Here is a 57,671-nt window from a genome sequence, read left to right as displayed (position 1 = left end):
TGGTGCGTGACGGGGCGCGCCTGGAAGCGTCCGGCACCCAGGCCACGCTGAATGTAGCGGGGCAGGGCACGGTGCAGGTCGCCAGCAACGGCGGCACCATCAGCCTGGCCTCCAACAACGGCCTGTACCTGGATGGCAGTTTTGTCGCCCGCGCCGGTGGCGTGGGGGCGGCGGGTGGTAGCCTGGTCGTCGCGTTGGAGAGCCCGAACTACCTCAAGCAGTACGCCAGTAACCGGGTACTCAACGGCCGCGAGTTGATCATCAGCCAGACCCACCAGCCCTTGAATCTGGCGGACACCGCCGAGGCCGCCGCCGACAGCCTGGTCTATGGGCATGCGCGGCTCGGGGTGGACCAAATCAGCGCGGGTGGTTTTGACAACCTGGCGCTGATGAGCAACGGCCTGATGAGCTTCGATGGCGACGTGAACATCGCCATGGGGCAGAGCCTGCGCCTGTTCAGCGCCGCGTATAACCTCAGTGAAGGAGCCGCCGCTGGTTCACGCATCAACCTGTCGGCGCCGTATCTGTTGCTGGCCGGTCTGACGACGCAGACCCTGGACCCGAACGTGCGCCCGACCATCAACCTGGGCAAGCCGTCTCAGCTCGCCACGGCGGCGCAGTTCAATGCTGGCGGTGCTCTGATTGATGTGCGCGACAACGTGATATTTGGCATGAAGGGTAGCCTGCGCCAGGCCGACGCCAGCTTGCTCACCGTCGAGCGGCGTGGTTTTGATCAGGTGAACCTCACCAGTCAGGGCGACTTGCGCTTCCTGGCGGGTAGCGTTGAAAACGCTATCGTCGCCGGTATCAACACGCAGTTGCTGACCCAAGGCGACATGACTCTGCGCGCTGCGCAACTCTACCCGGCCACCGAAGTCGGTGCGCGTATCGTCGCCGGCTATTTGGGCGATTCATCCACCGCTGCCCTTGGCCTGGATTTTGACCCCTTGCGCACGTTGACCATCGGCCGTGTCGGCAGCACCGATGCACCGCTGCCTTATTCGGTGTTCGGCCACCTGCAACTGGGTGCCGCAAACATTATCCAGGGGGGCGTGGTACGCGCTCCGCTGGGGCTGATCGATATTGGCAGCACGGGCAGCGAGCGCGTGCAGTTGCTGCCGGGCAGCCTCACGTCGGCGAGTGGCAAGGGCCTGGTGATGCCGTTTGGCGGCACGGTGGACGGCCAGGTCTACCGCTATAACGGCAAGCAAGTGGTGTTTGTCGGGCAAGGCGGGCTCAGTGCCAGCGGTCAGGATCTGGGGATTGGCGTGATCCTGGGCGGCAAGAACGTCGCCGTGCTGCCCGATGCCACCGTGGACCTGTCCGGCGGCGGCGAATTGCTGGGTGCCGGGTTTGTGTCCGGGCGCGGCGGCTCCACCGATGCGCGCTACAACCCGCTGGTGCAAGTGGGTGCCAACGGTGGGTTCAGCCTGCCGGGCCTGTCCACCAACCCGATCTACGCGATTGTGCCGGGGGTGCAGCCCGTTGCCGCGCCTGTGGCGGGGGAGGCCGGGGCGGTCACACCGTTGGTTGGACAGCAAGTCACGATCGGCGCCGGTATACCGGGGCTGCCCGCCGGAACTTACACGCTGATGCCATCGACCTACGCGTTACTGCCCGGGGCCTATCGCGTTGAAATCAACGGTTTGGCTGGCTTGGGCGGCGATGGCGCGGCCCAATTGATGCGCAACGGTTCGTGGAGCACGGCCGGGCGCTTGTCGATTGCCAATACCGGAATCAGCGACAACGTTGCCAGTCAATTGATCCTGACGTCGGCCGATACACTGCGCCGCTATTCCCAGTACAACGAAACCAGCTATGCGCAGTTCGCCAGGGCGGACGCGGCAAAAATCGGCGTGCCACGCCCCATGCTTGAGGTGGATGCCAAGACCTTGAAACTGGCCTTGCGCACCGGTGGTGGTGCGGATGCATTTTCATTCCAGGGTATTGGCCGCTTCGGTGCAGCGCAGGGGGGTTATGGCGGTACGGTAACGGTAGTCGATACGACCCGTGGTGGCATTGAAGTAGTGGGCGCAGATCGGGCGGCGACCCAGGGTTTTGCAGGGATCACCTTGCGGGCTGACAGCCTCAATGCACTGGGGGCATCGCGCCTGGTCGTCGGGGGCATGACCAGCGTCACGTATGGCCAGTCTGGCAACTTCATCACGTTGGTGGATGGGGTGAACGGCGCCCGCAGCAACATTGTGCTGCGTGAAGGCGCGACGTTGGCTGCGCCTGAAGTGTTCCTGGTCAGTCAAACCGGCTCGATCGTCGTTGAGCAGGGCGCTTCGATCAACACTATCGGCCGAGGCAACGCGGGCTACGACGCCCGTGACGGTTTTATCTACAAGGTCACCAACATGCTGGCGGTGTCCAACGGCCTGCTCAATGTGATCGCGGCGCCGGGCGTTGGTGGCGAGGTCAGTGGGGGCATCAGCATCGGCACCTGTAGCACCAGCCCTTGCAGTGGGCAGACCGGGCTGTATTCCGAAGGCAGTATCGTCGCTTTGACCGACGCCTCGTTTGCACTGGGCGATCAAGTGCGCTACGGCACGCGTCACCTCAACCTGGGGGTCAGTGCGATCAACCTTGGCAGCGCCGCTGCGCTCGCCGCCGCAGAAGCCGCGAATCAACGGCCGGCAGGCCTCACGTTGTCCCAGGCACTGCTCGACCGTCTGCTGCAGGGCGATACCCAGTTCGGTGCGCCCGCCTTGGAGACCCTGCAACTTTCGGCCCGTGACAGCTTCAATTTCTACGGCAGCACCTCGCTGGATACTTATGACCCCCTGACCGGCAAATCGCGGTTGAGCAACCTGATGATCTCCACGCCGGCGATCTATGGCGCCGGCGGTGCCAACGATGTGGCCAGCATCCACACCGCCAACCTGATCTGGCAGGGCGCGACCAACCCTGCGGGTGCCGTGGTCAGCGGCGGCGCGGGCACCGGCAGTGGGCGCCTGGACATCAACGCCGACCGCATCGAATTCGGTTACGGCAGCTTTGCCCAGCCGAGCACGACCCTGAACTTCGACCGCCTGGCGCTGGGCTTTGCCAACGTCAATCTGAACGCCAGCGAACGCATCACCGCCAACCACAAGGGCAGCCTGTCGGTCTATCAACAGCAGGGTGCCTATGACGCGGTGAAGGGTTTCACCTACACAGGCGGTAACCTGAATATCCTCACGCCGCTGATGACCGGTGCCGCTGGCTCAGTCAACCGCATCACTGCCGGTGGCGCGATTGATGTGGCGGCGTCTGCCGGGGCACGCGGCAAGGCCGAGGGGCAGGGTGCCGAATTGTCCTTGAACGGCGACAGCATTCGTCTGGCGGGCGCCGTGGTGCTGCCGAGCGGCAAGGTCAGCCTTGCAGCGCGGGGTGATGTGCAGTTGACGGACGCGGCGTTGGTTGATGTCGCCGGGCGTGCGATCACCTTCAACGATGTGACCAAGTACGGCTGGGGCGGCGACGTCACCCTCGACAGCCGCACCGGCAATATCCATCAAGCGGCAGGCTCGACCATCGATCTATCGGCCCAGTACAACCAGGCGGGCACGCTGCGGGCCGTGGCGCTGGATGCGGCGGGCGGGATCGTCGACCTGCAAGGCACGCTCCTGGGCAGCAGCAGCGGCTACTACGACGCGGGCGGCACCTTGATGCCGTATCTGGCGGGCAGCGTGCAGATCCAGGCCCAGCGCCTGGGCAGCAGCGGTGCGCTGGACCAGCAGTTTGCCGACCTCAATAGCCGCCTCAACGTTGGGCAGGTGTTCGGCGCGCGCAGCTTCCAACTCAAGCAAGGCAACTTGACCATCGGCAACGGCCTCAAGGCCGGCAACATCAGCGTCTCGGTAGACAACGGCAGCCTGCGTGTCACTGGCCTGGTGGATGCCAGCGGTGAACGCGTGGGCAGCATCAACCTGGCCGGCAAGCACGGCTTGAGCCTGGACGGCAGTGCCGTGCTGGATGCCCACGGCAGCAAACTGCGGGTGGACAGCTACGGCAAGATCATCGACTCGCCGAACCGTGCCATGGTGGTGCTCGGCTCCGGCGACGGGCGCTTGACCCTCGCCGATGGCGTGCGCATCGACCTGCGTCACGGCACCGCCGGTTCGACCCACAACGACGGGCTTGCGCGTGGCAGCCTTGAATTGAACGCGCCACGGCTGATCAATGCCGATGGCAGCAGCAACGACATCGACATCGACGCCCGTGGCCGCCTGACAATCCAGGGCGCACGCTCGATCGCGCTCAACGGCATGGCCACATACGACGATGCGCCCGTGATCACCGACCCGACGGCCAGCGGGCGACCTTATCAGCAGATCGACCAGGCTTACCTGGACGGCAAGCACGCATTGAGTACGGCGTTTATCAACGCGGCCTTGCTCAACTCGGACTTGCTCAACAACAAGCTCGCCGGGCTCAACAACAGTACGTATGCCGATACGTTCCATCTGCGCCCAGGGGTGCAAATCGTCAGCAGCACCCCGGACGGTGACCTGGTGGTACAGGGCGACCTGGACCTGTCCGGCTATCGCTACGCCAGCCTCAACCCGCACACCCGGCAGACCTCGGTGTACGGTTCCGGTGAAGCGGGCAGCCTGACCCTGCGCGCGGGCGGCGACCTGAGCGTTTACGGCAGCATCAACGATGGCTTTGCACCGCCGCCGGAAACCGTGGATGACAAGGGCTGGGTATTGTTGCCCGGCAAAGACTTCAGCGGCGGCGATATCGTCGTGCCGGGCAACGGCGTGACCCTGGCCGATGGCACGGCGTTCCCGGCGGGCAGTACGTTGAACTACGACCTGCCGATCAAGGGCCTGACGGTGGCAGCCGGCACGCGCTTGCCGGTCAGCGCCGTACTCAATCAGGACCTGGTCTTGCCGGCGGGCACGGTGTTGGCGGCCGCTGTACGGGACGCTTCGGGCAATGTGCTGTTTGCCGCTGGCACCCTGCTTGGCGCGACGACCACATTGCAAGCCGGTACTCAACTGGACGCCGGTACGTTGCTCAGCCAGGGCACGCAATTGATGAGCATGGTCTGGCCTAAAGGCGTGCCATTACCCCAGGTTCACCAGGGCTCGCTGACCAGCAGCATCGTGTTGCTGGACGGCGCTCGCGCCTTGCCACGCGGGGCGTTGATTCCCGCTGGCACCAACGTCAAGTTGCCGAGCGGGGTGGACTCGATCCAGTTACGTCCGCAAGTGGCGGGGCGCCAGGGCAAGCTCTGGGCCATCGCACCGATGCTGGCCGAGGGTTCGCAATCCTGGTCACTGCGTCTGGTGGCGGGTGCCGATACCGACGCGGCAGACAGCCGTATCCTGCAAGCCCATCCACGCAGTGGCGACTTGCGCCTGGCGGACAGTCACTACGGCATGTTCGCCAAGGAACTGCCAGCTACCGGGGTGCAGACCTGGACCGCGTTTGCGGTCCAGGACTTGGCTGCCAACGGCGTGATCGTCAAGGAAGGCGACCCGATCGACCAGAAGATCCTGGATGATTTCCAGTTGGGAGCGATTGCCGATTTCTGCGCGAGCTCCCCGAATTATTGCAAGATCAAGGTCAGCTACGTCTGGACCGAATATGCGGTCCAAGACTTGGCCGCCAACGGCGTGGTCGTGACGGTGGGTACCGTGATCGAGCAAAGCATCCTGGACCTGTTCGGCATACCTTCCGTAGACGAATTCTGCGGGGGCTCGCCCGCCTACTGCCTCGCCCAAGGCGGCAAGCAGTATGCCTCGACACCGTCCAGTACCCGCTTCAGCGTGCTGCGTACCGGCACGGGTGACCTGGAGCTGTTGAGTGCTGGCGACCTGAGCATGGACTCGCTCTATGGGGTCTACACCGCAGGTACGTCCTCCGTCGCGACCCAGACGGGCGATCCCTACAATCAAGCGCGGACCCTGGGCCGCACTAACACCGTCCTGGCCGATCCTGCCAGCGCCTACGAAAAGTTTGTCAATGGTTCTGCCGACAGCCTGTACCGCGCCTGGTATCCCGATGCCGGCGGCAACCTCACGCTGAACGTCGGCGGGAACCTGACGGGCAATATCACCGGTATCTCCGAGGGCATCGCCGGGCGGCCTGATCCCAAGGATCGTGGCTACGATTCCGCCAGCGTCGGCAACTGGTTGTGGCGTCAAGGCAGCGCCGATGTGGCCACCGGCGGGCAGGCCCAACCCACGGCCTGGTGGATCAACTTCGGCACTTACGCCAGTACCCCTTCGGTCGATCAGATGCTCGGCTTCACCGGCTTTGGCACCCTTGGCGGCGGTGACCTGGATGTCAACGTGCGCGGCAACGCCGGGTTGCTGGACAGCCGGACCAACAGCGCGCTCGATCCCGGTTTGAACCCGCGTACCCAGGGCCTGGTATTGGCGGTGGGCAGCACCGGCCGGATGGCCAACGACGGCAGCCTGGTGCTGAACGGCGGGGGCGACTTGCGGTTGCGTGTCGGCGGTACGCTCAACCCGGTTGGGGTGCAGACGACGGATTTGCGCAACGGGGTACTGGTCAACGTGCGTGGCAATGCACAGGTGCAAAGCGGCGCGGTGGGCGGTATCAATCTGACTTACGGCAGCACGACCACCCAGCACAGCCCTGGCGAAACGCGCGCATACGATCCGTTAAAGGCCACCCGTGGCTTGCCGTTGGGCGGAATTACCCTGGTGCCGGGTGACGCCACGTTCAACCTGGCGGCGGCCGGCGATCTGGTGGTGCAGGATGTGCTCGACCCGGGCCGGGGCTCGGTGGCGAACAAGTCCGCGTTTACACGGGGAACCGAGCGGGGTGTAGGGGACAGCTGGTTCACGTTATGGACGGATCACACCGCGATTGATCTTTTTTCGGCTGGCGGCAATGTGACGCCGAATGTCAGCGGCGTCCCTTCTGATATGGCGATCGTGTATCCCTCGATCCTTCGAGCAACCGCCGCCGGTGGCAGTCTCTACTATGGACGAGCGGTGCGAGAATCCTCGATTGATGCTGGCTACCTCTCTAGCCTTCTGCTCGCCCCAGGCGCCAATGGCGAGTTGCAGTTCCTGGCCAGCGATTCGATTTACGCGGGCGGCATGTTCGTCACGCCGTCTGCGGCCAACCCCGGCATCATGGCCACCCCTTGGCGGCCGGCATTCGTCGGCAGGATCAACGGCCAGACAGACGCCGCTAGCCACAATATCTCCGACAGCAGCGGCCTGGTGTCGGGGGGTAGCGTTATCGGTAGTATTCCGCGTCCCTTGTTCACCTTTGGAGCCCCGACGGCCTCTGCGGCGGGGTATGTGCCGAATGCCCCGGCGCGCTTCTACGCGTTGAGCGGTGACCTGATTGGCGTCAGCAGCGGCAGGGTGATTACTTTCTCCACGACGGCTGGAACGCGCAACGCGGGACAGGTCTGGTACGAGGGCAACGGAGCGGTGTGGATGATGGCCGGGCGCGACATCGTCAGCAGCGGCAGCGCGTTCAACAACACCATGGGACCGGACTCGGAGCGGCAAACCGGCAACCTGTTCATCCACAACAACCCCAACGATATTTCCATCGTCTCCGCCGGTCGCGACATTCTCTACAGCAACTTCCAGGTCGCCGGTCCTGGTCTGCTGGAGGTGACGGCGGGCGGCAATATCCTGATGTCCGGGCGGGATGCGGCGGGAGGTGGCGAGGTCAGTGTCACCAGCTTCGGAGCAGTCGTGGCAGGCGATAACCGTCCAGGCGCAAGCATCGTGATGCAAGCCGGTGTCGGCCCCAATGGCCCGGATTACCTGCGTTTCGTCGAGCCCTACCTGGACCCCGTCAATCTGGCGCAAGCCGGCGAGTCGATCCAGGGCGCCAAGGTGGCCAAGACCTACGAAAACGAGTTGGTCACCTGGCTCGCCGAGCGCTTCGGTTTTGTCGGCGATAGCACGCAGGCGTTGGCCTATTACAAGGCGCTGCCTGCGGAGCAACAACGGGTGTTCGCCCGTGACGTGTACTTCGCCGAACTCAAGGCCGCCGGCCGCGAGTACAACACCGATGGCAGCGTGCGCCAGGGCAGCTACCTGCGTGGGCGTGCCGCCATCGCCGCGCTGTTCCCGGACAAGGATGTGGCCGGCAACCCGATCACCTACAAGGGCGACATCACCCTGTTCGGCAGTTCGGGCGTGCACACCAACTTCGGTGGCGCGATCCAGATGCTCACCCCGGGCGGCAGCCAGACCTTCGGTATCGAAGGCGAGGCGCCACCGTCCACGGCGGGGGTGATCACCCAGGGGGCTGGCGATATCCAGCTGTATTCCATGGGCAGCATCCTGCTCGGCCAGAGCCGCATCATGACTACGTTTGGCGGCTCGATCATGGGCTGGACCGCCGCGGGCGACATCAACGCCGGGCGCGGTTCCAAGACCACCGTGGTGTACACGCCGCCCAAGCGTGTCTATGACAACTGGGGTAACGTCAGCCTGTCGCCGTCCGTGCCGAGTACGGGCGCGGGGATCGCCACGCTCAACCCGATCCCGGAAATACCGGCGGGGGACATCGACCTGATCGCACCGCTGGGCACCATCGATGCGGGCGAGGCGGGCATTCGGGTGTCGGGCAACGTCAACATCGCCGCGTTGCGCGTGGTGAACGCGGCGAACATCCAGACCCAGGGCAAGTCGTCCGGGGTGCCGGTGGCGGCGGCGGTCAACACCGGCGCCATGAGTTCGGCCAGCGCGGCCGGAGCGGCGGCGTCCCAGGCGGCGGAAGAGGCGGCGCGCAGCCAGCAGGCGGCGGCCAAGCAAGGGCGGCCGTCCATCGTCACCGTGGAGGTGCTGAGCTTTGGCACCGAGCCGGTAGAACGCGGCCCCGAAGACGCGCCGAAAACCAGCGGCTACAACCCCAACAGCCCCGTGCAGGTGCTGGGCGCCGGCCCCTTGAGCGACCAGGCACGGGCGCGCTTGACGGATGAGGAGCGCAAGCAGATCAGTTTGTAGACTTTTTGAAGGACCTCTCGATGTACCTTTGGGGCGATCACTGATCGCCCCGTTTTTTTGTGGGCGATGTGAAGCAAGAGGGTGGGCGCAGATCCAAATGTGGGAGCGGGCTTGTGTGGGAGCGGGCTTGCTCGCGAATGCGGTGGGTCAGTCAGCACATGCATCAACTGATACACCGCATTCGCGAGCAAGCCCGCTCCCACAAAAGCTCGTGCACATATGTCCTTCCGTGCCGGGTCCTGAAAATTGCCTCCGAATCAATCCCAAATGAAGCTTTCATGACAAAAGTTCGGTAGCTCCCACCCGCGCCTGTCTGTCCTATGTAACGCGCTGGATACGATCAAAAGTCGTTGTCGAAGCCGTCAGCAGGACGCCAGGAGTGGGGCAATGGGAACTATGGAACGTTACTCGAAAGTCGGCATGCAGGAGCTCGATCAGCGCCTGTCGAAGATCGTCGAAGCCGCGCGCAAGAAGCCGGTTTCGGTGTACCGCTATGGCGCGCCGTGGGTGTGGATCGTCTCCCAGGACGATTGGCAGGGCGCCTTGAAGGAAGTGTCCAGCTTTATCCCGGCAGGGCATTCGCTGGTGTTGCTGCGCCCGCAGATCGATGAGGTGCTCGACAGCCATCGCGACTGGCTCCAGCCCGAGCCGGGCATGCTGATTGCGCCGCACACCGTGGTGCACATCCTCCTGTTGCAACTGCTGTATTCGGTGCCCAGCGAGCAGCAACTGCACGAGCAGCTCAATTACAACCTGCTGTTCCGCTGGTTCGTCGGCCTCGACCTGAACCAGAAGGTGTGGGGCATTCACGTCCTGCAACGGGACATCGCCAGCGTGCTGGGCAACCCGCGGGCGGTGCAGTTGATCCAGACCATCATCGGTGACGTGTTTTGTGGCGCCTTGCTGCACATGCCGGAGTTCTCGCTGAATTTCGCCTTGCTGCACACCTGGCTGGCCCGGCACAGCCATCTTTCGACAACCAGCAATTGAGCAGGCCAAACGCCGTGCAAACGGCGACGGTGCAAAAACTTGGAAAGTTAGGGGGCGGTGTGGAGCATCTGTTCAAGTCAACGCTGGCGCTGTGCTGCCTGACGCTGTGGGCCCAGGCCCAGCCTGCGCAGGCCGAGGAGGAGGGCGCAGCACGCCGGGTCGACGTCAATGAGTATTTCGTGCGCGGCAATACCGTGCTCGATGCGGCGGCGATTGAAGAGGCGGTGTACCCGTTTCTCGGCCCGCAAAAAACCTTGGGCGACATCGAAGGCGCTCGCGACGCGCTGCAAAAGATCTACCAGGCACGGGGCTACCAGTCGGTGTTTGTCGAGCTGCCGGAGCAGAAGGTCGATGACGGCATCGTCTACCTGCAAGTCAGCGAAACCAAGATCGGCCGCGTACGCGTGGTCGGTGCCAAGCATTACTCGCCAGTGGAAATCCGCGACGAAGTGTCGGCGCTCAAGGAAGGTGCGGTGCCGGACTTCGCCACCGTGCAAACCCAGCTCGCCGGGCTCAACCGTGGCGTTGGACGTCAGGTCACGCCACTGGTACGCGAGGGCCAGCGCCCGGGCACCATGGATGTGGACTTGCAGGTGGAAGACCAGAATCCCTGGCACGCCAGCATCGGCCTGAACAATGACTACAGCGCCGACACCGAAAAGCTGCGCTCGGTCGCCACCCTGAGTTACGACAACCTCTGGCAACTGGGCCACGCGATTTCCCTGACCTACTTCACCGCGCCCCAGGACAGCACCAACGCCAAGGTCTGGTCGGGCTCCTACACTGCGCCGCTGGATGATCGCTGGGCGTTGCAGTTCGCCGGCTACCAGTCCGACAGCAATATCGCCACCCTCGGCGGCAGCAACGTGCTGGGCAAGGGGCATTCCTATGGCGTGTCGGCGATCTACAGCTTTCCGGGCGCGGGCGTCTGGGCCAATTCGTTGTCGGTGGGTATCGACTTCAAAGACTTCGACGAAGAAATGAAATTCGGCGCCAGCAGCGACCAGGTGCCGCTCAAGTACGCGCCGTTCACCCTCGGCTACAACGGCTATCGCTACACCGAGCAATCCCAGCTCGGCCTGGGTTTGAACCTGGTGGTGGGCACCCGCGCGTTCTTCGGCTATGGCAGCGATGCCGCAGAGTTCGACTACAAGCGCTACAAAGCCAGCCCCAGTTTCGCCGTGCTCAAGGGCGACCTGAATTACACCTACACCTTCACTGGCGATTGGCAGTCGGCGTCCAAGGCCGCGTTCCAGCTGGCCTCGGGGCCGCTGGTGTCGAACGAGCAATATTCGGCCGGCGGTGCCACCTCGGTGCGCGGTTATCTGGCGGCGGAGCGCACTGGGGACGAGGGCTACTTGCTCTCCCAGGAGCTGCGCACGCCGTCCCTGGCCAAGTACGTCGGCAGCTACGTCAAGGACTGGCGCTTCTACGCGTTTGCCGAAGGCGCACGCCTGCGTCTGCACGACCCGATGCCCGAGCAAGAAGACGAATACAGCCTGGCCAGCGTCGGCCTCGGCACCCGCGCCAGTTTGAGCAAATGGTTGTCCGGCAGCCTGGATTGGGGCTACCCGCTGCTCGATGGACCGAACACCCAGAAACAGGACTCGCGACTGCACTTCAGTGTGCAGGCGACTTTCTGACTTTTTCTTCCGGAGACTCCACCCATGCAACGCCTATTCCTGAGCCTGTTGATCTGCCTGGGCTTCGCGCTCCCGGCCACTGCCCATGCCTGGTGGCAAGACGACTGGCACTACCGCAAACAGATTTCCGTGGACACCACCGCCCAAGGCGCCGCGATCAGCCAGGCCCTGGGCCGCACCGCGCTGCTGGTGCGCCTGCACACTGGCAACTTCACCTTTGACGGGGTGAAGGACGACGGCGCCGACCTGCGCTTTGTCAGCGCCGATGACAAGACCGTGCTCAACCACCAGATCGAAAGCTTCGACCCGCTGATGGGCATGGCCCTGATCTGGGTCGATGTGCCCAAGGTTGAAGGCGGCCAGCGCCAGGACCTGTGGATGTACTACGGTAACCAGAAAGCTGCGGCTACCAGCAACGGCCAACTGGCGTTCGACCCCAACTACACCGCGCTCTACCACTTCGACGATGCCAACGGCACCCCGGCCCGTGACGCCACGGCCTATGCCAACACCGCGCTGAACGCCACCGGCGCGAGCATCGACGGCGTGATCGGCCGCGCCTTGCAGTTCGGCGGCCAGCCGCTGCTGTTGCCGGCCAGCCCGTCGCTGCAACACGCCGCCGGCGCGGCGTTCACTTTCAGCGCCTGGTTGCGCCTGGATCAGGCCAGCGGCGAGCAAATCGTCTTCGCCCGTCGCGAGGGTGCGCACAGCCTGTTGCTGGGCTTGAACCAGGGCACGCCGTTTGTGGACATCGACGGCCAGCGCGCCGTGTCGAGCCAAGCGCTGAACCCCGGCCAATGGCAGCACCTGGCGTTCACCGCCGAGGGTGAAAAAGTCGCGTTGTATGTGAATGGCCGCGAAACCGCGACCCTGGCCGTGGCCGTGCCTGCGTTCAACTCGCCACTGGCGATTGGTGGCGACCTGCCGGACGCCGCCAGCACTCACCAGCCGTTTGCCGGGGCCATCGACGAGCTGCGCCTGTCCAAGGTCGCACGCCCGGCCACGTTGCTGCTGGCCGACGCCAGCGCCCAGGGCGCCGAGTCGAAACTAGTGGCGTACGGCGTTGATGAAGAACAGTCCGGTTTTGGTTTCGGCAGCCTGGGCTTTTTGCTCAACGCCGTGCCGGTGGACGCGTGGGTGATCATCCTGGTGCTGGTGGCGATGATGTTCCAGTCGTGGGTCATCATGCTGCGCAAGAACCGCCAGGTCAGCCGTCTCAGCGCGGCCAACGAAGTGTTCCGCGAGCACTTCGCGCAGATCGGCACGCGTCTGGAGATGTATGCCGACGACGCGCAGCTGGCCGAGCGTCTGCAGCATTCCTCGCTGTGGCGCCTGTACCTGGTGGCGGTCAAGGAAATCCGCACGCGCCGCGCCCAGGGCGCTGACACCTCGTCAGTCTCGGCGGCGACCATCGAAGCGATCCGCTGCTCCATGGACGGTGTGCGCACCCGCGAAAACCAGGCGCTCAGCGCCAAGCTCTCGACCCTGTCCAACGCCATCGCCGGCGGCCCGTACATCGGCCTGCTCGGCACCGTGCTGGGGATCATGGTGGTGTTCCTCGGCACGGCCATGGCCGGTGACGTGAACATCAACGCGATTGCGCCGGGGATGGCGGCCGCCTTGCTGGCCACGGCCATGGGCCTGTTCGTGGCGATCCCGGCGCTGTTTGGCTACAACCGCCTGATCACGCGCAACAAGGAAGTCAGCGCCGATATGCGGGTGTTCGTCGACGAGTTCATCACCCGCCTGGCGGAGATGCACGGCGAAAGCCAGTCCAGTGAAGCCGCGCATCGCCGCGAGCAGCACGCCGCCGTACCGGCCTGAGGAGTATCAGCATGGCTTCCGTAAACGCCTCCCACGACGATGACGACGATGCCGCCGTCGACAGCATCAACATCACGCCCCTGGTGGACGTGCTGATGGTGGTGCTGGTGATGTTTATCCTCACCGCCACCGCCCAGGTCTCGGGGATCCAGATCCACTTGCCCAAGGCCAGCGCCTCGGTATCGCTGTCGGAGGCCAAGACCAAGGCCATCTCCGTCAACGACGGCGGTCAGGTGTTCCTCGACGCCTACCCGGTGACCCTCGGCGAGCTGGAAGAACGCCTGCGCATCGAGAAAGCGCTGAACCCGGATTTCCCGGTGATCGTGCGCGGTGACGCCTTGGTGCAATACCAGAAGGTGATCGAGGTGCTCGACTTGCTGCGACGGCTGGAGCTGTCCCAGGTCGGGCTGGTCACCGGCAAACCGAGCCAGGGCTGAGCCATGACCGCACAGATTCCGATGCCGCCGTTGCCGGTGAAAAACAAGCCGCCGCTGCGCCCGCTGAAGTGGGGCGCAGGCCTCTTGCTGGGCGCGGTTGCGGCCTGGTTTTTGTGGCAGTGGGCCAATGACATGAGCGGCGTGCGCCGCGAAGCGCCAAAGATCCCGACGATTATTCCGTTGCCGCCACCGCCACCACCACCGCCGGAAAAACCCAAGGAGCCCGAGCCCCAGGTCGAAGAAAAAATCCCCGAGCCGGTGCCGACGCCTGAGCCGCAAGAGGTCAAGCCAGCGGACGAAGCCCCACCGTCGCCGGCCGATGATCTGGCCAACCCGATGCAGATCGACGGTGATGCGCAGTCGGGTAATGACGGCTTCAACATCGGCGCCGGCAAGGGTGGCGGCATGGCCGGTTCCGGTGGCGGCGGCCTGGGTGCGGGGACCTACAAGCAGTACCTGGCCGGTGTGTTCCAGCGCTTGCTGCGCGATGACCCGCAGTTGCGCAATCGCGCCTATGCAGTGCAGGCCGATTTGTGGCTGCGCGGTGACGGGCAGGTCACGCGGGCCGAGCTGGTCAAGTCCAGCGGTGATGCCGAGATCGATGCACAGGTGCTGGCGGCGTTGCGTGCCTCCCACGTGCCGCAACGTGTTCCGGACGCAGTGAAGATGCCGGTACGCCTGTCCTTCAAGGGCCGGCGGCCGGATTGATCGAACCCCTTTTCTACGGTTTTTTACAGGAGTTGCGTACACATGATTTCCCCCGTGAATCGACTGACCCTGGCGGTTGGCATGGTCATCGCGACCCTGGTCGGCCAGGCGACGGCAGCCCCGGTCGCCCCCTCGGAAAACGTCACCGTCAACCTGATCCGCCTGTTGGTGCAGCAGGGGGTATTGACCCAGGACACGGCCAACGGGCTGATCGCCCAGGCTGAAAGAGAAGCCCAGCAGGCGCGCCAGGCCAACGCCGGGCCGGTGGTGGCCGCCGGTCCCGCCGCCGCGCCGGGGGATGTGCGTGTGCAGTACGTGCCGCAAGCGGTGCGCGATCAGATCCGCGATCAGGTCAAGGCCGAAGTCATGGCCACCGCCAAGCAGGAAAACTGGGCACAGCCCAACACGTTCCCGGACTGGGTCTCGCGCATCAGCTTTGACGGCGACATCCGCCTGCGTGACGAGTCGCGTTACTTCTCCGGCAACAACAGCAACCAGATCGTCGACTACGCCAAACTCAATGACACCGGCCCGTATGACGTGAACAAGGACTCCAACACCAAGTTCCCGCCGCTGCTCAACACCACCAAGGACCGCGAGAACCTGTTCCGCCTGCGCGCACGCCTGGGCATGAAGGCGGTGCTGTCACCGGAGTGGACCGCCGGTATCCGCATCGGCACCGGTTCCGACAACAACCCGGTGTCGACCACCCAGACCCTCGGCGGCGGCTTTGGCAAGAAGGACATCTGGCTCGACCAGGGCTACCTGACCTGGAAAGCCAGCGACTCCATGGCGCTGACCGCCGGGCGTATCGGCAACCCGTTCTATTCCACCGACATGATGTATTCCAACGACCTCAACTTTGACGGCGTGGCGGCGATCTTCAACCACAAGCTCAACAGCGAGTGGGGTTTGTTCGGCACCGTGGGGGCGTTCCCGGTGGAATACACCGCGGATGCCGCCAGCAGCAACGGCATCGACAAGGAGGACAGCGAGACCAAGTGGCTGTTCGGCGCGCAGATCGGTGCGGACTGGAAGATCAACCGCAGCAACAGCCTCAAGCTGGCGGGCGCCTACTACCAGTTCCAGGACATCGAAGGGCAGCGCTCCAGCCCGTGCAAGCCGTGGGCCGGTGCCGCCGGTTGCGACACCGACGGCACGCGCGTGGCCTTTATGCAGAAGGGCAACAGCGTGTTCCTGCTGCGCGACATCACGCCCAACCCGGCCGACCCGGCGAAGACGCCGAACCCGCAGTACGTGGGGCTGGCGTCCAAGTTCAATGTGCTCGACCTCAATGCGGTGTGGGACAGCGAGCTGCCGAGCGACTTCAAGCTGCGCAGCCAGGCCAACTTCATCCACAACCTGGCCTACGACAAGGGCGAGATGCTCAAGCGTGGCGAAGGCCAGATCGTCAACAACATCAACAGCAACGGCCAGTTTGAAAGTGGCGGCAATGCGCTGATGGTCTCGTTCACCCTCGGCAGTGCACTGGAGATGCGCAAGCGTGGCGACTGGAACGTGTTGGCCGGCTACAAGTACATCCAGCCGGATGCCTTGCCCGACGGCTTCAACGATTCCTCGTTTCACCTGGGCGGCACCAACGCCAAGGGTTACTTCATTGGCGCCAACTACGGGCTGGAAAAGAACGTCTACGCCAGTGCGCGTTGGTTGAGTGCTTCCGAGGTGTATGGCGCGCCGTTCGAAGTCGATGTGATGCAACTGGAACTCAACACGCGCTTCTGAGGCGCACAGGAGATGCCACATGAACACGCGAATCTGCGGGCTGCTGTTGTTGTTCATCGCCAGCGGCGCTTGCGCCGAAGGCATGGAAGAGCGCCTGCGTACTCAACTGCGCAGCAGCACCCAGCAGTTGCAGGCGCTGCAAAGCGAACAGGCCCAGGCCAGTGCCGCGCGCATCGCCGCCGAAGCCCAGGCCAAGCAGGCCCAGGCGCAAATCAAGCAATTGACCGCCGAGCTGGAAAAGACCCGTGGCGTGGCCGAACAGATGGCCGGCCAGCAACAGAGCCTGCACAACCAGGCGCAAGCCCAGGTGGCGGCGAGCAACGAGCAGATCGGCAAATTCAAGAAGGCCTATGAAGAACTGCTGGTGCTCGCCAAGGGCAAGGAGGCCGAACGCGCCCGCTTGCAGGCGCAATTGAGCGAACGTGACACACAAGTGCAGCAATGTTCAGTCAAGAATCAACAGATGTACGGGGTGGCCCAGCAGTTGCTGGCGGCCTACGAAAAGATCGATGTGGCCGAGGTGATGAGCATCCGCCAGCCCTTCGCCAGCAGCGCGCGGGTCAAGTTCGAGGAACTGGCCCAAGGCTTTGGCGACGATCTGTACAAGAGCCGTTTCGATGCGCCCCAGGCAACCACCAATCATTGATAGACAGGGAAGAGATCAGCATGAGCGAATTGATTGATAGCGTGACCATCCAGAGCCTCACCGAGCTGTTGCAGGACGCCGGTTACCGGGTCAACCCGAGCGAACAGAACGGTATCGTGCAACTGCTCAGCGCCAGCCAGGGCATCGGCTTTGCCGTGCGCTTCGGCAACCCGGCGGCGGAGCAGGGCAGCTATGTGGACTTCACCTACAGCTGCGCGCTGCGCATCCAGGGGCAATTGCCGCAAGGCCTGGCCGAGGTGTGGAACGCCTCGCGACGCTTTGCGCGGTTGTCGGTGCAAGGTGAATTTTTGCTGATGGAAATGGACGTGGTGGTGGCCGGTGTGGGCGTCACGCATTTGCGCAGCCAGCTGGAACTGTGGGACCGCCTGTTGCAGGAGTTCATCGTCTACCTGCGTGAGTACAGCCAACAGGCGGCGCAGTTGCAGGCCGCCGCGCAGGTGGTGGGCGAAGAGGCGGGCGTATTGTGAAAAAGCCAACCCTGATGGTCGGCGCCGGTGCGCTGGCCCTGCTGGTGGTGGCTGTGGGCTTGAGCTTGCGGCCGGGCAGCGACCCGGTGGCGGCGCAACAGCCGGCGCCGGTAGCCGCGACGCCGGCGAGCGGCCCGGCGGTGGCGCGCCTGGGCAACCAGCAGATCGACCTGGCGGAAATGAAAAGCGTGCTGGCGAGCCTGCCGGCCGAGTCCCGCGAGCAATTGCGCGGCAACCGTGGCGCGCTGGAGACGTGGCTGCGCTCGCGCCTGGCGCAAAAGGCCGTGCTTGAACAGGCCGACGCCCAGGGCTGGCGCCAGCGCCCGGAGGTGGAGCAGCAGACCCGTGCCGCCGCCGAGCAGATTGTGTTTCGCGACTACATGCTGTCGGTCAGCCAGGTGCCTGCCGACTATCCCAGTGCGGCTGAGTTGCAACAGGCCTACGACGCCGGCAAGGCACAGTGGGTGACGCCGCCGCTGTATCGGGTGAGCCAGATTTTCCTCGCGGTGAACGACCCGCAGTCCGCCGACGCGGTCCGCCGCCAGGCCCAGGAGCTGAGCCGCAGGGCCCAGGCCGCGCCGGCAGATTTCGCCGCGCTGGCCACGCAATATTCCCAGGACCCGAACACCGCCCAACGCGGCGGCGATTCGGGTATGCAGCCGTTGCAGCAGCTGGTGCCCCAGATACGCGAGGCGGTGGCGCGGCTCAAGGTCGGCGCGGTGTCGGAGGTGGTGCAGAGCCCGGCCGGGTTCCATGTGCTCAAGCTCACCGGCCAGCAACCGGCGCGCACCGCGACCCTGGACGAACTGCGTGAACGGCTCACCGAAGCCTTGCGCAGCCAACGCCAGGAGCAGATCGCCAAGGCGTACCTGGAAGGCATGCTCAACACCGCGACCTTGAGCATTGATGGCGCCGAGTTGAACAAGGTGTTGGAGTAACGCGCGACCACCCGCATTGGATGCACAGACCAACAAGACAGGGAGTCTCCCATGGCATTTCTAGAACCGTCCGGCGTCCAATCGCCCGCCCCCTGGCGCGCCGTGAATGCGCCACACCGCACTTGGCAGGCCTTGGCCGGCGAGATCGACCCGGAGGTGGCGCGCTACTTCCTGGTGAGTGCGCGCTGCGGTTGTTTCATGCAGGCGGCGCGCAGCCTGAATATCAAATCGACGTTGTTGCGCAAACGCCTGGCGCAGCTCGAAGAACAGGTGCGGCATGCGCTGTTCACGTATCAGGGCAACGGCTTGGTGCTCAGTCGTGATGGCCAGCAATTGCAGGCACAACTGGTCGCCCTGGCCCATGAACGGCGCCTGCCGGTGGTGGAGCAGCCGCTGATCCGCCTGGCCGTGGCCGAACCGATCCTGCACGACATCCTCGGCCGCGACTTGATTGCCTTGCTGCGCCGTAATGCCAGCGTGCGCCTGGAGATCACCTCCATCGACAGCCAGCTGTCGCTGCAAGCGGTGGATGTGGACGTGGTGCTGTGGTTGTCCGACACCGAGGGCCCGGCGTGCGGCCCGAGTTTCCCCACTGAACCGCCGCAGCCCCTGGCGCGCCTGCATTACCTGCCGCACATCGCCAAGCGCTACTCACGCCTGACCACGCGCCCGGACAGCGTCGACGACCTCGACGACTACATGCTGGTGCAGTGGCAGCCCGACGTGCAGGTCGAGGCCTTGCACCCCTGGAACCACGTGGTGGAACAACGCCGCGCTGCCGTGGTGCAAGTGCAGGCCTACTCGCTGATGCTGGAAATGATCCGCTGCGGCGCGTGCATCGGCTTGCTGCCGCACTACATGGGCAGCTTCGACCGAGGGCTGGTGGCGTTGCCGGGGTTGTTGGACGACAGCATGCAACGCCAGGTGTGGCTGGCGGTGAACGCCCAGGTGCGGGATGCGCAGGCGGTGCAGGTGATTGTGGAGTTGATCGTGAGCACGTTCGAGGGGCGGCGCGAGTGGTTTGCCCTCGGGACTGCTTGAGCGACTGGCATTGGGGTAAGCCCGTTCAAGGGCGTTGCGCTTGAGGGATAAGTGCGCGAGGCTTGCCGACCTGTCTCTGTCGGAGCGAAGTCCGTGCAAGCCACCCGTTTGACCCTGATCTGTCATGCCGTCACGCCCCTGCAAAAACGCGGGCGCTTCTGCGCTGACGAAGCGGTGGTGATGGATTGGCAAGGCGCGGCGCTGTCGCTGGCCGCGCGTTACAAGCCCAGCCGCCGGCTGCTGTGCGGGCCGGAAGCACGCACTCGGCAGACCGCGGGTTTGTTCGGCAGCGATGCGCTGCTTGAAGAGGCCTTGCGCGATGGCGATTTCGGTCAGTGGAAAGGCCAGGACATCAGCCAGCTGGCGATCGATGAGTTGAACGCGTGGCTGGCCGACAGCGCCAGTGCGCCCCACGGTGGCGAATCGGTGGATCAGGTCTGTGCACGGGTCGCGCAGTGGATGCAGGCCCTTGAAGCGCACCCCGGCCATATCGTCGCCGTCACCCACCCCTTGGTGATTCGCGCGGCGATGCTCTACGCCCTGCAGCTTCCGGTGGCGATGTTCTACCGGATCGACGTCGAGCCGCTGTCCAGTACGGAGCTGCGCTTCAATACGGTCTGGCGCCTGCGCCTGGAAACTCACGCCTGAACCGCCGAACATGGCAAAATCCACGCCCCGCAATGAGAGCAACCCATGAAACGCATCCTGATCATCGGCATTGGCGCCGGCAACCCTGACTACATCACGATGCAGGCCGTGAAGGCGCTCAATCGCACCGACGTGTTTTTCCTGATGGACAAGGGCCAGAGCAAAGACAAGTTGATCGACCTGCGCCGCGAGATCTGCGAGACCTACATCACCGAGCCCGGCTACCGCTTTGTCGAGGCCGATTGCCCCGAACGCGTGCGCGGTGAAATCGACTACACCACCGCCGTGGAGGATCTGAACCGCGACAAGCAGCAAACCTTTGAGCGCATGATCAACGAGGAAATGGCCGACGGAGAAGTCGGTGCCTTCCTGGCCTGGGGCGACCCGGCGCTGTACGACAGCACCATCCGCATCCTGCAAGCGATCCTGGCCAGCGGGCGCAGTGAGTTTGAATTCGAAGTGATCCCCGGCATCACCAGCGTGCAGGCCCTGGCGGCGCAACACAAAGTGCCGCTGAACCGTATTGGCCGCTCCATCGAGATCACTACCGGGCGCCTTTTGGCGGCAGGGCAGGCGAGTGATGCGGACACCTTGGTGGTGATGCTCGATGCGCAAGACGCCTACCGCACCGTGGCCGATCAGGACCTGGACATTTACTGGGGGGCCTATCTGGGTACGCCGGATGAGATCCTGATCAGCGGCAAAGTCGCTGAAGTCGCCGAAGAAATCGAGCGGGTGCGCAAGGCGGCACGCCTGGCCAATGGCTGGATCATGGACACTTATCTGTTGCGCAAACCCTGAGGTATCGCCCCATGCTCAAGCTGTTTGCCCTCGCGCTGACCCTGGTGGCCGGCGCCGTTCATGCCGACGATACGCTACACACCGATTTACCCCTGGCGTACCTGGAGCAGACCCAGGCTGATGCGCGTAACGCGCCGCTGGTGATTTTCCTGCATGGGTTTGGCAGCAACGAAGAGGACCTGTTTGGCCTCAAGGACGCATTGCCATCCACCTGGACCTACCTGTCGGCACGGGCGCCGATGCCGGTGGATGCGCGCGGCTATCGCTGGTTTGCGAAGAAACCCGGGGATGGCGATTACGACGGCGAGACCGCCGATTTGCAACGCAGCGCCAGGCTGATCGAAGACTTTGTGACCCAGGCCACCGCCAAGTACCACACCCGCAGCGATCGGGTGTTTCTGGTGGGGTTCAGCCAGGGCGCAATCATGTCCTACGAGGTGGGGTTGCGTAAGCCGACGTTGGTGCGTGGGATTGCGGCGTTGAGTGGCAGTGTGTTGCCAGTGCTCAAGGCTGAGCTCAAGCCGGATGCGGCATTGAGCGGGCTGGCGATCTTCATTGGCCACGGCACGCTGGACCAGGCGCTGGCGTATGCGTCGGCGACGAGGGCGAATGAGGCGTTGGTGGGGGTGGGGTTGAAGCCGGAGTTTCATGGGTATATGGGCATGCCGCATACCATCAGCGAGGCTGAAGTGCAGGATTTGAAGGCCTGGCTGGAAAAAAGCTTGAAGTGAGCACGGTCAAAAAATGTGGGGCGGGCCCCCACATTTGGTTTGGTGTTGCTTGGCGGGTCGGGTTATTTGCCGCCCGTGATCTGCTTCACCAGCTCGGCATGGCCCTTGGCGTCATCGCCGCGCGAAATCGCCTGGATCACCAGCATGTGGTTGCCCGATCCCCCCAGGAATGTGCTGTTCAGCGTCTTGCCACCGCCCTGTGTCGCGGTGCTGTCCACCTGGCGCAGGCCCAGGCCCTTGAAGGTCAGTTTTTTCTCGCTCTGTTTCTTGAAGTCCGGCAGGGCAGCGCTCTGATCCTTGACGAAGCCGGCCACTGCACCGTCGAGGAACTGTGCGTCGTTATCCTCGACGTTCACCCCGTCGGTCCGTACCGTTTCGGCGACGATCACCACACTTTTCGTGGTCTGGTTGGCGTATAGCGTGCCTTGAGTCGCGGCGCTGGCATCTTCGGCCTTGCTGACCGGCAGGGTGTCGGCCGCGTAGGCCTTGGGCAGGTTGAAGGTGAACTTGCCACCCAGGGTGGAGATGGTCTGCGTGGCCGGCTTGCTGGCGGCGAACACACTGCCGGCGGCAAGCGCGAGGGCCAGCAGGGCGGCGGTCTTGGTGAAAGTGGCCATGAAGCGCTCCAGGGGGGGTGAACGAAATTGCGGCACATTCTGTCAGAAAAATCGCAATCTCGTTCGCCCTGGGCCTTACACCTTGTCGGACTCTTCTTCGAGCCGGTCCATCTCAAACAATCGCGCCAGTTCCGCCCGGGCTTCCTGGGCGGTCTGCATGACCTTGGCCGCGTCGTCGTACACCGCGTGCTGCGCGGCCAGTACTTGCAGGTCGTGGTTCTTGAAGCGGGTGATGCGCGCATCCGCCTGGGCCTGGGTCAAGCCGAGGCCGACCAGGGTGCGGCGGCTCATTTCCAGGCTGGAGTAGAAGGTCTCGCGCACTGGTGAGGCGTCGAGGTCCACCAGGCGGTGCACGTGCTGGCGGTTACGCGCACGGGCGATGATTTTCATGTGCGGGTAGAGGTTGCGCACCAGTTCGGCGGTCTTGATGTTGATTTCCGGGTCGTCCATGGCGATCACGAAGAACTCCGCCTGGTCGACCTTGGCCGCGTGCAGGATTTCGGGGCGTTGCGGGTCGCCGTAGAACACCGGCATGCCGCCGAAGCTGCGGGTCAGCTCGATGGTTTCCACCGAGGTGTCGAGGGCGATGAACGAGATGTTTTGCGCGCGCAGGATCCGCGCGACGATCTGGCCCATCCGCCCCATGCCGGCGATCACCACGCGAGGTGCATCGCTCTCGATGGTGCGGTATTCCTCGGGCACTTCCACCGGCTTGACCTTGGGCTTGAACAGCTTCGGGCAGATCAACAGCAGCAACGGGGTGACCGCCATCGAGAGGGTGATGGTCAGCACCAGTACATCGTAGAGATGAGGTTCGAACAGGCCCTGGTCGCGACCGATCTTGAACACCACGAAGGCAAATTCACCGCCTGCCGCCAACACCACGCCCAGGCGCAGGGCGCTTTCGCGGTTGAGGTCGCCCACCAGGCGGCCGACGGCGTAGAGCAGGGGTAATTTCAGGCCGATCAGCAGCAGGGTCAGGCCGATCACCAGCAGTGGGCTGCTGAGCAGCAAGCTGAGGTTGGCGCCCATGCCCACGCTGATGAAGAACAGCCCCAGCAGCAGGCCCTTGAACGGCTCGATCTGGGATTCGAGTTCGTGACGGTATTCCGAATCCGCCAGCAGCAGCCCGGCGAGGAAGGCGCCGAGGGCCATCGACACGCCCACCAGTTCCATCAACCATGCGGTGCCGATGACCACCAGCAGGGCGGTGGCGGTGGACACTTCGCGCAGGCCGGTCTTGGCCACCACGCGAAACACCGGCCGCAACAGGTAGCGCCCGCCGATGATCACCACGGCGATACTGCCGAGGATCTGCAACACATGCTGCAAGCCCTGGGCCTCAGTGGTCGGATGATCGCTGCCGGCCAGCAACGGCACCATGGCGATCAACGGGATGGCTGCGATGTCCTGGAACAGCAGGATGGCAAAGGCCAGGCGCCCATGGGGCTGGTTCAGCTCCTTGCGTTCGGCCAGGCTTTGCAGGCCGAAGGCGGTGGACGACAACGCCAGGCCCAGGCCCAGCACGATCGCGCTGTTCCACGACTGGCCAAACAGCCACAAGGCTACAGCGCCCATCACCAGGCCGGTGAGCAACACCTGGGCCAGGCCGACGCCGAACACCGCCTTGCGCATCACCCACAGACGCTTGGGCGACAGTTCCAGGCCGATGATGAACAGCAGCAACACCACGCCCAATTCGGAAAATTGCGCGACGCTTTGCGGGTTACCCACCAACCCGAGGACTGACGGACCGATGATCACGCCAGCGAACAGGTAGCCCAGCACCGCGCCCAATTGCAGGCGCTTGGCCAGGGGCACGGTCAATACGGCGGCGAGCAGGAACACCACGGCTGCTTGTAACAGGTTGCCTTCATGGGGCATTGGGAACTCCAGGATCTTTAGAGCGAATCAACAGGAGCGTATTAGAGCGCTTTTTACATTTCGAGAATTGTGTTTTTGCGGTGAGTGATGCATGTGGCGTGTCCTTGAGCCAGGAGAGCCTGGCCAAACTATTGAATATCAATCAGGCGGCGGTCTCCAAGATGGAGCGTCGCACCGACATGTACATCAGTACATTGCGAGACTACATCCGTGCGATGGGCGGCGACTTGGAGATTATCGCGACGTTTCCAGACGGCCAGGTCAAGATCGATAACTTTGCCTATTGAAGGCTACCTGGCCCTGTGCCGGGTTTGCGTTTCACCGGCCAGCGATACAACCCCACCCCCAACCCCACCAGAATGACAGCCATCGAAACCAGCTCCAGCCAGGAAACCCGCTCCCCAATGATCAGCATCGAACTGGCGAGCCCAAACACCGGGATCAGCAGCGACAGCGGTGCCACCGTCGATACCGGGTACGCCTTGAGCAATGAGTTCCAGCCCCAGTAGGCAAAGTGCGTGGCCAGGTAGACCTGGAACAGGATCGAGCTGATGGCCGTGGCGTCCAGGTGGGCGGGCAGGCTTTCGAACGCAGCGTTGCCGTGCATCCACCAGGCCATCAGGAACAGCGGGATCGGTGGAAACAGGCTGGCCCAGACCATGAACGCGAAGATTTCCTTCACCCCTGAGCGTTTGATGATCACGTTGCCCACGCTCCACGCCAGTGCGCTGAGTACGATCAGCATGACCCCCAGCACCGCGTGGCTACCCTCCTGGGTGACGACAATGCCCGCCAGGCCGAGCAAGGTCAGCCCGGCGCCGACCAGTTGTGCGTCACGCAGGGTTTCGTTGAACAGCACCACGCCCCAGCCGAGGGTGAAGAACACGCTGAGCTGGATGATCAGCGAAGCGATGCCGGGGCTCACGCCTATCTGGATGCCGTAGTTGATCACGCCCCACATGCCCAAGCCGAAAATCACCCCGTAAGCCGCTACATAGCCGAAGTGCACGGCGGGGCGTCGGATGAAAAACACCAGCGGCAAGGCGGCGAGGGCGAAGCGGATGCCGGTGAGTACGAAGGGGTCGATACCGCGCAGGCCAAGCTTGGTAATGGGAAAGTTCAAACCCCAGACCAGAGTGACGAGGATGGCAAGTGCCAGGTGTTTCTTGAGCATGGTCGTTCCCTTGAGCTGGCAGGCGTGTCCAAAGGCAACGATGGTAGGCGGCGTTCTCATGGCCCGCTTGCTATGCCAGGTCATGTTTTGACAAAATCGGGCCATGATCCCGACCTTCACCCGCGATGACCCCGAAGCCGTAGTGACGCTGCACGAATATGCCTCGGGCACCGTGTTTGCGCGCCACGCCCACAGCCGTGGCCAGTTCGCCTATGCGTCCACGGGTGCGATGAAGATGTTTACCGACCTTGGCAATTGGGTGGTGCCGCCGCAGCGGGCGATCTGGGTGCCCGGCGGCGTGCCCCATGAAATGCACATGCGTGGCGATGTGGTCATGCTCAATACCTATCTCTCTGACGCCGCTGCCCGGCGCGCAGGTTTGCAGGGGCATTGCCAGGTGTTCGAGGTGTCGCCGCTGCTGCGGCATTTGCTGGAGGCGGCACTGGCGATTGACCCGGCGGCGGGGCCCAGTGTCAGGCAGCATTGCGTGCTGACGTTGCTGGTGGATGAAATCGGCGCCATGCCAGAACTGCCCCTCAGCGCGCCGCTGCCGTTAGAGCCTCGGCTCGCCCGCGCCTGCCAGCGCTTCCTGGACGCGCCCACGCAGACCATCGCCCTCGACACCATGGCCGAATGGTCAAGCATGAGCCGGCGCACCTTTACCCGTCAGTTCCTTGAACACACTGGCATGACCTTCGTGGCCTGGCGCCAGCAGGTGTGCCTGCTGGAAGCCACTGCGCGGCTCGGCCACGGTGCCTCGATTACCGACGTGGCGCTGGCATTGGGCTTCAGCAGCTCCAGCGCATTCACCTCGGTGTTCCGGCGCAACGTGGGGGAGGCGCCGGCGCGCTACCTGGCCAAATCAAGGGCGGCGGCGTTGTTCTGATCGTTCATCGGTCAGGATTCACCGTTGCGCCGGCCATGCTTTGTTACTATCGCCGTCCATCGTCACCAGGAGTCACCGGCCCATGCAGCACCAGTGGGATGAAATGCACCGCACCCGCAAGCCCACCTTTGTGTTGTGTGGCGAGCCCCAGGGGGATGTGCTCAATCTCTACGTTCACGGTTATTCGGCGTTCTTCAACCGTCAGCAACTGGGTAATTTCAAGGCGCAACTGGCAAGTATCGAAGGCTCGACCAATGTGATGCTGTTCTGGCCGGCCGGGCATTTTCTGGAAAACCTGTTCGCCCCGTTCAAGGAGGTGATCGCTGCGATGCTCGGCGGCGGTGGCCTGGGCGCCGCTACCGTGGGGGTGGGCAAGGCGATTGCGTATTTTCTCGACCATTACAAAAGTGTTGAGGCGCGTGTCGACGAAGTCGCCCAGACCCTGTTGCCTGAACTGGCCAACTTTCTGCACGCCGAGGCCCTGCCGGTGCGGCGCATCAACCTGATCGGCCATTCCCTCGGCGCGCGGATTCTGGTCAAAAGCTTGTTGGCCAGCCCTGAGGTGGCCCGTGAGCTGCCGTTGAATCACTTGCTGCTGATGGGCGGGGCGGTCTGTACGTCGAGCCCATGGGATCAAGTCTCGGCGCCGCTGCAGGGCCGGCTGATCAACTGCCATTCCAGTAAGGATTGGGCACTGGCGATCAAGCCGGACAACGAGCGCTGCATCGGTCGTTATGCCATCCCGCTCACGCCCGCCCTCAAGTCCAAGGTCACCAATGTGCACCTGGCAACTTTCGATCACGCCGCCTACTGGCCGCAGCTTAAAACGGTGGTGCAATACACCGACCTGTTGCAGGAACGGCGCGGCATGATCCGCGCCGACCAGCGCAGCAGCGAGGTGCGCTTTGCCGAAGAGGACGCCGAACTGTTCCCGGCACTGGTGCAGGCGCGGCCGGATGAGTTGAAGTTCCTCGCCGAACTGATGGCGCAAAAACGCAGCGCGTCGATTGATGCCAGCGTGCGCGAGCCGCTGAAACTGGCCATCGAGCTGCAACGCATGGGCGGCGACAGCTTTATGAACCTGGCCCGTGGCCATGGCGTGGGTTATCGACAGATCGCCGAGGATGTCGCGCAACGGCTGGGGATCAAGTTTGATCAGCCGGTTGCAACCGTGGCGTTGGCGGACATCGAGGCACAGGTCGCGCAGCAGCTCATCGAACAATACAAGGACAAACTCAACAGCGCCGACCGGCAAGCCTTCGAAGCCGAACTCAAGGCCGCGGCGCAAAAAGAGCAGGGCTTGTTCAATCGTTTCGACATGGGCCGCTCGGCGACCACGGCGTTGAGTGGCACGGCGCTGGCCGGGCTCACCGGTTTCATCCTGCGGCGCGGTGCGGCCACGGCGATTCCGCTGGTGGGCCAGGCGTTGGCGGCCGCGATGTTGCTGGTGAGCGGGGTGCGTGCATTTTCCGGCCCGGCCTATTCGATTACCACCTTGGCGGTACTGGTGGTCGGCGTGATCCGTCAGCGCATGGAGCGCGAGGCGCTGAACCAGGAAATGGACCTGGTGGTACAAGTCGTGGAAGCGTTTGACCTGCCCAGGGACACGGTAATGCGCACGGTCGCGTCCGACTGCTAAGCTGCGCGCCTGTCTAGTGTGTTTGCCTGGGATACCGCGTGAAATTCAGCCTGCCGAAAATTGCCACCGCCCCGTTCTGCCCGCCGGAAGTGGCCGGCTCCGTTGCCGTCGACCCCAAGGCTTCGTTCTTCAAGCGCATGCTGATGTTCGCCGGCCCCGGCCTGTTGATCTCCATCGGCTATATGGACCCCGGCAACTGGGCCACGGCCATCGAGGCCGGTTCACGTTACGGCTACAGCCTGTTGTTCGTGGTGCTGCTGGCCAGCCTGGCGGGGATGGCGGTGCAGTGCTTGTGCTCGCGGCTGGGCATCGCCACCGGCAAGGACCTCGCGCAACTGTGCCGCGAGCGCTACAGCCGGCGCTCCGCCCGTACCCAGTGGGCGCTGGCGGAAATCTCCATCATTGCCACCGACCTGGCCGAAGTGCTCGGCTGCGCCCTGGCGTTTCACTTGCTGCTGGGGGTGTCTCTGACCACCGGCATTGTCATCACCGCCTTCGATACGCTGCTGATCCTGGCCCTGCAGAACCGAGGCTTCCGGCGCCTGGAAGCGATCATGCTGGCGCTGGTGGCGACCATCGGCGTGTGTTTCTTTATCGAACTGGTGCTGATCAAACCGTATTGGCCGGATGTGTTCAGCGGCTTTACGCCGTCACTCTCGGCGATCAGCGACGCTGCGCCGTTGTACCTGGCTATCGGTATTCTCGGCGCGACGGTCATGCCGCATAACCTCTACCTGCACACCTCGATCGTGCAGACCCGTCTGATCGGCAAGGATCTCGCCAGTAAACAGGACGCGGTCAAACTGGCGCGCATCGACACCATCGGCTCGCTGGCCCTGGCCTTGCTGGTCAATGCCGCGATCCTGACCCTTGCTGCTGCCGCGTTCTACAAGAGCGGCCACACCGATGTGGTCGAGATCCAGGACGCCTACCATCTGCTCGACCCACTGGTGGGCGGCGCGTTTGCCAGCATCCTGTTCGGCATCGCCTTGCTGGCGTCGGGGCAAAGCTCGACGTTCACCGGCACCATTGCCGGGCAGGTGATCATGGAGGGTTACCTCAACCTGCGCATTCCCTGCTGGCAACGCCGCCTGATCACCCGCGGCCTGGCGCTGATCCCGGCGTTCCTCGGCGTGTGGCTGATGGGCGATGCGGCCATCGGCAAGCTGTTGATCCTCAGCCAGGTGGTGCTCAGCCTGCAATTGCCGTTTGCGTTGTTCCCGCTGATCCGCATGACCGGAGACAAGCAGCTAATGGGGCCGTTTGTGAATCGGCTGCCGACGCGGGTGTTGGCGTGGTTTCTGTTTACCGTGATCAGCGGGGCGAATGCGTGGTTGATTGGGCAGTGGCTGTTTTAAATCATCGATCCCAATACGGCACGGTCCCAAAACACTCCACAAAGTAATCAATCACCGTGCGCACCTTCAGCGACAACCGCCGGCTCCCCGGCCATAGTGCGGCGATCTGCTGCGGCTCCAGTGTGGTCGCCACTTCGTATTCGCTCAGCACCGCCTGCAAGGTGCCGGCGCGCAAGCCTTCGCCGATCAGCCAGGAGGGGAACACGACCAGCCCAAGGCCTTGTTCGGCGGCGTGGGTGAGGGTGTCGGCGTGGTTGCCGGTGATTGGGCCCTTGACGCTGTAGGGCGTCCAGTCGCTGCCGGCGCGGCGGAAGAACCAGCGTTGTTGGCCGGTGATGCCTTTGTAGGCCAGGCATTGGTGGTGGACGAGTTCGTCGGGGTGCTGCGGCGTGCCGTGTCGGGCCAGGTAGGCGGGGCTGGCGGCGATGCGAAAGCGCTGCGGGGCGAAGATGCGCGCCTGCATGCCTGAGTTGTTGAGCACGCCGATGCGAAACAGCAGGTCGGTGCCGTCTTGCAGCGGGTCGACGTAGGTGTCGGTCTGCTGGATGTCCAGTTGCAGCTTGGGATAGCGTCGGCACAGTTCGCCGAGCCACGGTGACAGGTGGCGCTGGCCGAACACCATCGGTGCGTTGATACGTACCAGGCCGCTGGGTTCGCTCTCCTGTTCCTGCAGGGCCTGGCCGGCGGTTTCCAGTTGTTCCAGCAACAGTCGCGCATGATGCCCGAGCAGGCGCCCGGCCTCGGTCGGGCTGACCGCTCGGGTGTGGCGGTAAAGTAACTGCTGGCCCAGGGCGTGCTCCATCAGCTGGATCTGCCGGGAAATGGAGGAGGGCGCCAGGCTTTCCCGGCGGGCCACTTCGGAAAAGCTGCCGTGGTCGAGCACCGCGACGAACAGGCGCAGCGCCTTGAAACTCAATTCATTCAAACCCTGCATCATGACTCCGTGCTGTGCGTTTTGCGCAAAGGTGTTGTCGGCATGCTCCCATTTATTGCATAGCACGACCACCGGATAATGCGCGCCATGGTTTCTTTCTTGAAGCGCAGGTGATGTATGCAGGCAAGTTCTATCGAGGGTGTGGCGTCGGCCCGTCCGAAACATAACCTTCTGCGGCTGTTGTTGCTGCCGTTGGTGATCCTGGCGGGCATGGGCCTGTCGGTGGAGGCAGGCTTGCTCGGGCCGCTGGGCCAGCAAGTCGGGCATTTGTGGGCGACGTTGAGCATCTTTGGCGTTGGTTCGGCGATCTTGTACGTGCTCTTGTTGTTCAGCGGCCCGCAAAAGGGCCCGGCGCTGGCCGACCTGCCGCGCTGGCAATTGATCGGCGGGTTCCTCGGGCCGATGTACGTGGTGGTGTTGACCCTGGCTACGCCGCATATCGGCATCGCGATGACCATGGTCGCGATTTTGTCCGGGCAGGTCGGCAAGAGCGTGCTGATCGACCATTTCGGTTGGTTCGGCACCGCGCGCAAGCGGGTCAACGGCGAGCGCTGGATAGCCCTGGCGTTGATTGTGGTGGCGCTTGTTCTGATTGCACGAGGGTAAGGCGATGAATCTGATTCTATTGTTGGTACTGGTCATTGCCGCCGGTGCGGTATTGAGTGTGCAGGCCGCGATCAACGGGCGCCTCGGCCAGACGGTCGGCGTGTTGCGCAGCAGCTTGCTGACCTTCGCCGTCGGTGCGCTCAGCACGGCGCTGCTGATTTTCTTCTTCGAGCCCGCCCAGGCCGTCAGCTTGCTGGACGTGCCGAAATGGCAACTGACCGGTGCCTTGTTCGGCGTGGTGTACATGTTGGTGATGGTCGGCGCGGTGCCTGTGGTCGGCACCGCCGTGGCGACGGTGGCCGTGATCGTCGGGCAATTGGGCATGGGCATGTTGATCGACAACTTCGGCTGGCTGGGCAACCCGGCGATTGATTTATCGGGGAGCCGTATTGTGGCGATGGTCTGTCTGGCACTGGCATTGGTGTTCATGTATCGCAGCAATACTCGCCAGGCCGACTGACGTGGTCAAAGAAATGTGGGAGCAACTGTTGAGCTTTAGCGAGGCTGCGAAGGCGGCGGTACTGCTGGTAGAGGAGTTGGCTGAACCACCGCTTTCGCGGGCAAGCCCGCTCCCACAGGTGATCGGTGTTGGCGGGCTGTCAGTGCTCGGCTGGAGATAGCCCAGGCACTGCCAATACCCTGTGGGAGCTGTCGAGCTTTAGCGAGGCTGCGAAGGCGGTGGCACTGTTGGTGGAGATGTTGGCTGAACCACCGCTTTCGCGGGCAAGCCCGCTCCCACAGTTGATCGGTGTTGGCGGGCTGTCAGTGCTCGGCTGGAGATAGCCCGGGCACTGCCAATCCCCTGTGGGAGCTGTCGAGCTTTAGCGAGGCTGCGAAGGCGGTGGGACTGTGGGTGGAGGTGTTGGCTGAACGACCGCTTTCGCGGGCAAGCCCGCTCCCACAGTTGATCGGTGTTGATGGATAGTGAGTGTTCGGCTGGAGATCGCCCAGGCACTGCTAGTCCCTGTGGGAGCTGTCGAGCCCTAGCGAGGCTGCGAAGGCGGCGGCACTGTTGGTAGAGGTGTTGGCTGAGCCACCGCTTTCGCGGGCAAGCCCGCTCCCACATTTGAGCTGTGTTGCTGGGATGTCAGTGTTCGGCTGGAGATCCCTCTCACACCGCCAATCCCCTGTGGGAGCTGTCGAGCTTTAGCGAGGCTGCGAAGGCGGCGGTACTGTTGGTAGAGGTGTTGCGGCGCAACCATAGAATCTTCCACCCCCACACAAACCCGTTCCCACATCGGAAAATAGCTCGGATTGTCGAGCGTCGCTGATTACCATGAGCACTCACTCCTGACTGATGTGCTCCCCATGGCCCTGGCCGCACCCCCCGATCTCAGTGATCATGCCGTTCCCGTGCAGCCTCTGGCACGCACCTATCCGCGTGGGTTGTATGTGGAGCCCCATAGCCACGACTGGGGTCAATTGCTCTACGCCATGAGCGGCGTGATGTGGGTCGAAACCCCGCGCGAAGCCCTGGTGGTGCCGCCCCAGCGTGCCGTCTGGTTGCCGCCGGGGGTGGAGCATGGGATTCGCGTGGTGTCGGACTTGCAGATGCGCAATATCTACCTGCGCCCCGCATTGGCAGCGACGCTGGACGGCCAGGTGCAGGTGATCGAGGTCGGCGGGCTGCTGCGCGAACTGATCGTGACCTTGGTGGACGAGGGTGACAGCGGTGATGCCGGCTACTACGACGCGGTGGTGCGTCTGGCGTTGCTGGAATTGCAACGGGCGCGGCGCTCGCCAATCCGCATCGCCATGCCGATGGACGCCGACCGCCGTCTAAGCAATGCGTGCCAGGCTGTGATGGTCGCACCATCCCTGGACATCTCCTTCGAACAACACGCCGCCGCCGCCGGGGCCAGCGTGCGTACCTTGTCGCGGTTGTTCCAAAGCCACCTGGGCATGGGCTTCGCCGAATGGCGTCGCCAGGTGCAACTGGCCACGGCGGTCGCGGAGTTGATCCAGGGCCAATCGGTGAGCAGTATCGCGCGCGCTCTGGGTTACTCGCCAAGCAGTTTCAGCGACATGTTCCGCCGCGCACTCGGTGTGGCGCCGTCGCACTACGTCGGCTGAGGAATTGGCCGAAATCCTGAAGCACTTGGCCGATGCGTGAGGAAGGCGGGCTCTAGACTGAGCCCATCAACCCACAAGGCGCCACCCCATGAACTACCTCATTTCTCTCGCCATCGGCCTGTTTGTCGGCGTGATCTACGGCGCCTTGGACTTCCGCTCGCCCGCGCCGCCGGCCATCGCCCTGGTGGGTTTGATGGGCATGTTGCTCGGCGAAAAGCTCTGGCCCCTGGGTCGGCAACTGGTCAGCGGTTGGTGGTCCTGATTTCCCTTTTCCCTGCGATGGATATTGGTCATGAAAGCACTGCAATTTTCCGCTACCGGCGACCTCAACGCCCTGCGCTTCGTCGACGTCGCCACCCCGGTGCCGGGCGCCGATGAAGTGCTGGTACAGATCAAGGCGGCAGGCTTGAACCCCAGCGATGTGAAAAACCTGCTTGGGCGTTTCCCTTACACCACGTTGCCGCGCATTCCCGGGCGTGACTTCGCTGGCGTTGTCGTCGAAGGTCCGCAGGCGTTGCTTGGCCAGGAAGTCTGGGGCACCGGTCGCGACCTCGGTTTTTTTGCCGACGGTTCTCATGCCCAATACCTGAAAGTGGCGGCCAACGGCGTGGCCCGCAAGCCCAGCCATCTGAGTTTCGCCCAAGCCGCCAGCCTTGGTGTTCCCTACACCACCGCCTGGGATGCCCTGGAGCGCAGCGGTGTGGGCAAAGGCACGCGCTTGCTGGTGATTGGTGCCAATGGCGCCGTTGGCAGTGCGGCCTTGGCCCTGGCGAAAATCCGTGGCGCCCAAGTGCTGGCGGCGGTACGGCGCCCGGAGCAGGTTGAGGCATTGCAAGGGCAGGGGGTCGACACGATTGCCCTGGGGCAGCCGGAGGACTTGGGCGCACAGGTCAACCGCGTGTTCACCGGCGGTGCCGATGTGATCTTCGACACCACTGGCTTCTGGCTGCCGGCGGCCGTGGCCGGCCTGGCGCCGTTCGGCCGTATCGCGATCATCGCCGCGCCGCTGGACGGGCATGTGCAACTGCCAGCCCTGGCCTTGTACCGCAAGGGCGGGTCGGTGGTGGGGATCAATTCGTTGCTCTACAACTGCGAGCAATGCGCGCGGATGCTGGAGCAGTTCGGGCGGTTTTTTGATGAGGGGTCGCTGCCGCTGCCGACGGGGTTGCGGGAAGTGGCGTTGGCCGATGGTTTGGTGAGCTATGAGGAAGTGAACAGCGGCAGTGCAGACAAGATCATCTTCTTGCCTTAATGCCATTCAAATGAGGGAGGGGCGAGCCCCCTCCCACAGCTTGATCCCTATCAGGCCTCGGGAACGCCGTTTTCCCACGCCGACCAGTTCTTGAGGATCGCCTGTACCAGCGGGTTACCCGTGCGATACAGGTTCTCCAGCGCCGGCACGAACCCACCCTGGTCGGCGTACTTCAGCAGGTTGTCCACTTCGCTGTAGCCCGGATAAGGCCGGTCGAAGTCCGACCCCGCTCGTACCACCGCCAAACGTTGAATATCCACTAACCCTTCGCGGCTGGCGCGCAGCAGTGCTTCATAGGTGGAGTTGTCCTCCTGCTGGGTGGTGCAGTACTCGCCTTTGTTGTCGGTGAGCAGCTTGGTCCAGACTTCGGCGCGTTCACTCAGGCGTGTGCCGGAGAACCAGGTGTTGCCCGCCAGGGTGTCGCAGCGCGTGACCTGCGGCGGTTGATTGGCCGGGGCGGCCGGGTAGTGTTTGCGCCAGGCAGCGGATTCCTTGCTTTCGCTCAACTTAACCTGGTGCGACAGGGCAAACGCCTTGGCCTGCAACTTGGGGTTGAGCTCAAACACTTCGGTCTTGTAGTCCAGCGGCGGCTTTTCGTTCGGGCCTTTGGTGTTGATGCCGATGTAACCGGTCGGCCAATCCTTTGGCGCGTCCCGCGAGTCCAGTTCCCACTGCGTGCCGAACTCCACCAGATAGTGAGCCCAGGCCGCAGTGCCGATGGTGCCATGCTTGGGGCTGATGCCGGCGATCCCGGCGATCAGGAAGTAGCTCTGGCGCAAGTCGAACTTGGGCGACAAGGCCAGCGCCAGGGTCGACGCGGCGGCATTGGTCTGGCCCATGCCGGTCACCAGCAGGCAGACGTCCTGGGTGTTGCAGCGGATTACCGGGTATTCGGCGGAAAGGCCCGGTACGCGGACTTCCTGCTTGAGTTCCAGGCGATCGATCCAGGTCTGCGCCTCGGGGGCGAACATGGTGATCAGCATCACCTTGGGCTTGATGGGCGCATCCGCCAACACCACAGGGGATAGCAGGGTCAGGCCGACGGCCAGCGAGAGACGGGTAAACAGTTTCATCCAAAGCTCCTTGATCAGAATTGATAACCGACGCCGGCGTAGTAACCCCAGCCGTCCGAACGGGCGCGGAAGTTGCCTTCGCCAAAATTCAACTCGCTGCCGTCCTCCCAGTTGCCGCCGTTGTGAAAGTAGCGACCGACCAGGGTGAAGCGCAGGTGGGTGAATGAGTACAGCAGCACGTTGGTTGCCACCAGGGAATTGGCGGTGCGCGCCGGGTTGTCCTTGTGCAGGTCCGAGCCGAAATCGTAGTTGGTAAAGCCGATGTAGGTCAGCGAGGCACCGTTGTCGAAGCTGCTGATGGGCACGATGTATTTCATTTGCGCACGGTAGCCGTCCCACGCGTATTCATTGCTGGCACCATAGTTTTCCCACTGATAGCGCCCGTAGAAATTCGCCGACAGGTTGACCCGCGAGTGGGTCTCGATGTCGGTGCCCAGGCCGCTGTACAGCGTGTTGGCGCGGTTGGCCTGGTTGCTGCCGTGGTCGTAGATCCAGTCGAACGCCACATACCATTCCTTGAACGGCCCGATGGCCAGGCTGCGGCCCGCCAGGTAGTCGATGGAGATGCGCGGCTCGTGCTCCATGAACACTGGCGAGCCATGGTCCCACGCGCCTTTGTCATTGCTGTTACCGATGCCCAGGATCTTCGGCACGTCGATGTAGCCATACAGCTCGAACGGCCCCTTGCGGCCGAAGTACTCGTATTCCAGGTAGATGTCGTCGGACGGCTTGGGGCCGAAGCTGATGTCTTTGCTGCCGATAAGTGTCAGGTCCTGATTGAACCAGTCTGACAGGTAAGCGCCTTTTTTCGTCGGGCTGGCTTGCGGGCTCAGAGTTTCGCCCTGTGCTGAGTCATCGATGGAGTTTTCCTGCGCCAAAATGGGTGCGCTGAGTACTCCCGTAACGACAGCCAGTAGCAGGGAAACACCAAGGGCGCAGGGGTGCCTTGAAGTGGAATGCATTGAAAATCCCTATTCGTACGCGGTTTGAACCCAATTCTTCGGGTGGTGGTGAACTTGGCTGGCAAGTTCGTCCCGCAAACGTTTGCACAGGCTGTACCAACTTTGCCTATTGGCTTGAATAAGCAGGGAAAAAGCGTGATTAATCGACCTTTTGGTCAGAATTGACTGGGTGTCATTGTGTCGAGGCGATTGAACAGGTGCATCGCGGTTTCCCGGCGGTATTCGCTCGGCGTCTGCTGCATCTCGATGCGAAAGTGCCGGTTGAAATTGGACAGGTTGGCGTAGCCCACTTCAAAGCAGATCGCCGCCACCGACATCTCGCTTTGCAGCAACAACCGGCAGGCGCGTTGCACGCGGAACTTGCGCATCAGGTCGATAAAACCGTGGCCGGTGTTGCGTTTGAAGAAGCGCGAGAAGCCCGGCTCGCTCATCTCCAGTTGCGCGGCGATCTCCGACAGGCGCACGTCACCTGTGAGTTCGCGCATCAGGTAATCGAAGGCCTTGTTGATGCGCTCGGCGCTGCGTGCATCCAGGGTCGGCGCGTAGCACGGGCTGGCCAGTGCCTGGACGTGCTGCGCCGGGGCGTGCTTGAGGGTGTCGAGCAGTTGCAGGAACAGGATCAGCCGCTGCAGGCCCTGGGCGCGGCCGATGTCTTCCATCAAGGCTGCCGCACGCAGCGCGGTGTCGCCGTGAAATTGCAGGCCGCGTCGGGCGTGCTCGAACAGCGGCTGCAAGTCGCCGAGTTCCGGTAGGGTCTTGCGCAGGGCGAGGAGCGCGGCGCCGTCGAATTGCAGCACCACATCGCGACCGTGCAGGTGTTCGCCGGGGGCCAGTTCGCCAATCCAGTCGTGGGGCAGGTCGGGGCCGATCAGGGCGACATGGCCGGCGCTGAATGCACCGATATAGTCGCCCGCAACCAACTTGCCGCTGCCCTGGCGGATCAGGTGGATTTCAAATTCGGGATGATGGTTCCAGCGCGCCAGGTCATAGGGGTAGTCGTGTTCGAACCAGCGAAAGCAGTGGTCCGGCTCGGGCAGGATCACTTCACGCTCGGCGGGGCGGTGCTCGAACAGCTGGGCGCGGCTGGCAGGCATGGCGGGGCTTCTTATGATTCTTGGAATCGCTCCAAAATACGCGCCTCGGCCGTGGCCGCGCTACCTCTGTTTTCGCCCGGGACTGATACTTTTTTAACCCGCGAGTGACGGTTAAAAAAGTACCACTCGCGCGTCCGCCATGGGTTTGTGGGGGCTTGGCCAAGCTGCTGTAATCGGCCCTCAACAACAAAAACAACAGGTGGAAACCGCCATGCTCAAGCTTACGCAAGCATTGTTCCTGCTGTCCGGCCTGGCCTCGGCCATGGCCAGTCACGCCGCCGATACCGTGACCATCGCCACCGTCAACAACAGCGACATGATCCGCATGCAGCGTCTGTCCAAGGTGTTCGAAGCGCAGCACCCGGACATCAAGCTCAATTGGGTAGTGCTCGAAGAAAACGTGCTGCGCCAGCGCCTTACCACCGATATTGCGACCCAGGGCGGGCAGTTCGATGTGCTGACCATCGGCACCTACGAAACCCCGCTGTGGGGCGCCAAACACTGGCTGGAACCGCTGACCGGGCTGCCGGCCGGCTATGACGCCGACGACATCTTCCCCTCGGTGCGCCAGGGCCTGTCGGTCAACAACACCCTCTACGCCTTGCCGTTCTATGGCGAAAGCACCGTCACCTACTACCGTACCGACCTGTTCGAGCAGGCTGGCCTGAGCATGCCCGCGCACCCGACCTGGACCCAGCTCGGCGAATTCGCCGCCAAGCTCACTGCCAAGGACAAGGACCAGTACGGCCTGTGCCTGCGCGGCAAGGCCGGTTGGGGCGAGAACATCGCGCTGCTGAGCACCATGGCCAATGCCTTCGGCGCGCGCTGGTTCGATGAGCAGTGGCAGCCCGAACTGACCAGCCCCGAGTGGACCGCGGCGGCCAATTTCTACGTCAACAACCTCAAGCAATACGGCCCGCCGGGGGTGTCCAGCAACGGTTTCAACGAAACCCTGGCGCTGTTCAACAGCGGCAAATGCGCGATCTGGGTCGACGCCAGCGTCGCCGGCTCCTTCACCACCGACAAGAACCAAAGCAAGGTCGCCGACCGCACGGGCTTCGCCGCCGCGCCGACCGAAGTCACCGACAAGGGCTCTTCGTGGCTGTACGCCTGGTCCCTGGCGATCCCGGCCACTTCCAAGCACAAGGACGCGGCGAAAGCGTTTATCACCTGGGCCACCTCCAAGGACTACATCCAATTGGTCGCCGATAAAGAAGGCATCACCAACGTCCCGCCAGGCACCCGCCAGTCCACCTACAACGACGCCTACTTGAAGGCCGCGCCGTTCGCCCAGGTGACCCTGGAAATGATGAAGCATGCCGACCCCGCGCACCCGTCGGCCAAACCGGTGCCGTACGTGGGCATCCAATACGTGACCATCCCCGAGTTCCAGGCCATCGGCACCTCGGTCGGCAAGCTGTTCTCGGCGGCGCTGACCGGCGGCATGTCGGTGGACCAGGCGCTGCTTCAGGCCCAGTCCACCACCGAACGCGAGATGAAACGTGCGGGTTATCCGAAATGACTTTGACAGGAGCAGCCATGAAACGACTGGAAGGTAAAAGCGCGCTGATCACCGGCTCGGCGCGCGGCATCGGCCGCGCCTTTGCCCAGGCCTATATCGCGGAGGGTGCCCGCGTGGCCATCGCTGATATAAACCTGCAACAGGCGCAAGCGACCGCCGCCGAGCTGGGTCCACACGCCTATGCCGTTGAAATGGATGTCACCAACCAGACCTCCATCGACGACGCGATTGCCGCCGTGGTGGCCGAGGCCGGCAAGCTGGATATTCTGATCAACAACGCCGCGTTGTTCGACCTGGCACCCATTGTCGACATCAGCCGCGCTAGCTACGAGCGGCTGTTCTCGATCAATGTCGCCGGCACGTTGTTCACCTTGCAGGCGGCAGCGCGGCAGATGGTCCGCCAGGGCCACGGTGGCAAGATCATCAACATGGCCAGCCAGGCCGGACGCCGTGGCGAGCCGTTGGTGGCAGTGTACTGCGCGACCAAGGCCGCGGTGATCAGCCTCACGCAGTCGGCGGGGTTGAACCTGATCAAGCAGGGCATCAACGTCAATGCCATCGCGCCGGGGGTCGTGGACGGCGAGCATTGGGATGGGGTGGATGCGCTGTTCGCCCGCCATGAAGGTCTGGCGCCGGGGGAGAAGAAGCGGCGGGTGGGGGCGGATGTGCCGTTTGGGCGGATGGGCACGGCGCAGGATTTGACCGGGATGGCGGTGTTCCTGGCATCAAAGGACGCTGACTATGTGGTGGCCCAGACCTACAACGTCGACGGCGGCAACTGGATGAATTAGCGTCGTACCGGGGTGTGGGGAAGGGCTTGTGTAGGGGGCGCTTGCTCGCGAAGGCAGAGTGTCAGGCGCTGGGGATCTTGACTGAGTCACCGCCTTCGCGGGCAAGCCCGCTCCCACAGTTGAGCTGTGTTGTTCGGCAGAACGCGTCAGTCCGCAAAGCTACGGTCGAAAAAGTAGATCTCTCCTGGCTTCAACACTTCCATCGTCGCCTGCGGTCTTCCTCCTTCCCCCTGCTTCTTGCGCCCCGTTTCCCGCAAATACCCTGCCTCCGTCAGCTTCATCAGGCGCTGGCGAATACTGGTCTTCAACACCGGCCGCGCCAGCACCACGGAAAAGATCGTAGTCGCCTCCGGTGCGCTGAACTCGTCGCCCAGGAACATCAACGGCAAGCTGCTGTACAACGACTTCGACAACAGCCGTTCCTGCACTGCCGCGACGATCAGGTTGTGGTCGAACGGCAGCTTGAAGCCGCCCGCGGCTACGGCATCCAGCGCAAACCACGCCTGATGCGCGCCCAATTCCACCGCCTGCGCAACGATCGCCAGGTAGTAGGTGGACGACGACCAGCAACGCGGGTCGCGGAACGCATCCCCCACGGTGCCCACCTGTTCGCTCCAGGCCAGCTCAAAACCCACCTTGTCACTGGCGCGCAACCGCTCCAGCGCATCCTTGAGGCTCAGGTCCTGCACGCCGCCATTCACCACCACACCCGGTAGTGCCCAATGCCCGGCGAACGGTTCGGCTTCGCGCTGGTTGAGCAACAGCTTCAACTCGCCGCTAGCGCGGCAGTAGTACAACACGCACAGGTCGATGGTATGCAGGTAGGCGCTGAGTGACATGGAACATCCTTATGAACAGTGGCGGGCACAGTCTAACGGATCGAACAGATATGTCATGTACTGAGTCCAGCATAGATAAACAAATGTTTCTTGCAATGAAAGTACATGACGTGTACTTTTGTTTTCAGGCCACAGGAGAACCGCCATGACCCTCGCAAAAACCGCCATTGCTTCATTCGACGTCGATGCCCAGAAGAGCTTCACGCCACTGTGCCCCAACGAATTGCCAGTGGCCGGCGGCGACCAGATCGGCGCCGAGCTCAACTTCATGGCCAGCCTCGCCGGCCATCGTGTCGGCAGCAAGGATGCGCATACCCCGCACGCCCCGTGGGTGGTGGCGCAACACAGCGAGATGCTGCAACCCACCGGCCTGGCCCATGCCGATGTGACCTGGGTCAGCCACTGCGTACCCGGCACCGAAGGCTTCACCTTGCTCGACGAGTTGCCCACCCCGTATGACTACGACTACTTCATCTGGAAAGGCGTCGAACCCGACCTGCACCCCTACGGTGCCTGCTTTCATGACCTGCACGACAAACTGTCCACCGGCGTCATCGAGTACCTCAAAGCCCACGGCGTGAGCCGCGTGCTCGTCGGCGGCCTGGCCCTGGACTACTGCGTCAAGACCACCGCGTTGCAACTGCTCAAGGCCGGCCTGGAAGTGGTCCTGCACCTGCCCGCCTGCCGAGGCATCAGCGAAGAGGGCGGTGTGCAGGCGGTCAACGATCTGCTCAAGGCCGGTGCCGTGATCAGCAGCACCCGCGAAGAACTGGCCGCGATGGCCACGCGTTAAGGAGAACCAGCATGGAAAGTGCCTACGACTACGAATCCCCGGTAATCCAGGGGTTGCTCGATACCGACTACTACACCTTCACCATGATGCAGGCCGTGTTGCACCAGCACCCCAACGTCGATGTGGAATACAACTTCATCGTGCGTTCCAAGGAAAAGCTCGGCCACTTGATCCCGCAACTGCGCGACGAACTGGAAAAACTCGCTGGCCTGCACATGCGTGAAGGCGAGTTGCGGTTTCTGTTCAACCCGCGTTTTCGCGAATACCTCACCCCGGATTACGAGCGTTTCCTCGGCCTGTTCCGTTTCAACCTGCGCTATATCCATGTCAGTGAAGTCGATGGCCAGCTGAACATCCGCGTGGTCGGCCCGATGCTGCACTGCATCATGTTCGAACAGCCGGTGCTGGCGCTGGTCAGCGAGTTGCGCAACCGCGACAAGTACCCCGACGTGAGCCTCGAAGACGTCACCCGCAAGCTCTACCAGAAGTTTGACTGGCTGGAGAAAAACCTCAGCCGCGACGAACTGGCCGACCTGCGCGTGTCTGATTTCTCCACCCGTCGGCGCCTGTCGTTCAAGGCCCAGCGCGAAGTGGTCGACATCATGCGTCGCGACTTCCCCGGCCAGTTCGTTGGCACCAGCAACGCGCACCTGGCCTATGAGTTCGACCTGCCGCTGATTGGCACCATGGCCCACCAATGGCTGATGGTGCACCAGCAACTGGGGCGCCTGCGTGAGAGCCAGAATGCGGCGTTGGAGAACTGGGTGCGTGAGTACCGTGGCCGCCTCGGCATTGCCTTGACCGACTGCATCAGCACCGATTTCTTCCTCAAGGATTTCGACCTGTACTTCGCCAAGCTCTACGACGGCCTGCGCCAGGACTCCGGCGACCCGATCGCCTGGGCCGACAAAGTGTTGGCCCGCTACAAACAACTGGGCATCGACCCGATGACCAAGGACCTGATGTTCTCCGACGGTCTGAATTTCGAAAAATGCCTGCCGATCCTGCGCCACGTGCGTGGCAAGGCCAGGTTCGGTTTCGGCATGGGCACCAGCCTGGCGTGTGATGTAGAAGGCGTCGAACCACTGAGCATCGTGATGAAACTGGTGCGGGTGCACGGCGAGCCGGTGGTGAAGTTCTCCGATGACCCGATCAAGAATGTCTGCGAAGACGCCTCGTTTTTGCAGTACGCGGCACAGGTGTTTTCGGTGGCAGGCGACTTGCCCTTCAAAGCGGTGGCGCAGCATCAAAGGGGCTGACTGAAACGCCGTCTTCGCGAGCAAGCCCGCTTCCACGGGTCGACTTAGGCAACAACGAGGTGTGACATGCAAACACAAGACCGTATCGCGCAGGAACTGAACATCAATCGGCGCTTGGTGGCGGGCGGCGAGCCCGGGGAAATCCAACGGCGCATCGACTTCATCAAGACCACCTTGCGCCAGTCCGGCTGCCAAGCACTGGTGCTGGGCATCAGCGGTGGTGTTGACTCCCTGACTGCCGGCCGCCTGTGCCAACTGGCGGTGGAGCAATTACGCGCCGAGCACTACGACGCACGCTTTATTGCCATGCGCCTGCCTTACAAAAGCCAGGCGGATGAAGCCGATGCCCAGGCCTCACTGGGGTTTATCACTGCGGACCAGGTCGATACCCTGAACATCGCCGCCAGCGTCGATGGTTTGATGGCCAGCCTGGGTGCCACTGAAGCCAGCGCCGCCCATCTCGACTTCATCAAGGGCAACGTCAAGGCGCGCGCACGGATGATTGCGCAGTACGCCGTGGCCAACCTGCACAACGGCCTGGTGGTCGGCACCGACCACGGTGCCGAAGCGTTGATGGGGTTCTTCACCAAATTCGGCGATGGCGCGTGCGACCTGGCTCCACTGTCGGGCTTGACCAAAACCCAGGTGCGCCTGCTGGCCACGGCGCTTGGCGCACCGGCCAAACTGGTGCACAAACAGCCCACGGCCGACCTTGAAGAACTGACGCCTGGCAAGTTGGATGAGCACGCTTACGGCTGTTCCTACGCAGAAATCGATGCGTACCTGATGGGCGAGCCGGTGAGCGAGCGGGTGAGGGGGCTACTGCAGGGTGCTTACATGAAGACGGCTCACAAGCGCGCACTGCCGATTACCCCGATCTGACGCTTGAGTTTGCAGGCTTCGTGGCGATAGGTCGTTATTTGTCGGCGAAAGCAACGTGCGGGGAGCGAGGAAAGTTAACCGAGGGGTATCGGCAAGCTCATGGGTGCTTGCAGGAACCATTCGACAGCCAGTTGCCACAGAGAGGAGGTCGATCCTGTGCGCGCCAACGAGTGGGGGTCGGCAGTTATCGATTCCACAATTTGAGGTTGTGCCATGTACCAGTTAAGTCTTCAACAGGAATCGCTTTTCAATGGCGGTTTTGTCCAGCGTAGTGAGCCACCCGCAATTGCGCTTACCAGCATCTATATGAACGTGCCCAACTCATCAGTGGCCCGTGAGTTCGCCCACAACTTCGATCACTTCCGCAGGTTCGGCAGCGACGTTGTCACGCGTCCAAACCTTGAGTGGGCGGCCGGCCGCGAGCCGATGGGTGATAACTACGTCAACCGGATGACCTCCCTCGCCCGAGAGCTCCTCAGCCGTCCTGAAGTGAGCCAACTGCTGAATAATCAAGTCAGCCGGGGCGAAGCGGACGCTATGATCATGCATTTTGATCAACGGGAAGCTCCACTGCTGCGTGAAGTACCCAAGCGCTACAGCAGTGGCTTGCAGCAGCGGCCCGACGGTCAATTCAACTTTCGCTTGGCCCTTCAACCCTCCCCGCGACAGCCGGCTTTGGACGGCCAGTACGCCAATCGCAGCCAGTGGAACGGCCCGGCCCAAGCTTCCGGGAATCGTCCGTATGCCAATGACTCGAAGGAGGATTTCAGCAACAAGATACTGGCGCGTTTCAGTGCCTTTGAAGATCCGAATTCTCCGGGCATGATCACCGACAAGTCCCTCAGTGCCGTTGCCAGCGGTTATCGCCTGGATGGCCAGCCCGCCACGCAGAAGGAGGTAGATCTGGCCAATGAACTGCTGGAGCGGGGTGGCTTGTTCAAGGAGCTTGATCAAAGCAGCATGGGCGTAATGGACGGCGCTTTCTCCAGGGGCAATTTGCAGTTCTCGTCGGACAAGTATCGCAATATGAGTGATCACGATCTGCTGCAAGGCGTTAAAGACAACTTCAGGCAATTCACCGCTGGCGCCAACGATAAGTACGTCAACGTCAATGAGTTGAAGGAAGCGGCAGGGCAAGTTGCCTCTAACCGTACGTTCAGCTCGCAAGCGCAGCAATTGGCGGCCGAGCTGCTAAGGCGTCCGGGCCTGCTGCGAGACCTGGACATCGGTATCAAAGTGGAGAGTGGCAAGCCGGGCGCAGAAGACCAACGCTTCGATATCGACAACCTCAACCACATGCTCGGTAAAAGCTGATCGTCAGCGGGTTGAGGCACAGCGATGAGTCGGTGGCCCGGCTCATCGCTGCTGTTATCGGGAACCCGGACTGATCATCGTTTCAGGGCGTAGTAGCGGGCTTGCTCGCGAAAGCGGTCTGTCAGCTGGTGCAACCGCTGACTGATACACCGCTTTCGCGAGCAAGCCCGCTCCCACAGGTGATTGGTGTTGATGGATAGTGAGTGTTCGGCTGGAGATTGCCCAGGCACTGCCAATCTCCCGTGGCTGTCGAGCTTTAGCGAGGCTGCGCAGGCGGCGGCACTGTTGGTAGAGGTGGAGCATTTCATCCTGACCATGGCAGATGAAGGGCGGCAAGCTGCGGCGTTCTGCATTCCTCGTTACTGGATTGGATCCATTTGCGGTATAAGCTCGCATCGCGCATGTGTCACGAGGCTCCGTTTTTCATGCAAAACCCTATGCAACGCCCGCTATGGCAGATCTACCTGATCTTCCTGGCGCCGATGGTGCTGTCCAACTTCCTGCAAAGTTTTTCCGGCACGCTCAACGGCATCTACGTTGGGCAGATGCTCGGCACCCAGGCGCTGGCGGCGGTGTCGGGGATGTTTCCCATCGTGTTTTTCTTTATTGCCCTGGTCATCGGCCTGGGGGCGGGCGCCTCGGTGCTGATCGGCCAGGCCTGGGGCGCCCAGGAAACCGCGCTGGTCAAGGTGATTACCGGCGCGACCCTGACCCTGGGCGCATGGGTGGGTGTGATCGCGGCGGTGCTCGGCTGCCTGTTCGCGCGCCCGGCGTTGCAGGCGCTGGGCACGCCAGTTGACGTGCTGGATGACGCGGTGGGGTATGCGCAGATGATGATGTTGATCATGCCGCTGCTGCTGGTGTTCATCCTCTACACCCAGTTGCTGCGCGGTGTCAGCGATACGGTATCGCCACTGCTGGCGCTGGCGGTCTCGACCCTGGTCGGGCTGCTGCTGACCCCGGCGCTGATCCGTGGCTGGATCGGCCTGCCGCCCATGGGCATCCAGAGCGCGGTGTATGCCGGGCTGGTGGGTAATGCCTTGGCCATGCTGTTTCTGATCCTGCGCCTGCGTCATAAAAACCACGTCATGGCGCCGGATCGCGAACTGCTGTCAGCCCTGCGCCTTGACCGCGTGATTCTCGGTAAAGTCCTGCGCATCGGTTTGCCCACTGGCTTGCAGATGGTGGTGTTGTCGCTGTCGGAATTGGTCATCCTTGCCCTGGTCAACAGTCACGGCTCCCAGGCCACCGCGGCCTATGGCGCGGTGACGCAGATCGTCAACTACGTACAGTTTCCGGCGCTGTCGATTGCCATCACTGCATCGATCCTCGGCGCCCAGGCGATTGGCGCGGGGCGGCTGGAGCGTATCGGGCCGATCCTGCGCACCGGGCTGCTGATCAATACCTGCCTGACAGGTGGCTTGATCGTGCTGGGTTACCTGCTGTCGCACTGGTTGCTTGGCCTGTTCATCACCGAGGACGCGGCGCGGGTCAATGCCGAGCACCTGCTGCACATCATGTTGTGGAGCATCCTGGTGTTTGGCTTCCAGGCCGTGGTCGGCGGCATCATGCGTGCCAGCGGGGTGGTGCTGATGCCGGTGGCGATCTCGATTTTCTGCGTACTCTGCGTGGAGCTGCCGACGGCCTACCTGTTCAACGCGCACTTCGGCCTGGAAGGCGTGTGGATGGCATTTCCGGTGACCTACCTGGCGATGTTCGGGTTGCAGGTCGCCTATTACCGCCTGGTGTGGCGGCATAAGCAGATCACGCGGTTGGTGTGAGTTTAAGGCCGCCCAGCAGCAGTTCCAAACCGAGCAAGCCTTCTTGTAGCCGCGCGTCCGGGTGTTCATTCCGGGCGATCCACAGCGCGGTGCTGACCAGGCTGCCGTTGATCAACTGAGCCAATGCCTGGCTCGGGGCCGGGTGGATCACCCCGGCTTGCATCAAGCCTTCCAGCAGTTGGCGCAGCGATGCCACGCAGTGTTGCTGGGAGCCGGTGTCTCCCAGCACGGCAGGGGCATCCTGCAATACGATGCGTTGGATCTCGCTGTCCTGGGCCATGCCCAGATACGTCCGGCAGCGCTCGCAGAAGCCCACCCAGGGGTCCAGGGCCTGGTCGGTGATGTGCTGCAAACGCGCATCCATCTCGCTGTCGAGTTGCGCGACCACGGCAGCCAATAGACCTTTCTTGTCACCGAAGTGATGGTACAAGGCACCGCGGGTCAGACCGGCGCGGGCGGTAAAGTCGTCCATCGAGGTGTTGGCGTACCCTTGCGTGGCAAACGCCTGGCGCGCGCTGGCGATCAGCCGGGCGCGGGTGTCTTCGATCATTTCAGCACGGGCTCGGCTCATGGGGGGGCTCGTTATGGGCAAGTGAGTGATTGACATACGGTGCGTATGTTAAGCATGATTCGTCACATACGTATCGTATGTATTTTGCCTTGATCGCTTCAAATGGCAAACCCCAAGGCGCAGAAGAAGAGGTCAAGAAGAGATGGCAAACCCCTATGCCGCGTTATTCCAGGTTCCAGGCGCGCGGGCTTTTGTGCTGGCCGGCATGCTTGCGCGCATGCCGGTGTCGATGGCCGGCATCGGCCTGATTACCATGCTCGCCCAAGTGCATGGCGGCTATGGCCTGGCGGGCTCGGTGGCGGCGGTGTTTGCGTTGGCCACGGCATTTTGTGCACCGCAGGTTTCACGGTTGGTGGACCGTTATGGCCAGGGCCGGGTGCTGCCCATCGCAGCGTTGATCGGCGGCGGTGGCTTGTTGATGGTGCTGCTGTGTACCCGATTGCAGGCGCCGGGCTGGACGTTGTTCCTGTTCGCCGCCCTGGCCGGTTGCATGCCGAACATGTCCGCCATGGTGCGGGCGCGCTGGACCGAGTTGTACCGTGGGCAACCCAAACTGCAAACCGCGTTTGCCCTGGAGTCGGTGCTGGATGAGGTGTGCTTTATCATCGGCCCGCCGATTTCGGTGGGCTTGAGCGTAGTGCTGTTCCCGGAGGCCGGGCCGCTAGTCGCCGCCCTGTTGCTGGCGGTGGGCGTCACCACCTTTGTGTTGCAGCGTGAAACCGAACCGCCCGTGCATGTGCGCCACGACCACCACAGCGGCTGGTTAATCGCGTCGCCATCCGTGCTGATCCTGATGATCCTGCTGCTGGCCATGGGCGTGATCGTCGGCGTGGTGGACGTGGTCAGTGTGGCCTTCGCCCAGCACCAGGGCCAGCCGGCGGCGGCGAGCATTGTGTTGTCGGTGTATGCCATCGGCTCGTGTCTCGCCGGGTTGGTCTTTGGCACGCTCAAGCTCAAGGCGCCGCTGCCCCGGCAGTTCCTGTATTGCGGCGTGGCCACGGCGTTGACCACCTTGCCGCTGTTGCTGGTGACCAACATCCCGGGGCTGGCGGTGACGATCTTTATTTCCGGCCTGTTCTTCGCGCCAACCCTGATCGTGTCCATGGCCCTGGTGGAGCGCATCGTCTCACCCAGCCGCCTGACCGAAGGCATGACCTGGCTGATCACCGGCCTGAGCATCGGCGTGGCCATCGGTGCCGCCAGCTCCGGCTGGATGATCGACCACTTTGGCGCCACCAGCGGATTTTGGGTGGCGTTGGTGGCGGGGGCAGTGGTGGCGGGGTCAGCGGTGCTTGGGTATCGGCGATTGGGCTAATCAGCCAATCGTCGGGAGCGGCTGTGCGCAGTGATGTTGTAAAAACTCGTTCAATGCCTGGCGTGTCAGGTCATCTTCGATGGAGCCAATGTAGCCTTTGTGTTTCGGTCGGTTGTTCACTGAATCAGGTCTTCTGATTTCAATTGTTCGATGATCTGGCGCCGAACGTAGTGTTTCAGTTCGTTGATGACACTCGGTTGCACGCCTTTTACCCCGCGCTAATTTTTCCCTCTCCGGTTCGTTTTATAGGGACGACGTGCCTTTGTGCTTCCCGCCTATTGCTCCGGACTCCAAGAAATGAACGCTGAAGACTCCTTGAAACTTGCTCGCCGGTTTATCGGGTTGCCCCTGGAAAAACGCCAACTGTTCCTGCAAGCCTTGCAGAAAGAAGGCGTGGATTTTTCCCGGTTTCCGATTCCGGCAGGGGTGGAGGCGGGGGATCGTCAGGCGCTGTCCTACGCGCAGCAGCGCATGTGGTTTTTATGGCAGCTGGACCCGGCCAGCGGCGCCTACAACCTGCCAGGCGCGGTGCGGCTCAAGGGCGCGCTGAACCTGGGCGCCCTGGAGCAGGCGTTCGCCAGCCTGGTGGTGCGGCATGAAACGTTGCGCACGGTGTTCCAGCGCGGCGCCGATGAGCAACTGTTGCAAATCGCCACGCCGACCTCGCTGGTCATTGAGCAGCTCGACTTGAGCGCCCTGGCTGCTGCCGAGCGCGAGCCGGCCGTCAATGCCGCCGCGACCCGTCAATCACTGCTGCCGTTCGACCTGGAGCACGGCCCGCTGCTGCGCGTGCAACTGCTCAAGCTCGACGAGCAGGAGCATGTGCTGTTGTTGACCTTGCACCACATCGTCTCCGACGGCTGGTCGATGAACGTGCTGATCGACGAATTCATCCGTTTCTACGACGCCCATGAGCGCAACGAAGCGCCGCAACTGCCGCCACTGCCGATCCAGTACAGCGACTACGCCTTGTGGCAACGCCGCTGGCTGGAAGCCGGGGAGCAGGCGCGTCAGCTTGAGTACTGGCAGGCACGCCTGGGCGATGAACATCCGGTGCTGGAACTGCCCACCGACCGCCCGCGCCCGGCCGTGCCCAGCTACCAGGGCACACGGCATAACTTTGCGATCGAACCGACGCTTGCCGCGCAACTGCGCGGTTGCGCGCAACAGCACAACGTCACGCTGTTCATGTTGCTGCTGGGCGCCTTCAACGTGCTGCTGCATCGCTACACCGGCCAGGGCGACATCCGCATCGGCGTGCCCATCGCCAACCGCAACCGCAGCGAAGTCGAAGGGCTGATCGGTTTCTTCGTCAACACCCAGGTACTGCGCACCGAACTCAGCGGGCAAACCCGCGTCGGCGAGTTGCTGCAAGCCATCAAGGAACACGCGCTGGGCGCCCAGGATCATCAGGAACTGCCCTTCGAGCGCCTGGTGGAAGCCCTCAAGGTCGAGCGCAGCCTCAGTCACACGCCGCTGTTCCAGGTGATGTACAACCACCAACCGATGGTGGCGGACATCGCGAGCATCAGCACCGCCTCGGGCCTGGAGCTGGCATTGGTGGAGTGGCAAGGCCGCACCACCCAGTTCGACCTGACCCTCGATACCTATGAAAAGTCCGGCACCCTGCATGCCGCATTGACCTACGCCAACGACCTGTTCGACGCGCCCTCCATCGCGCGCATGGCCGAACACTGGATCAGCCTGTTACGCGCCATGATTGCCGATGGCCAGCAACGCATCGGCGAGTTGCCGATGCTCGCGGCGCAGGACCAGCAGGTGTTGGTCCACGCCTGGAACCACACCGCCGAGGCCTATCCGACCGAGCGCGGCATTCATCAACTGATCGAAGACCAGGTGCAGCGCACGCCGCACGCACCGGCGCTGGTGTTTGGCGACAACCGCCTGACCTACGCCCAACTCGACGCCCGCGCCAATCAACTGGCCAACCTGTTGCGCGAACGCGGGGTCGGCCCGGATGTGCTGGTGGGCATCTGCGTTGAGCGCTCCATCGACATGGTCATCGGCCTGCTGGCGATTCTCAAGGCCGGTGGCGCCTACGTGCCGCTGGACCCGGAATACCCCCGGGAACGCCTGGCCTATATGATCGAAGACAGCGGCATCACGCTGCTGCTCAGCCAGCAGCGCCTGCTCGCGCAACTGCCGGCCGAGGGCCTGCAGGTGATCGCCCTGGATCAGGCGGCCAGCGCACTCGATGGCTACAGCACGGCATCCCCTGCGGTGCAGGTCCAGGCGCTCAACCTCGCCTACGTGATCTACACCTCCGGCTCCACCGGCAAGCCCAAGGGCGCCGGCAACAGCCATCGTGGGTTGGTCAACCGCCTGTGCTGGATGCAGCAGGCCTACGCGCTGGATGGCAGCGATGCGGTCTTGCAGAAAACCCCGTTCAGCTTTGACGTCTCGGTGTGGGAGTTCTTCTGGCCGCTGATGACCGGCGCGCGCCTGGTGGTCGCCGCCCCTGGCGAACATCGCGAGCCGGCGCGGCTGATCGAGACCATTGGCCGCCATGGCATCACCACGTTGCACTTTGTGCCCTCGATGCTGCAGGCGTTTATCCACGAGCCGGGCGTGCATGCCTGCGCCAGCCTCAAGCGCATCGTGTGCAGTGGCGAAGCGTTGCCGCTGGATGCGCAAACCCAGGTCTTCGCCAAACTGCCCCAGGCCGCGCTCTACAACCTGTACGGCCCGACCGAGGCTGCCATCGATGTGACCCACTGGACCTGCATCGATGAAGGCGCCGACAGCGTGCCCATCGGTCGGCCTATCGCCAACCTGGCCACCTACGTGCTCGACGCCCAGCTCAATCCGGTGCCGGCGGGTGTGTCCGGCGAGCTGTACCTGGGCGGCACCGGCCTGGCGCGCAGTTATCACCGGCGCCCGGCGTTGACCGCCGAACGCTTTGTGCCGAGCCCGTTCGCCGGCGGCGAGCGCCTGTACCGCACTGGCGACCGCGTGCGCCAACGCGCCGACGGCGTGATCGAATACCTCGGTCGCCTCGATCATCAGGTCAAGCTGCGTGGCTTGCGTATTGAGCTCGGTGAGATCGAGACACGCCTGATGCAGCACCCCGCCGTGCGCGAGGCGGTGGTGCTGGTGCAGGGCGGCAAACAGTTGGTCGCCTATCTCGTCCACGCACACGACGAGCCCGTCGACCTCAAGGCCTGGCTGCTCGGCAGCCTGCCGGAATACATGGTGCCAACCCACTTCGTGGCCCTGGCCAAACTGCCGGTGACCGCCAACGGCAAACTCGACCGCAAGGCGCTGCCGCTGCCGGACACCGCGCCGCAACAGGCTTACAGCGCTCCGCAAACCTCCCTGCAAATGGCGTTGGCGGCGATCTGGGTTGATGTGCTGGGCGTCGAACAGGTCGGCCTGGACGACAATTTTTTCGAGCTCGGCGGCGACTCGATCATCTCCATCCAAGTGGTAGGCCGCGCCAGGCAGGCGGGGCTGCGCTTCAGCCCGCGCGACCTGTTCCAGTACCAGAGCGTGCGCACGCTTGCGCTGGTGGCGAGCTTCGAGCAGGCCACGCTTATTGATCAAGGTCCGGTCAGTGGCGATGTGATCCTGACCCCGGTGCAGCAAGCCTTTTTCGCCCAGGCGATCCCGGTGCGCCAGCATTGGAACCAGTCGCTGCTGCTGACCCCGCGCGAGGCTTTGGAGCCTGCGCGTCTTGGCGCGGCGTTGATCCAGGTGATCAACCATCACGACGCCTTGCGCCTGCGCTTCACCCAGCAGGCCGATGCTTGGCAGCAGGCCCACGCCGAGCCCGTGACGGATGCGCCGTTGTGGCAACGTCACGCGAACACCGATGCAGAACTCACCGCCCTGTGCAATGACGCCCAACGCAGCCTCGACCTGCAACATGGCCCGCTGTTGCGCGCCGCGCTGGTCACGCTGGCCGATGGCACCCAGCGCCTGCTGCTGGTGGTGCATCACCTGGTGATCGATGGGGTGTCGTGGCGCATCCTGCTGGAAGACCTGCAACAGGCTTACAGCCGAGCCGCCTTGCCGGCAAAAACCAGCGCCTATCAGACCTGGGCGCAGCGGTTGCAGGCCCATGCACACCACCTCGACGCACAACTGGCGTATTGGCAGGCGCAAACGGTCGATGCCGAGCTGTCGTGCGACAACCCCCAGGGCGGCCTGCAACAGCGCCTGGGCGACAAGCTCGAAATCCGTCTCAGCAGCGAACACACCCGCCAACTGCTGCAAGACGCCCCGGCGGCCTATCGCACCCAGGTCAATGATCTGCTGCTGACCGCGCTGGCGCGGGTAGTCGGGCGTTGGAGCGGCCAGCACGCCGCGTTGATCCAACTCGAAGGCCATGGCCGCGAGGACCTGTTCGACGGCGTTGATCTGACCCGCACCGTCGGCTGGTTCACCAGCCTGTTCCCGGTGCGCTTGCAGGCCGAAGGCGAGCTGTCGAGCGCGATCAAGTCGGTCAAGGAGCAACTGCGCGCCGTGCCTGACAAGGGCCTGGGCTATGGCCTGCTGCGCTATCTGGGCACGGTGCAATCGCGCGAAGCCCTGGCACGCCTCGCGGCACCGCGAATTACCTTCAACTACCTGGGGCAGTTCGACCGCCAGTTCGACGAGTCCGCGCTGTTCGTCCCGGCCACGCAAGGCAGCGGCCAGGCCCAGGACGACGAAGCGCCGCTGGCCAACTGGCTGACCCTGGAAGGCCAGGTCTACGGCGGTGAACTGAGCCTGAACTGGGGCTTCAGCCGCGAGATGTTCCAGCGCTCGACCATCCAGCGCCTGGCGGACGACTACCGGCAGGAACTGCTGGCGTTGATTGCCCATTGCGTCGACCCGCAACACGGCGGCCTGACCCCGGCCGACGTGCCCCTGGCGCGCCTGACCCAGCCGCAACTGGACGAGCTGGCGCTGCCCGCCCGGGGCGTGCAAGACCTCTACCCATTGTCGCCGATGCAGCAGGGCATGCTGTTCCACAGCCTGTATCAACAAGGCCAGGACGACATCTACGTCAGCCAGCTGCGCGCCGACCTTGTGGGCCTGGACGTGCCGCGCTTCCAGCACGCGTGGCAACAGGTGCTGGCCCGGCATGACATGCTGCGCACCGGCTTTGTCTGGCAGGACGCGCAAACCCAGCCCCTGCAAGCGGTGTACCGCGAGGTGGGCTTGCCGTTCATCGAGTACGACTGGCAGGCGCGCGCCGATCAGCCAGCCGCGCTGGACGAACTGAGCGAGGCGACCCGCGCCGAGGGTTTCGTGCTGGAACAGGCGCCGCTGCTCAGCCTGAAACTGGTGCGTACCGGCCCCGGGCGCTTCCATCTGATCTACACCAACCACCACATCCTGCTGGATGGCTGGAGCCGTGCGCAGTTGTTCGGCGAAGTCTTGCAGCACTACGCCGGCCAGCCATTGCCCGCGCTTCATGGGCACTACCGCGATTACATCGGCTGGTTGCAGGCGCAGGATGGGGCCCTCAGCGAAGCGTTCTGGAAAGACCAACTGGCCGCGCTGCACACCCCGACGCAACTGGCGCGTGGTGTCTCGACGGCACCCGCAGCGGCCAAGGGCAGTGAGCATCTGGCCCTGAGCCCGGCGCAGACCGCGCAACTGAAAGCCTTCGCCCAAGCGCACAAAGTCACCCTCAACACCCTGGTGCAAGCGGCCTGGCTGCTGTTGCTGCAACGCCACACCGGCCAGGACACCGTGGCCTTTGGTGCCACCGTTTCCGGGCGCCCGGCCGGTTTGCCGGGGGTAGAGCAACAGGTCGGCCTGTTCATCAACACCTTGCCGGTCATCGCTACGCCGAGCCCGCAGCTGTGGGTCGCCGATTGGTTGCAACAGCTGCAGGCGCTCAACCTGAGCCTGCGTGAACATGAACACACGCCCCTGTTCGACATCCAGCGCTGGGCGGGGGCGGGTGGGGCGGCGTTGTTCGACACCCTGTTGGTGGTGGAAAACTATCCGGTGTCCGCGGCGTTGGCCCACGGTGCGCCCGCCGGGCTTGGGTTCAGCAATGTGCAAAACCTGGAGCAGACGCATTATCCGCTTACCGTGCTGTCGGGCGCGGGTGCGGTCCTTGAATTCGAATTCAGCTTTGATCGGCAACTGTTCGGCGCCGGCGAAATCCGCCAGTTGGCCGAGTCTTTCCAACACCTGCTGCACGGCTTGAGCCAGGCCACGCCGCAACGCCTGGGGGATCTGCCGGCGCTGACCGACACCGTCCGCCAACAGGTGCTCCACGACTGGAACGCCACCGCCCGCGACTACCCGTTGCAGCGTTGCGTGCATCAACTGATCGAGGATCAAGCGGCCCTCACACCGGATGCCCCGGCGCTGGTGTTTGCGCAGCAGCGCCTGACCTACGCCGAACTCAACCGCCGCGCCAACCGCCTGGCGCACCGCCTGATCGAAGCCGGTGTCGGCCCGGATGTGCTGGTCGGCCTCGCGGTGGAACGTTCGGTTGAAATGGTCGTCGGCCTGCTCGCCGTGCTCAAGGCCGGTGGCGCCTACGTGCCGCTGGACCCGCAATACCCACGCGAACGCCTGGCCTACATGCTCGACGACAGCGGCGTGAAACTGCTGCTGACCCAGGCGCATCTAGTGGCGCAACTGCCGATTCCCGAGGGTTTGCAACGCGTGGTGCTGGGCGATTCAACGTTCGAGGGCTACAGCGAAGCCAACCCCGGCATCGCGCTGGACGGCGACAACCTCGCCTACGTGATCTACACCTCTGGCTCCACCGGCCAACCCAAAGGTGCCGGCAACCGCCACTCGGCACTTGCCAACCGCCTGCACTGGATGCAGCAAGCCTACGCGCTGGACGTCAGCGACAGCGTGCTGCAAAAGACCCCATTCAGTTTCGACGTGTCGGTGTGGGAATTCTTCTGGCCGCTGATGACCGGCGCGCGCCTGGTGGTCGCCGCGCCCGGTGATCATCGCGATCCGGCCAGGCTGGTCAGCCTGATCAACGCCGAGCACATCACCACACTGCACTTTGTGCCGTCGATGTTGCAGGCATTTTTGCAGGAGCCGAGCGTTGCCACCTGTCACACCTTGCACCGCATCGTGTGCAGCGGTGAAGCGCTGCCGGTGGACGCCCAGCAGCAAGTCTTCGCCAAGCTGCCGCAGGCCGGGCTCTACAACCTGTACGGCCCGACCGAAGCGGCCATCGACGTGACCCACTGGACCTGCATCGACGAAGGCCGCGATGCCGTGCCGATTGGCCGTCCCATTGCCAACCTCGGTTGCTACATCCTCGACAACAACTTCGAGCCGGTGCCGGTGGGCGTGCTGGGTGAGTTGTACCTTGGCGGCGTCGGCCTGGCCCGCGGTTATCACCGCCGCCCGGCGCTGACCGCCGAGCGTTTTATCGCCCATCCTTTCGTCAGCGGGGAACGCCTGTACCGCACCGGCGACCTGGCGCGCTATCGCGACGACGGCGTGATCGAATACGCCGGGCGCATCGACCATCAAGTCAAGCTGCGTGGCCAACGCATCGAGTTGGGGGAGATCGAAGCGCGCCTGCTGGAACACACCTCGGTGCGCGAGTGCGCCGTGCTGGCGGTCGACGGCCGGTCTCTGGTGGCCTACGTGGTGCTGCATGCCGCCGCCGAGGATTGGCGTGAAGTGCTCGGCGCCCATTTGGCCGAGCACCTGCCGGACTATATGGTCCCGGCGCAATGGTTGTCGCTTGAGCGCATGCCGTTGAGCCCCAACGGCAAGCTGGACCGCAAGGCTCTGCCGAACGTTGAAGCGCAAGCGCGTGAATACCTCGCGCCGCACACGGAGCTGGAGCAACAGGTCGCCATGATCTGGGCCGAGGTGCTCGGGGTGGCGCAGGTTGGCCTGAACGATCAGTTCTTCGAACTGGGTGGGCATTCTCTGCTGGCGACCCAGGCTGTCTCGCGCATCCGCCACGGCCTGGGGCTGGATGTGGGCTTGAAGGCGCTGTTCGACCAGCCGGTGCTGGGGGATTTTGTCCGCGCACTGACCGACGTGCGGGTTGAAGACAAGCCGATCCAACGCGTTGAACGCGAGCGGCCGCTGGCCCTGTCCTATGCCCAGGAACGCCAATGGTTCCTCTGGCAACTCGACCCCCACAGCGCGGCCTATCACGTGCCCAGCGCCCTGCGCCTCAAGGGCCCGCTGGATCAGGTGGCCCTGCAGCGCGCCTTCGACACCCTGGCGGCGCGCCACGATAGCCTGCGCACTCACTTGCAGCAGGACGCCGAGCGCACGGTGCAAGTGATCAGCCCCGAAACGCGCATCGCTCTGCGCGTCGTCGATGCCGATGAAACGCGCCTGAAAGCCTTGGTCGAAGCCTGTATCACTCAGCCGTTCGACCTGCGCCAGGGCCCGCTGCTGCGCGTCAGCCTGCTGCGCCTGTCAGCCGATGAGCATGTGTTGGTGCTGGTGCAGCACCACATCATCTCCGATGGCTGGTCGATGCACGTGCTGGTCGATGAACTGGTCCAGCTCTACGCCGCCTACAGCCAGGGGCAACCCCTGCAACTGCCAGCGCTGGCGATCCAGTACGCCGACTACGCCGCCTGGCAGCGCCAATGGATGGAAGCGGGAGAGAAGGCCCGCCAGCTGGATTACTGGCGCGAACGGCTCGGCGGCGAACAGCCGGTGCTCGAGCTGCCGTTCGACCACCAGCGCCCGGCCGTGCCGACCCATCGCGGTGCGCGGCTCAATGTGCCGTTGCCGGCGGCGCTGCTCGACAGTCTCAAGGCCCTGGCCCAACGCGAAGGCGTGACGCTGTTCATGTTGTTGCTGGCGTCCTACCAAGTGCTGCTGCATCGCTATAGCGGCCAGCAGGACATCCGTGTCGGCGTGCCCATCGCCAACCGCAACCGGGTCGAGACCGAGCGCCTGATCGGCTTCTTCGTCAACACCCAGGTGCTCAAGGCCGAGATCGACGGGCACACCAGCGTTCGTGAACTGCTCGCCCAGGTCAAACAGCGCGCCCTTGAAGCCCAGGCCCACCAGGACCTGCCGTTCGAACAGCTGGTGGAAGCCCTGCAGCCGGAGCGCAGCCTGAGCCTGAGCCCGCTGTTCCAAGTGGCGTTCAACCACCACATCAGCCTCGCGGGCGAGCACTTGCGGCGCCTGGGCGAGTTGACGATCAGCCCGGTCGGTTGGGATGAAGCGGTCGCCCAGTTCGACCTGACGCTGGACATCGAAGAGTCCCAGACGCACCTGCTAGCGTCCTTGAGTTACGCCACCGATCTGTTTGAAGCCAGCACCATCGAGCGCATGTCGCGGCATTGGCAGAACCTGCTGCAGGCGATGGTTGCCGATCAGCAGCAGAACATCGGGCAATTGAACCTGCTGGATGCGGATGAGCAACAGCACATCCTGCAACTGTGGGATCGCAGTGAGTCCGGCTTCTCAAACGCTCGTCTGGTGCACGAACTGTTCGCCGACCGCGCCCGCGAAAACCCGCAGGCGGTGGCGGTCAAGTTCG

The 57,671-nt window shown here is 63.4% G+C and carries 39 protein-coding genes and 2 pseudogenes (1 of these 41 running past the window's edge); 32 read left to right on the top strand and 9 right to left on the bottom strand.

The genetic code is table 11. The annotated features are described in order from the left end of the window. The 14 genes and pseudogenes from IB241_RS26375 to IB241_RS26310 all read left to right on the top strand — a co-directional run. Nucleotides 1-8,945, top strand: the 3' portion of a protein-coding gene (locus IB241_RS26375; protein ID WP_192301111.1) for a filamentous haemagglutinin family protein. 3,631 nt of this gene lie to the left of the window's left edge; the window shows 8,945 of its 12,576 coding nt (coding positions 3,632-12,576); its start codon lies off the left edge, out of view; it ends in the stop codon at nt 8,943-8,945. 687 nt (nt 8,946-9,632) lie between these two features. Then, nucleotides 9,633-9,729, top strand: a pseudogene (locus tag IB241_RS28085) (transposase); the annotation flags it as partial. 265 nt (nt 9,730-9,994) lie between these two features. After that, a complete protein-coding gene (locus tag IB241_RS26365; RefSeq protein ID WP_192301110.1) occupies nt 9,995-11,578 on the top strand; it encodes a ShlB/FhaC/HecB family hemolysin secretion/activation protein in 1,584 nt (527 codons plus the stop codon). A 24-nt stretch (nt 11,579-11,602) separates the two neighbouring features. After that, nucleotides 11,603-13,402 carry a DUF2341 domain-containing protein gene (locus IB241_RS26360; RefSeq protein ID WP_192301109.1) on the top strand — a complete coding sequence of 600 codons (1,800 nt, stop codon included), beginning with the start codon at nt 11,603-11,605 and terminating at the stop codon, nt 13,400-13,402. Between the two features lie 11 nt (nt 13,403-13,413). Continuing rightward, a complete protein-coding gene (locus tag IB241_RS26355) occupies nt 13,414-13,839 on the top strand; it encodes an ExbD/TolR family protein (protein WP_065905942.1) in 426 nt (141 codons plus the stop codon). A 3-nt stretch (nt 13,840-13,842) separates the two neighbouring features. Beyond that, the gene (locus IB241_RS26350; RefSeq protein WP_192301108.1) at nt 13,843-14,547 is read left to right on the top strand and encodes an energy transducer TonB; all 705 of its coding nucleotides are present in this window, start codon (nt 13,843-13,845) and stop codon (nt 14,545-14,547) included. A 42-nt stretch (nt 14,548-14,589) separates the two neighbouring features. Next, nucleotides 14,590-16,290 (top strand): putative porin, encoded by a 1,701-nt coding sequence (locus tag IB241_RS26345; RefSeq protein ID WP_192301107.1) that lies wholly within the window; start codon nt 14,590-14,592, stop codon nt 16,288-16,290. Between the two features lie 19 nt (nt 16,291-16,309). Beyond that, complete coding sequence (locus tag IB241_RS26340) at nt 16,310-16,936, top strand: DNA repair protein (RefSeq protein ID WP_192301106.1); 627 nt, start codon at nt 16,310-16,312, stop codon at nt 16,934-16,936. A gap of 20 nt (nt 16,937-16,956) precedes the next feature. Further along, nucleotides 16,957-17,424, top strand: coding sequence for a YbjN domain-containing protein (locus IB241_RS26335; protein ID WP_192301105.1), 468 nt, complete (start codon nt 16,957-16,959; stop codon nt 17,422-17,424). Next, on the top strand, nt 17,421-18,362 hold the full coding sequence (locus IB241_RS26330; protein ID WP_192301104.1) for a peptidylprolyl isomerase: 942 nt from the start codon (nt 17,421-17,423) through the stop codon (nt 18,360-18,362). Before IB241_RS26335 ends, IB241_RS26330 begins: the two co-directional genes overlap by 4 nt. A 51-nt stretch (nt 18,363-18,413) precedes the next feature. Further along, the gene (locus IB241_RS26325; protein WP_192301103.1) at nt 18,414-19,403 is read left to right on the top strand and encodes a LysR family transcriptional regulator; all 990 of its coding nucleotides are present in this window, start codon (nt 18,414-18,416) and stop codon (nt 19,401-19,403) included. Between the two features lie 93 nt (nt 19,404-19,496). Next, complete coding sequence (locus tag IB241_RS26320) at nt 19,497-20,051, top strand: histidine phosphatase family protein (RefSeq protein WP_192301102.1); 555 nt, start codon at nt 19,497-19,499, stop codon at nt 20,049-20,051. A 45-nt stretch (nt 20,052-20,096) separates the two neighbouring features. Then, nucleotides 20,097-20,852 carry a precorrin-6A synthase (deacetylating) gene (gene cobF, locus IB241_RS26315; RefSeq protein WP_192301101.1) on the top strand — a complete coding sequence of 252 codons (756 nt, stop codon included), beginning with the start codon at nt 20,097-20,099 and terminating at the stop codon, nt 20,850-20,852. A gap of 11 nt (nt 20,853-20,863) precedes the next feature. Continuing rightward, nucleotides 20,864-21,583 (top strand): alpha/beta hydrolase, encoded by a 720-nt coding sequence (locus IB241_RS26310; RefSeq protein ID WP_192301100.1) that lies wholly within the window; start codon nt 20,864-20,866, stop codon nt 21,581-21,583. A gap of 62 nt (nt 21,584-21,645) precedes the next feature. Here IB241_RS26310 and IB241_RS26305 read toward each other — a convergent pair whose 3' ends face one another. After that, nucleotides 21,646-22,200: a hypothetical protein gene (locus tag IB241_RS26305; RefSeq protein WP_192301099.1), complete on the bottom strand. Its 555-nt coding sequence runs from the start codon at nt 22,198-22,200 to the stop codon at nt 21,646-21,648. Between the two features lie 75 nt (nt 22,201-22,275). Then, nucleotides 22,276-24,084: a monovalent cation:proton antiporter-2 (CPA2) family protein gene (locus tag IB241_RS26300; RefSeq protein WP_192301098.1), complete on the bottom strand. Its 1,809-nt coding sequence runs from the start codon at nt 24,082-24,084 to the stop codon at nt 22,276-22,278. Nucleotides 24,085-24,188: 104 nt separating this feature from the next. Here IB241_RS26300 and IB241_RS26295 point away from each other — a divergent pair. Beyond that, nucleotides 24,189-24,371 (top strand): annotated as a pseudogene (locus IB241_RS26295) (XRE family transcriptional regulator); the annotation flags it as partial. Here IB241_RS26295 and IB241_RS26290 read toward each other — a convergent pair. After that, nucleotides 24,365-25,258: an EamA family transporter gene (locus IB241_RS26290; RefSeq protein ID WP_192301097.1), complete on the bottom strand. Its 894-nt coding sequence runs from the start codon at nt 25,256-25,258 to the stop codon at nt 24,365-24,367. The pseudogene IB241_RS26295 and the gene IB241_RS26290 sit on opposite strands and share 7 nt — an antisense overlap. A gap of 103 nt (nt 25,259-25,361) precedes the next feature. Between IB241_RS26290 and IB241_RS26285 the strand changes: the two genes are divergently transcribed. The 3 genes from IB241_RS26285 (at nt 25,362) to IB241_RS26275 (ending at nt 29,141) form a co-directional block, all read left to right on the top strand. Further along, nucleotides 25,362-26,144, top strand: a complete 783-nt coding sequence (locus tag IB241_RS26285; protein WP_192301096.1) for an AraC family transcriptional regulator — start codon at nt 25,362-25,364, stop codon at nt 26,142-26,144. A gap of 82 nt (nt 26,145-26,226) precedes the next feature. Beyond that, on the top strand, nt 26,227-27,783 hold the full coding sequence (locus IB241_RS26280) for a DUF726 domain-containing protein (protein ID WP_192301095.1): 1,557 nt from the start codon (nt 26,227-26,229) through the stop codon (nt 27,781-27,783). A 38-nt stretch (nt 27,784-27,821) separates the two neighbouring features. Beyond that, nucleotides 27,822-29,141 (top strand): Nramp family divalent metal transporter, encoded by a 1,320-nt coding sequence (locus IB241_RS26275; RefSeq protein ID WP_192301094.1) that lies wholly within the window; start codon nt 27,822-27,824, stop codon nt 29,139-29,141. A 1-nt stretch (nt 29,142) separates the two neighbouring features. Here IB241_RS26275 and IB241_RS26270 read toward each other — a convergent pair whose 3' ends face one another. Continuing rightward, nucleotides 29,143-30,075, bottom strand: coding sequence for a LysR family transcriptional regulator (locus IB241_RS26270; RefSeq protein WP_192301093.1), 933 nt, complete (start codon nt 30,073-30,075; stop codon nt 29,143-29,145). 117 nt (nt 30,076-30,192) lie between these two features. Between IB241_RS26270 and IB241_RS26265 the strand changes: the two genes are divergently transcribed. From IB241_RS26265 to IB241_RS26245, 5 genes are all read left to right on the top strand, one after another. Next, complete coding sequence (locus IB241_RS26265; protein ID WP_192301092.1) at nt 30,193-30,681, top strand: DMT family transporter; 489 nt, start codon at nt 30,193-30,195, stop codon at nt 30,679-30,681. Nucleotides 30,682-30,685: 4 nt separating this feature from the next. Continuing rightward, complete coding sequence (locus tag IB241_RS26260) at nt 30,686-31,141, top strand: DMT family transporter (RefSeq protein WP_192301091.1); 456 nt, start codon at nt 30,686-30,688, stop codon at nt 31,139-31,141. Nucleotides 31,142-31,989: 848 nt separating this feature from the next. Beyond that, nucleotides 31,990-32,754 carry an AraC family transcriptional regulator gene (locus IB241_RS26255; protein ID WP_192301090.1) on the top strand — a complete coding sequence of 255 codons (765 nt, stop codon included), beginning with the start codon at nt 31,990-31,992 and terminating at the stop codon, nt 32,752-32,754. Nucleotides 32,755-32,842: 88 nt separating this feature from the next. Next, a complete protein-coding gene (locus IB241_RS26250; protein ID WP_192301089.1) occupies nt 32,843-33,016 on the top strand; it encodes a DUF1427 family protein in 174 nt (57 codons plus the stop codon). Nucleotides 33,017-33,046: 30 nt separating this feature from the next. Then, nucleotides 33,047-34,006, top strand: a complete 960-nt coding sequence (locus IB241_RS26245) for a quinone oxidoreductase family protein (protein ID WP_192301088.1) — start codon at nt 33,047-33,049, stop codon at nt 34,004-34,006. Between the two features lie 50 nt (nt 34,007-34,056). Here the strand turns inward: IB241_RS26245 and IB241_RS26240 are convergent, their stop codons facing one another. The 3 genes from IB241_RS26240 to IB241_RS26230 all read right to left on the bottom strand — a co-directional run bounded on the left by IB241_RS26240 (nt 34,057) and on the right by IB241_RS26230 (nt 37,135). Further along, nucleotides 34,057-35,079 (bottom strand): purine-nucleoside phosphorylase, encoded by a 1,023-nt coding sequence (locus IB241_RS26240; protein ID WP_192301087.1) that lies wholly within the window; start codon nt 35,077-35,079, stop codon nt 34,057-34,059. 14 nt (nt 35,080-35,093) lie between these two features. After that, entirely contained in the window at nt 35,094-36,041 is a 948-nt protein-coding gene (locus IB241_RS26235; protein WP_192301086.1) for a nucleoside-specific channel-forming protein Tsx, read from the bottom strand. A 155-nt stretch (nt 36,042-36,196) separates the two neighbouring features. Further along, nucleotides 36,197-37,135 (bottom strand): AraC family transcriptional regulator, encoded by a 939-nt coding sequence (locus tag IB241_RS26230; protein WP_192301085.1) that lies wholly within the window; start codon nt 37,133-37,135, stop codon nt 36,197-36,199. Between the two features lie 262 nt (nt 37,136-37,397). On the opposite strand from IB241_RS26230, the gene IB241_RS26225 reads away from it, so the two are divergent. After that, nucleotides 37,398-38,657 carry an ABC transporter substrate-binding protein gene (locus IB241_RS26225; protein WP_225595737.1) on the top strand — a complete coding sequence of 420 codons (1,260 nt, stop codon included), beginning with the start codon at nt 37,398-37,400 and terminating at the stop codon, nt 38,655-38,657. 17 nt (nt 38,658-38,674) lie between these two features. After that, nucleotides 38,675-39,448 carry an L-iditol 2-dehydrogenase gene (locus IB241_RS26220; RefSeq protein ID WP_192301083.1) on the top strand — a complete coding sequence of 258 codons (774 nt, stop codon included), beginning with the start codon at nt 38,675-38,677 and terminating at the stop codon, nt 39,446-39,448. Between the two features lie 146 nt (nt 39,449-39,594). On the opposite strand, the gene IB241_RS26215 is transcribed toward IB241_RS26220, so the two are convergent. Continuing rightward, a complete protein-coding gene (locus IB241_RS26215; protein WP_192301082.1) occupies nt 39,595-40,287 on the bottom strand; it encodes an NUDIX hydrolase in 693 nt (230 codons plus the stop codon). Between the two features lie 145 nt (nt 40,288-40,432). Here IB241_RS26215 and IB241_RS26210 point away from each other — a divergent pair, with 145 nt between their 5' ends. From IB241_RS26210 to IB241_RS26190, 5 genes are all read left to right on the top strand, one after another. After that, entirely contained in the window at nt 40,433-41,080 is a 648-nt protein-coding gene (locus tag IB241_RS26210) for a nicotinamidase (RefSeq protein WP_192301081.1), read from the top strand. A gap of 11 nt (nt 41,081-41,091) precedes the next feature. Continuing rightward, a complete protein-coding gene (gene pncB / locus IB241_RS26205; protein WP_192301080.1) occupies nt 41,092-42,339 on the top strand; it encodes a nicotinate phosphoribosyltransferase in 1,248 nt (415 codons plus the stop codon). 66 nt (nt 42,340-42,405) lie between these two features. Further along, nucleotides 42,406-43,221, top strand: coding sequence for an ammonia-dependent NAD(+) synthetase (nadE, locus tag IB241_RS26200; protein ID WP_192301079.1), 816 nt, complete (start codon nt 42,406-42,408; stop codon nt 43,219-43,221). A gap of 213 nt (nt 43,222-43,434) precedes the next feature. Beyond that, on the top strand, nt 43,435-44,535 hold the full coding sequence (locus tag IB241_RS26195) for a hypothetical protein (RefSeq protein WP_192301078.1): 1,101 nt from the start codon (nt 43,435-43,437) through the stop codon (nt 44,533-44,535). Between the two features lie 425 nt (nt 44,536-44,960). Further along, nucleotides 44,961-46,316: an MATE family efflux transporter gene (locus IB241_RS26190; protein ID WP_192301077.1), complete on the top strand. Its 1,356-nt coding sequence runs from the start codon at nt 44,961-44,963 to the stop codon at nt 46,314-46,316. Here IB241_RS26190 and IB241_RS26185 read toward each other — a convergent pair. Next, entirely contained in the window at nt 46,300-46,887 is a 588-nt protein-coding gene (locus tag IB241_RS26185; protein ID WP_192301076.1) for a TetR/AcrR family transcriptional regulator, read from the bottom strand. The genes IB241_RS26190 and IB241_RS26185 overlap by 17 nt on opposite strands. Before the next feature lie 142 nt (nt 46,888-47,029). Here IB241_RS26185 and IB241_RS26180 point away from each other — a divergent pair, with 142 nt between their 5' ends. Continuing rightward, complete coding sequence (locus tag IB241_RS26180; RefSeq protein ID WP_192301075.1) at nt 47,030-48,202, top strand: MFS transporter; 1,173 nt, start codon at nt 47,030-47,032, stop codon at nt 48,200-48,202. A gap of 297 nt (nt 48,203-48,499) precedes the next feature. Then, a partial coding sequence (locus IB241_RS26175; RefSeq protein ID WP_192301074.1) for a non-ribosomal peptide synthetase occupies nt 48,500-57,671 on the top strand: 9,172 nt, incomplete at its 3' end.

It is taken from the genome of Pseudomonas sp. PDM05, assembly GCF_014851685.1.
GTDB lineage: Bacteria > Pseudomonadota > Gammaproteobacteria > Pseudomonadales > Pseudomonadaceae > Aquipseudomonas.
This window is presented reverse-complemented; position numbering and strand designations above follow the sequence as displayed.

What these genes read in the sequence shown, in the direction of transcription:
- IB241_RS26360 (WP_192301109.1), top strand. Translation starts at nt 11,603, where the DNA reads ATGCAACGCCTATTCCTGAGCCTGTTGATCTGCCTGGGCTTCGCGCTC.
- IB241_RS26355 (WP_065905942.1), top strand. Translation starts at nt 13,414, where the DNA reads ATGGCTTCCGTAAACGCCTCCCACGACGATGACGACGATGCCGCCGTC.
- IB241_RS26350 (WP_192301108.1), top strand. Translation starts at nt 13,843, where the DNA reads ATGACCGCACAGATTCCGATGCCGCCGTTGCCGGTGAAAAACAAGCCG.
- IB241_RS26345 (WP_192301107.1), top strand. Translation starts at nt 14,590, where the DNA reads ATGATTTCCCCCGTGAATCGACTGACCCTGGCGGTTGGCATGGTCATC.
- IB241_RS26340 (WP_192301106.1), top strand. Translation starts at nt 16,310, where the DNA reads ATGAACACGCGAATCTGCGGGCTGCTGTTGTTGTTCATCGCCAGCGGC.
- IB241_RS26335 (WP_192301105.1), top strand. Translation starts at nt 16,957, where the DNA reads ATGAGCGAATTGATTGATAGCGTGACCATCCAGAGCCTCACCGAGCTG.
- IB241_RS26325 (WP_192301103.1), top strand. Translation starts at nt 18,414, where the DNA reads ATGGCATTTCTAGAACCGTCCGGCGTCCAATCGCCCGCCCCCTGGCGC.
- cobF (WP_192301101.1), top strand. Translation starts at nt 20,097, where the DNA reads ATGAAACGCATCCTGATCATCGGCATTGGCGCCGGCAACCCTGACTAC.
- IB241_RS26310 (WP_192301100.1), top strand. Translation starts at nt 20,864, where the DNA reads ATGCTCAAGCTGTTTGCCCTCGCGCTGACCCTGGTGGCCGGCGCCGTT.
- IB241_RS26305 (WP_192301099.1), bottom strand. Translation starts at nt 22,200, where the DNA reads ATGGCCACTTTCACCAAGACCGCCGCCCTGCTGGCCCTCGCGCTTGCC.
- IB241_RS26300 (WP_192301098.1), bottom strand. Translation starts at nt 24,084, where the DNA reads ATGCCCCATGAAGGCAACCTGTTACAAGCAGCCGTGGTGTTCCTGCTC.
- IB241_RS26290 (WP_192301097.1), bottom strand. Translation starts at nt 25,258, where the DNA reads ATGCTCAAGAAACACCTGGCACTTGCCATCCTCGTCACTCTGGTCTGG.
- IB241_RS26285 (WP_192301096.1), top strand. Translation starts at nt 25,362, where the DNA reads ATGATCCCGACCTTCACCCGCGATGACCCCGAAGCCGTAGTGACGCTG.
- IB241_RS26280 (WP_192301095.1), top strand. Translation starts at nt 26,227, where the DNA reads ATGCAGCACCAGTGGGATGAAATGCACCGCACCCGCAAGCCCACCTTT.
- IB241_RS26270 (WP_192301093.1), bottom strand. Translation starts at nt 30,075, where the DNA reads ATGCAGGGTTTGAATGAATTGAGTTTCAAGGCGCTGCGCCTGTTCGTC.
- IB241_RS26265 (WP_192301092.1), top strand. Translation starts at nt 30,193, where the DNA reads ATGCAGGCAAGTTCTATCGAGGGTGTGGCGTCGGCCCGTCCGAAACAT.
- IB241_RS26260 (WP_192301091.1), top strand. Translation starts at nt 30,686, where the DNA reads ATGAATCTGATTCTATTGTTGGTACTGGTCATTGCCGCCGGTGCGGTA.
- IB241_RS26255 (WP_192301090.1), top strand. Translation starts at nt 31,990, where the DNA reads ATGGCCCTGGCCGCACCCCCCGATCTCAGTGATCATGCCGTTCCCGTG.
- IB241_RS26250 (WP_192301089.1), top strand. Translation starts at nt 32,843, where the DNA reads ATGAACTACCTCATTTCTCTCGCCATCGGCCTGTTTGTCGGCGTGATC.
- IB241_RS26245 (WP_192301088.1), top strand. Translation starts at nt 33,047, where the DNA reads ATGAAAGCACTGCAATTTTCCGCTACCGGCGACCTCAACGCCCTGCGC.
- IB241_RS26240 (WP_192301087.1), bottom strand. Translation starts at nt 35,079, where the DNA reads ATGAAACTGTTTACCCGTCTCTCGCTGGCCGTCGGCCTGACCCTGCTA.
- IB241_RS26235 (WP_192301086.1), bottom strand. Translation starts at nt 36,041, where the DNA reads ATGCATTCCACTTCAAGGCACCCCTGCGCCCTTGGTGTTTCCCTGCTA.
- IB241_RS26230 (WP_192301085.1), bottom strand. Translation starts at nt 37,135, where the DNA reads ATGCCTGCCAGCCGCGCCCAGCTGTTCGAGCACCGCCCCGCCGAGCGT.
- IB241_RS26225 (WP_225595737.1), top strand. Translation starts at nt 37,398, where the DNA reads ATGGCCAGTCACGCCGCCGATACCGTGACCATCGCCACCGTCAACAAC.
- IB241_RS26220 (WP_192301083.1), top strand. Translation starts at nt 38,675, where the DNA reads ATGAAACGACTGGAAGGTAAAAGCGCGCTGATCACCGGCTCGGCGCGC.
- IB241_RS26215 (WP_192301082.1), bottom strand. Translation starts at nt 40,287, where the DNA reads ATGTCACTCAGCGCCTACCTGCATACCATCGACCTGTGCGTGTTGTAC.
- IB241_RS26210 (WP_192301081.1), top strand. Translation starts at nt 40,433, where the DNA reads ATGACCCTCGCAAAAACCGCCATTGCTTCATTCGACGTCGATGCCCAG.
- pncB (WP_192301080.1), top strand. Translation starts at nt 41,092, where the DNA reads ATGGAAAGTGCCTACGACTACGAATCCCCGGTAATCCAGGGGTTGCTC.
- nadE (WP_192301079.1), top strand. Translation starts at nt 42,406, where the DNA reads ATGCAAACACAAGACCGTATCGCGCAGGAACTGAACATCAATCGGCGC.
- IB241_RS26195 (WP_192301078.1), top strand. Translation starts at nt 43,435, where the DNA reads ATGTACCAGTTAAGTCTTCAACAGGAATCGCTTTTCAATGGCGGTTTT.
- IB241_RS26190 (WP_192301077.1), top strand. Translation starts at nt 44,961, where the DNA reads ATGCAAAACCCTATGCAACGCCCGCTATGGCAGATCTACCTGATCTTC.
- IB241_RS26185 (WP_192301076.1), bottom strand. Translation starts at nt 46,887, where the DNA reads ATGAGCCGAGCCCGTGCTGAAATGATCGAAGACACCCGCGCCCGGCTG.
- IB241_RS26180 (WP_192301075.1), top strand. Translation starts at nt 47,030, where the DNA reads ATGGCAAACCCCTATGCCGCGTTATTCCAGGTTCCAGGCGCGCGGGCT.